At 53.5% G+C, this 55094-nt stretch carries 40 protein-coding genes; 3 read left to right on the top strand and 37 right to left on the bottom strand.

The window, feature by feature from the left end:
- From VE009_RS10985 to VE009_RS10970, 4 genes are all read right to left on the bottom strand, one after another.
- Positions 1-834: extracellular solute-binding protein (locus tag VE009_RS10985; RefSeq protein WP_325007509.1), on the bottom strand; the 834-nt coding region annotated here is incomplete at its 3' end.
- A gap of 29 nt (positions 835-863) precedes the next feature.
- Complete coding sequence (locus VE009_RS10980) at positions 864-2471, bottom strand: response regulator (RefSeq protein WP_325007507.1); 1608 nt, start codon at positions 2469-2471, stop codon at positions 864-866.
- Complete coding sequence (locus tag VE009_RS10975) at positions 2468-4222, bottom strand: sensor histidine kinase (protein ID WP_325007506.1); 1755 nt, start codon at positions 4220-4222, stop codon at positions 2468-2470. Before VE009_RS10975 ends, VE009_RS10980 begins: the two co-directional genes overlap by 4 nt.
- A 290-nt stretch (positions 4223-4512) precedes the next feature.
- A complete protein-coding gene (locus VE009_RS10970; RefSeq protein WP_325007505.1) occupies positions 4513-5232 on the bottom strand; it encodes an AraC family transcriptional regulator in 720 nt (239 codons plus the stop codon).
- Between the two features lie 154 nt (positions 5233-5386).
- On the opposite strand from VE009_RS10970, the gene VE009_RS10965 reads away from it, so the two are divergent.
- Positions 5387-7846 carry a glycoside hydrolase family 3 N-terminal domain-containing protein gene (locus VE009_RS10965; protein WP_325007504.1) on the top strand — a complete coding sequence of 820 codons (2460 nt, stop codon included), beginning with the start codon at positions 5387-5389 and terminating at the stop codon, positions 7844-7846.
- A gap of 61 nt (positions 7847-7907) precedes the next feature.
- Here the strand turns inward: VE009_RS10965 and VE009_RS10960 are convergent, their stop codons facing one another.
- The 7 genes from VE009_RS10960 to VE009_RS10930 all read right to left on the bottom strand — a co-directional run bounded on the left by VE009_RS10960 (position 7908) and on the right by VE009_RS10930 (position 17248).
- A complete protein-coding gene (locus tag VE009_RS10960) occupies positions 7908-9368 on the bottom strand; it encodes a sulfatase (RefSeq protein WP_325007503.1) in 1461 nt (486 codons plus the stop codon).
- The gene (locus VE009_RS10955; RefSeq protein WP_325007501.1) at positions 9365-11200 is read right to left on the bottom strand and encodes a sensor histidine kinase; all 1836 of its coding nucleotides are present in this window, start codon (positions 11198-11200) and stop codon (positions 9365-9367) included. The genes VE009_RS10960 and VE009_RS10955 overlap by 4 nt, the downstream gene beginning before the upstream one ends.
- Before the next feature lie 3 nt (positions 11201-11203).
- Complete coding sequence (locus VE009_RS10950) at positions 11204-12217, bottom strand: helix-turn-helix domain-containing protein (protein ID WP_325007499.1); 1014 nt, start codon at positions 12215-12217, stop codon at positions 11204-11206.
- 61 nt (positions 12218-12278) lie between these two features.
- Positions 12279-13145: a carbohydrate ABC transporter permease gene (locus VE009_RS10945; protein WP_325007497.1), complete on the bottom strand. Its 867-nt coding sequence runs from the start codon at positions 13143-13145 to the stop codon at positions 12279-12281.
- Between the two features lies 1 nt (position 13146).
- Positions 13147-14097: an ABC transporter permease gene (locus tag VE009_RS10940; RefSeq protein WP_325007495.1), complete on the bottom strand. Its 951-nt coding sequence runs from the start codon at positions 14095-14097 to the stop codon at positions 13147-13149.
- An 85-nt stretch (positions 14098-14182) separates the two neighbouring features.
- Positions 14183-15742 carry an extracellular solute-binding protein gene (locus tag VE009_RS10935; protein WP_325007493.1) on the bottom strand — a complete coding sequence of 520 codons (1560 nt, stop codon included), beginning with the start codon at positions 15740-15742 and terminating at the stop codon, positions 14183-14185.
- Between the two features lie 21 nt (positions 15743-15763).
- A complete protein-coding gene (locus tag VE009_RS10930; protein WP_325007491.1) occupies positions 15764-17248 on the bottom strand; it encodes a sulfatase-like hydrolase/transferase in 1485 nt (494 codons plus the stop codon).
- Positions 17249-17408: 160 nt separating this feature from the next.
- Between VE009_RS10930 and VE009_RS10925 the strand changes: the two genes are divergently transcribed.
- Positions 17409-18815, top strand: coding sequence for a sulfatase-like hydrolase/transferase (locus VE009_RS10925; protein ID WP_325007490.1), 1407 nt, complete (start codon positions 17409-17411; stop codon positions 18813-18815).
- A 71-nt stretch (positions 18816-18886) separates the two neighbouring features.
- Here the strand turns inward: VE009_RS10925 and VE009_RS10920 are convergent, their stop codons facing one another.
- From VE009_RS10920 to VE009_RS10795, 26 genes are all read right to left on the bottom strand, one after another.
- Positions 18887-20185: a sulfatase gene (locus VE009_RS10920; RefSeq protein ID WP_325007489.1), complete on the bottom strand. Its 1299-nt coding sequence runs from the start codon at positions 20183-20185 to the stop codon at positions 18887-18889.
- A 37-nt stretch (positions 20186-20222) separates the two neighbouring features.
- A complete protein-coding gene (locus VE009_RS10915; protein WP_325007487.1) occupies positions 20223-21599 on the bottom strand; it encodes a sulfatase in 1377 nt (458 codons plus the stop codon).
- A 35-nt stretch (positions 21600-21634) separates the two neighbouring features.
- The gene (locus VE009_RS10910; RefSeq protein WP_325007485.1) at positions 21635-23125 is read right to left on the bottom strand and encodes a tripartite tricarboxylate transporter permease; all 1491 of its coding nucleotides are present in this window, start codon (positions 23123-23125) and stop codon (positions 21635-21637) included.
- Positions 23126-23138: 13 nt separating this feature from the next.
- A complete protein-coding gene (locus VE009_RS10905) occupies positions 23139-23588 on the bottom strand; it encodes a tripartite tricarboxylate transporter TctB family protein (RefSeq protein ID WP_325007483.1) in 450 nt (149 codons plus the stop codon).
- A gap of 113 nt (positions 23589-23701) precedes the next feature.
- Complete coding sequence (locus VE009_RS10900; RefSeq protein ID WP_325007481.1) at positions 23702-24679, bottom strand: tripartite tricarboxylate transporter substrate binding protein; 978 nt, start codon at positions 24677-24679, stop codon at positions 23702-23704.
- Between the two features lie 89 nt (positions 24680-24768).
- Entirely contained in the window at positions 24769-26304 is a 1536-nt protein-coding gene (locus VE009_RS10895; protein ID WP_325007479.1) for a sulfatase, read from the bottom strand.
- Positions 26301-27272, bottom strand: a complete 972-nt coding sequence (locus VE009_RS10890; protein ID WP_325007477.1) for an aldose 1-epimerase family protein — start codon at positions 27270-27272, stop codon at positions 26301-26303. Before VE009_RS10890 ends, VE009_RS10895 begins: the two co-directional genes overlap by 4 nt.
- Before the next feature lie 65 nt (positions 27273-27337).
- Positions 27338-28579: an ROK family transcriptional regulator gene (locus VE009_RS10885; RefSeq protein ID WP_325007475.1), complete on the bottom strand. Its 1242-nt coding sequence runs from the start codon at positions 28577-28579 to the stop codon at positions 27338-27340.
- 339 nt (positions 28580-28918) lie between these two features.
- Entirely contained in the window at positions 28919-29467 is a 549-nt protein-coding gene (locus VE009_RS10880; protein ID WP_325007473.1) for a D-lyxose/D-mannose family sugar isomerase, read from the bottom strand.
- Positions 29468-29488: 21 nt separating this feature from the next.
- The gene (locus VE009_RS10875) at positions 29489-30565 is read right to left on the bottom strand and encodes a Gfo/Idh/MocA family oxidoreductase (RefSeq protein ID WP_325007471.1); all 1077 of its coding nucleotides are present in this window, start codon (positions 30563-30565) and stop codon (positions 29489-29491) included.
- A 20-nt stretch (positions 30566-30585) separates the two neighbouring features.
- Positions 30586-31737, bottom strand: a complete 1152-nt coding sequence (locus tag VE009_RS10870; protein WP_325007469.1) for a Gfo/Idh/MocA family oxidoreductase — start codon at positions 31735-31737, stop codon at positions 30586-30588.
- Between the two features lie 83 nt (positions 31738-31820).
- Entirely contained in the window at positions 31821-33437 is a 1617-nt protein-coding gene (locus VE009_RS10865; RefSeq protein WP_325007467.1) for an extracellular solute-binding protein, read from the bottom strand.
- 91 nt (positions 33438-33528) lie between these two features.
- The gene (locus VE009_RS10860) at positions 33529-34401 is read right to left on the bottom strand and encodes a carbohydrate ABC transporter permease (RefSeq protein ID WP_325007465.1); all 873 of its coding nucleotides are present in this window, start codon (positions 34399-34401) and stop codon (positions 33529-33531) included.
- 15 nt (positions 34402-34416) lie between these two features.
- On the bottom strand, positions 34417-35307 hold the full coding sequence (locus tag VE009_RS10855) for an ABC transporter permease (RefSeq protein WP_325007514.1): 891 nt from the start codon (positions 35305-35307) through the stop codon (positions 34417-34419).
- A 308-nt stretch (positions 35308-35615) separates the two neighbouring features.
- A complete protein-coding gene (locus VE009_RS10850) occupies positions 35616-37184 on the bottom strand; it encodes an extracellular solute-binding protein (RefSeq protein WP_325007463.1) in 1569 nt (522 codons plus the stop codon).
- 37 nt (positions 37185-37221) lie between these two features.
- A complete protein-coding gene (locus VE009_RS10845; RefSeq protein ID WP_325007461.1) occupies positions 37222-39450 on the bottom strand; it encodes a helix-turn-helix domain-containing protein in 2229 nt (742 codons plus the stop codon).
- Positions 39451-39648: 198 nt separating this feature from the next.
- Positions 39649-41625, bottom strand: a complete 1977-nt coding sequence (locus VE009_RS10840) for a YjhG/YagF family D-xylonate dehydratase (RefSeq protein ID WP_325007459.1) — start codon at positions 41623-41625, stop codon at positions 39649-39651.
- 14 nt (positions 41626-41639) lie between these two features.
- Complete coding sequence (gene gucD / locus VE009_RS10835) at positions 41640-43094, bottom strand: alpha-ketoglutaric semialdehyde dehydrogenase GucD (RefSeq protein WP_325007457.1); 1455 nt, start codon at positions 43092-43094, stop codon at positions 41640-41642.
- A 1-nt stretch (position 43095) separates the two neighbouring features.
- A complete protein-coding gene (locus tag VE009_RS10830) occupies positions 43096-44010 on the bottom strand; it encodes a fumarylacetoacetate hydrolase family protein (protein WP_325007512.1) in 915 nt (304 codons plus the stop codon).
- Positions 44011-44114: 104 nt separating this feature from the next.
- Positions 44115-44882: an IclR family transcriptional regulator gene (locus VE009_RS10825; RefSeq protein ID WP_325007455.1), complete on the bottom strand. Its 768-nt coding sequence runs from the start codon at positions 44880-44882 to the stop codon at positions 44115-44117.
- 133 nt (positions 44883-45015) lie between these two features.
- A complete protein-coding gene (locus tag VE009_RS10820; protein ID WP_325007453.1) occupies positions 45016-46527 on the bottom strand; it encodes a helix-turn-helix domain-containing protein in 1512 nt (503 codons plus the stop codon).
- On the bottom strand, positions 46515-48314 hold the full coding sequence (locus tag VE009_RS10815) for a sensor histidine kinase (protein WP_325007451.1): 1800 nt from the start codon (positions 48312-48314) through the stop codon (positions 46515-46517). The genes VE009_RS10820 and VE009_RS10815 overlap by 13 nt, the downstream gene beginning before the upstream one ends.
- Before the next feature lie 192 nt (positions 48315-48506).
- On the bottom strand, positions 48507-50876 hold the full coding sequence (locus tag VE009_RS10810; RefSeq protein WP_325007449.1) for a glycoside hydrolase family 95 protein: 2370 nt from the start codon (positions 50874-50876) through the stop codon (positions 48507-48509).
- Between the two features lie 73 nt (positions 50877-50949).
- Positions 50950-52524 carry an extracellular solute-binding protein gene (locus VE009_RS10805; RefSeq protein ID WP_325007448.1) on the bottom strand — a complete coding sequence of 525 codons (1575 nt, stop codon included), beginning with the start codon at positions 52522-52524 and terminating at the stop codon, positions 50950-50952.
- 84 nt (positions 52525-52608) lie between these two features.
- Positions 52609-53499, bottom strand: coding sequence for a carbohydrate ABC transporter permease (locus VE009_RS10800; RefSeq protein WP_325007446.1), 891 nt, complete (start codon positions 53497-53499; stop codon positions 52609-52611).
- 16 nt (positions 53500-53515) lie between these two features.
- Positions 53516-54487: an ABC transporter permease gene (locus tag VE009_RS10795; RefSeq protein WP_325007511.1), complete on the bottom strand. Its 972-nt coding sequence runs from the start codon at positions 54485-54487 to the stop codon at positions 53516-53518.
- 227 nt (positions 54488-54714) lie between these two features.
- On the opposite strand from VE009_RS10795, the gene VE009_RS10790 reads away from it, so the two are divergent.
- Positions 54715-55089: a transposase gene (locus VE009_RS10790; protein WP_414694823.1), complete on the top strand. Its 375-nt coding sequence runs from the start codon at positions 54715-54717 to the stop codon at positions 55087-55089.
- Positions 55090-55094 lie beyond the last annotated feature (5 nt).

The raw sequence follows: 55094 nt of genomic DNA, 5'->3' as shown, positions 1-55094 counted from the left end.
CTTATACCACGCGCGAACTTTGTTCAATAAGTCGGCATACTCGGGCCGCTCGTAATGGTTCTCTACCTTCATCCCGTTGTCGAAGCCGGGCAGCACCCCATAGCTGTCTCCGAGACGGTCGAACGTTCTGTAAAACTCCAGGGGAGAAGAGAGACCGGCCGCTAAGGGAACGACTCCTGGTTCATTCTCTTTAATGATTTTGAATACATTGTCCAGATCGTCAATGGTTTTGATGGCAGCGACATCGATGTTGTGCTTTTCCACCAGGTCCTTCCTCATAAACAGCGCCGCCGCTTGGCCGAAATTCCGATTGGTAGGCACGGCATAGATTTTGCCGTTGTATCGGGCACCCTCGACGTACTCTTGCCCGACCTGCTCCACGATGCCTTGCCCGTATTTCTCCAGCAGTTCATCGAGCGGACACAGCTTCCCGGTTGCGGCCGCGCTTTGGTACATTCCGCCCGCTCCCATCGAGAACGCCACGTCCAGCTTCTCGCCGCCGGACATCATGAGATTCATCTGCTGTCCCCAAACGCCGATATTGATCGGGAGCATCGTTACCGTTGCGTTGATTTTCTCTTGCGTCAGCTTGTTCAGTTCATCCTCGACTGCCTCCATATCCGCCGGATTGGTATCGAAAATCGGTACGGCCATCGTTAAGTCGTAAGGTTCTAGACCTGCTAGATTCTCCGCCCCCGTCGTTTGATCTGTATCTTCCGAATTGGATGTAGTCTGACTGTCGCTGGTTTCACCGATGATAACGCATCCGGCAACGAAGCCCGATAACAACGTAATTGCGAGTAACATGCCGGCCATTTTCATATGGCGTACCATCGTCCTGCCCCCTTCGGAAAAAAATGATGTTACCGAAGATCCCCGAATTGATTTCTATACTCCGAAGGCCCTACTCCCGCATACTTTTTAAATATTCTAGTGAAGTGCGGAAAGTTGCCATACCCCACAGAAACCGCCACCGCGCTGACGGGGATATTCGTTTGGGACAGCAGCTCTTTCGCGAGTCGTATGCGTTCCAACAGGATATATTCGGAAATCGAATAGTTCGTTTCCTTCTTAAAAATTCTCGACAAATAATCCGGATTGAGGAAAACTTGTTCCGCAATCAATTCTCGAGACAGATCTTCGTCAATGTTGCTAGCAATATAGTGCTTAACGAATTCAATCACATTACCGGTGTCCTTCGCCGCTTCCGATTGCTTCACAGCCTTATTGAGAGCGTGATGAATCCAGTGCTTCATATCCATTACAGAACGTCCCGCGTATTCCGATAATCGTAAGGACTCGTCATCCCCGAACAAGCGATGCGCTTGGATGCCCTCAGAATTCAGGAAGGAGTACAACGCCTGCATAAAATCCTGATCAAATTGCCGAAGCGTCTTGGCGTCGAGCTCATGGCTCGTTACCAGCTGTTCGAGATATTTCTCGACTTCTCCAATAACATCTTCCTTCTTGCCATTTTTCAATAAGGAAGACCAAACAGTAAGCTCAGGAAGCGCAATCGGCTGCTCCGTCTTTCCCGCTTCGCTGAACGGAAACACCTGGTTTACGCGAGCCACGTTATTTCGGTCTTTCTCTCTGAGGCCCGCCACCATGTCCGCCATGGCAACGGCCGTTACAGGCCTTCCGATATAACAAGACAAATTACAGTAGAAATGCTGACTGCAAAACTCCACATACTTCCGGCCAGCTTCGTACAGTCCCTCAACGCCCCCGTCGTGCTCATAACTGAGCGCAGAGAATACCCCTAGCAGCTTTCCGCGAGTCAGATAGAAGCACATGCCTTTCATGTTGGCGGAAAACAGCACTTCTTCCGCCGTATTTTTTAACGCATATTCCAAAATCCTTTCGTCTCTCCGCTTTAAATCCTTGTTCCATCGTTGCACCGAAATGAGGACAGGGAGAAACAAGTCGTTCTCCGTAATCGGAAGATTTTTCCGCTCGATCTGCTCGTAGATCGCCGACTGGTTGCTCGGGATCGTATGATTGATCAAATCAAGCCAAAACCTCTCGATGATCAAGGAATGGTGGTTCATCCATAATTGATGGGACTGGCTATTCCTTGTATTTTCGCTGTTCTGCTCGATCACGCTTTGCGCTCTTCGAATGGCTTTCGCCAGATCTTCGGCAAGCACGGGCTTTAGCAAATAATCGAGACTACCCAGCTTCAGCGCTTCCTTCGCATACTTAAAGTCGGCATGGCTTGTCAGAAAGATGGTCGCCGTATTCGGGTGATGCTCCCGTACCCACGACAACAGTTCTAGGCCGCTGCCGTTCGGCATTTCAATGTCGCAAAGCAAGATATCGACGGCTTCCAACTCGAAAATCTCTCTCGCTTGTTTATTGTTATAAGCCGTGAACAATCGGGAAATGCAGAGCTCGTCCAAGTCGAGGTCGGCTTTCACGCCTTCAATCGCATGAATTTCATCATCCACCAGCAGTAAATGGTAACTCATAGCGATTCCTCCTCCAATTCCGGATTCGTAGGAAGGATCATTTCCACAACCGCTCCTCCCGTAAGCTTATCATTATAAAATACAATGCTCACGTCATCCTCATATAAAAGGCGCAATCGCCGCTGCACGTTCCAGATCCCGGTCCGTTCCCCGCTTCCGTTCTCCACGCTGTTACCGGCCTGCAACTCCTCAAGCACCGCCTCGTGGAAGCCTTGACCCGTATCCGCGATTCTAATTTTTATGTTCGCCCCTTCCTCCTCGTCTTCGAAACCGACCTTCACATGGATATGAATCGGATGCTCCATAGTAAACCCATGCTTAATCGAATTTTCGACGAACGATTGAATAATTAACGGAGGAACCGGCACGTCCGTTAAATATTCGGGGGCTTCGACGTTCCAGGTGAGCTGTCCGGGAAAACGCAGCGACTGGATATTCAAATAATTCCGAGTATGTTCAATCTCTTCCCTAAGCTTCATGAACGAAGTGTTGCTGCGGAATAAAAATCGGAAATGGCGAATCAACGCCATCGTCATTTGCATAATGAGTTCGAAGTTTCCAACCTTCGCTAAATTGTACACAATGTTAAGGGAGTTGAGAAAGAAATGCGGATTCACCTGCAGTTGGAGCCGTTGCAGCTCTTCCCTTTGCTTATTCAACTGCTCTTCAAACACGTTGACGCGGAGCCGTTCAATCTCGTCCATCATCGAATTGAACGATTCGGCAAGTATCGTAAACTCCTCTGAGGACTTCGTCAGGTCGACCCGTCTGCTCCATTCCCCGCCGCGAACCCTTCGCATGGCGTATACGACCCGACCCAGTGGATTCAAAAACGCCTTTCTCATAAAATAAAACCCTGCAGGAATAACGACTAGCGCACCGATCGTGATAAACCAAATAATACGCTGGAGATACGGAAGATTCGCCAAAATATGCTGGTCCGGAATGAGCGCGAGAAGGTTAACATTCCCTCTGCGGGAAGGCGTTGCGACAATCAAATATTTTTCATCCGCTCCGGACAAATAATATTCATTCCGACCCTCGCGCAGGTCGATGCTCTCTAGCGCTAGAGGGGAATCCATGATAGGTTCACCCTCGTCGCTCGCGAGTATAATCCCGCCACCCTTCCCGATCTCCATCGACCGCAAGGGTCCGATCAACTCATCGGCTCTGACCCATGCGCCCAGGTACGTGTCGCTTGCCGAGACGAGATCGATGAGGTAGTAATGCTCCCCGATTCGATGGTACTGCCATCTCTCCTCCGGGATCACCTTAGGGAACCGCGATTCCCTAATCAAATCAATGACGTAGCGTTGAACATTCTCCCTCTCCTCGAAGGAATACCTTCGCGTATGAAACACGTCGAAATAATCATGCTTCTCCGCATGGTATACAAAAAGCGAGCTTACTGTACTATGCAAAGCAAGATCTTTGGACAGCTTGTTGAATAAATACACTTTGGCCATCTGATAGTCTTCTTCCTTACTCACTTGGTTCAGCGAAACCAAATCATAGCCATTGGCAAGCGTGTTCATGTATGAACTTGCATCGTTCAATCCTGCGTCGATCAAGTTCATATAGAGGCCAAGCGAATTTTGGTAGGAATCCGCCACCTGTTTACGAACGACATGTATGGAATAAAAATTGTTATAGATCAACATTCCAATGAGCGGAAGTGTGATAACAAGAACGATGAATACTAATTTGATTCGCAAGGAAAGCGTTGCCCATTGCCATGCGCGTGCGTTCATCCCTTCAACTCCCGTAACATTTGCTCAGTCCCATCATACACAACTGCGTCGCATATAACCTTACCAAAATACGACACAGCCAGCACAGCTCTTTATCCATTGTACAATCCGCGGCTTTCAATCGCTTGCGGCATGCCGACTACTTATATAGCGCTTACACGACTTTTTAAACGTTTCCTTTCCGATGTGTAAGCGTCAACGCGATAAAAAGCCCGCTGCGAAAAAATGCGCCGTGAGCTTTTATTCAGCATGAACGAAGCGAACGAACCTATTTCCGACGATTCCTTTTTTTACAATTGTTCCATGTACGCATGCGGAGGCTTGGAGTACATCTTCTTAAACACTTTACTGAAATAAGGGTAACTTGAATACCCTAACATCTCGGCGATTTCATTATAACGATACAAATTGCTTTGCATCAGTTCGATGGCCAGCTCCATTTTCGTCCGATGGATATAATCCGTGATCGTCCTGCCTACTTGTTCGCTGAATATTTTGGAGAGGTAACTTCGATTCACCTTGACGGCTCGGGAAACGTCTTTCGGGTAGATCTTACGGAACTTGTTGTTATGAATATATTCGATGGCGATCTTCACAATCGGCGAATACCGTTTGACGGAATATTGGGTGGTCGCTTTCATAAGATTTTCAACAAACCGGAAGTGAAGCCGAATCAATTCTTCCTTGCTGTTGCAGGCTCCAATTTGTAAATAATAATTCTTTTTGTACGTTTCCGCCACGTCTTTGGGCAGTCCATTGAGGATCGACGTGTCAACAATTGTGGGGATGGTCGAAGCGATATACAGCTTTGTTATATTCAAATCTTCCTCTATGAGGATTCCAATATCTTTAATATGTTTGGCCTGAGAAGCGACTTGATGAATCATATTCATGTTGCCTGATAACAGAGCCTCCTTCCAAAGCAGCTTCAGATTCGCGCTTTTTTCCGGAAAATCTGCCTCATACTCGGAGCGAACCGAGAGGCTTTGCAAGACTTGGGCGTCGCTCATTCATTCATTCCCCCGGCGAAAGAAACATGATTACATAGCTTATAGGATAAGTAAACAACATTCGATCCAGAAAAACAACAATAGTATAAGTGTTTTTATTTGGTATTGCTACAATGTCTCATAAGATAGTTTACATTCAAGGAGGGCTCTTACAGTGATTTACAAGGATGCCGGCAAGCCCGTCCAAGAACGAATCGATGACTTGCTGGGACGAATGACGTTGGAAGAGAAAGTTGCCCAGTTAACCTGTTCCATCCTCATGGGCGCAGCGGATAACATGGAAACATTCAAAAAAAACCTGGCGGAGGGCATCGGTACCTTAAGTTATTTAAACAGTTCTTTGACGGGCAATAACGTAAAAGACAGGGCTACCCTCAGAAGATTGCAGCAATTCCTGGTCGAGGAAACGAGATTAGGCATCCCAGCGCTCGTACACAACGAGGGGATTGCCGGCGCTCAAATTCCGGGGGCCACGACGTTCCCTCAATCCATCAATGTTGCGGCGACGTGGGAGCCGGAACTGGCGCAGAAGATGGGTGAAGTCGTTAGAAAACAACTTATGGCTTACGGGATCCGGGCTGTACACTCCCCGCTGGTGGACTTAGCAAGAGATCCGAGATGGGGACGAGTCGGAGAAACGTACGGGGAAGACCCTTATTTAGTCGCTCGTATGGGCGTAGCTTTCACCAAAGGGGTTCAAGGCGATCGCGAAGTGATGGCTGGAGTAAAGCACTTCGTAGGCTACGGGAATGCCGAAGGCGGAAGGAACGGCGGTGAACAGCAAATCGCCGAGAGGAAATTGCTCGACACCTATTGTTTCCCGTTCGAAGCCGTGATTCACGAAGCCGGCGCTATGGCCGTCATGAATAGTTATGGCATCCTGAACGATCAAGCCGTGTCCACGTCCAAATGGTTGCTTACCGATATCCTTAGGGATAAATTAGGCTTTAATGGGCTGGTGGTGGCGGACTATGGCGTCATCAGTCACGCCCATGCGCGGTATCGAGTGGCGAAGGATCCGAAAGAAGCCGCCATTTTAGCTCTTCAAGCAGGCGTGGACGTGGAGCAGCCGAACAATGTTTGCTACAAACATTTGGTCGAGGCGGTTGAACGCGGCGAGCTGGATGAGGCCTATATCGATCGTTCGGTAAGGCGTATTCTGGAGACGAAATTTACGTTAGGCTTATTTGAAAACCCATACGAGATCGGAAATTTCGAAGAAGAAATTATCAACTTGAAAAATGCAGAGCTTTCTAAGGAAATCGCCGAGAAATCCATTGTATTGGTAAAGAATGAAAACCGAATTCTTCCGTTGGACAAACCGTTAAAGATTGCGCTGATCGGGCCCACATCCGATGACAGAACGAATTTCTTCGGAGGGTACTCCTCCGTAGGCACGACGAATACGACCAGCGCCGATTTCGACCGATCGGAAGAAGACAATTTCCTCAAAAACGCTTATGCCGTCATGATCTCAGAATATAAAGACGTGTTGAAACAAAGAGGCATTGTGTTTGATGATCAACCTACTCCGGAACAAAAACAGATGATCATCGAAGGGTTGAAGCGAAGCACGTCCTCTTCGAATAAGGAATACTCGTCTACGGAGGAGTTCGTAGATAAATACTACCCGAGTTGTCATTCCGTGAAGGAAGTATTAGAGGAACATTTCGGGAAGGAAAATATCCTGTACGCCAAGGGCTGCGAAATCAATAAACCGATCGACGGCGGAATCGAAGCGGTTCTACATGCCGTGCGGCAAGCGGATCTCGTGATCGCTGTGTTAGGCGGGAAGGAGAGTATGCGTCATCCGGCGGCGACTGCGGGAGAAAATAAGGATAATCACAACATCGGTCTCGAGAAGCCGCAACTCGAGATGATGGAAGCCGTATTCCAGCTAGGAAAGCCGGTCGTGTCCGTCATTGTAGATGGCAGACCGCTATCGACGCCTCTGGTTAACGAGAAGAGCCAAGCTCTCCTATACGCATGGTTGCCTGCCCAAACGGGCGCTCATGCGATTGCGAACATTCTCACGGGGAAATGCAACCCGAGCGGGAAACTGCCGGTTACCATTGTCAAGGACGAAGGACAAATCCCAATGTATCATAGCCGGTTGCCTTTTTACGTCGATCTGGATACTTGGGCGGAATATATCGACATGGATAAGAATACTCCCCTATACCCGTTCGGACATGGCTTAAGCTACACGCAGTTTAAGTACGACCATTTGAAGCTCGACGATCAGGTTCGATCCGACGGAGCGGTTACCATTTCGTTTACAATCGAAAATGTAGGTTCTTGCCGCGGGGATGAAATCGTCCAAATCTACATTAGAGACAGCGTAAGCAGTGTCGTAAGGCCTGTGAAACAGCTTGCGGGGTTTGCGAGATTGACACTAGAGAAAGGCCAGACGAAACAAGTGACGTGCGAAGTCGACATGCGGCAGCTAGCCTTCCATGATCTGAATATGGAGCAAGTGGTGGAACCTGGGGCCATGGAAGTGTTGATCGGCGCTTCCTCTCAAGATATCCGTTTGCGCGGCTCTTTCGAAATCATCGGGGAACGCCTGGTTGTGGAACGGAAAGCATTCTCATCGAAAATATCCGTCCTTTAAAAAGTTGAAATGAACAAAAGCCGGATTCCACGTGAATCCGGCTTCCTGTCGTTCGCGTATACTACAATCCTAACCGAACGTATTGCTCGGGCGGAGCGTCGTTCTCCTCCATCAATTGCTTGAGAAGCCCGATCATTCGCTGTTCTACAGAAGAATCCTGCAACGGATGCTGCTGAAGCGGATCCGCCTCGACGTCGAACAACAGCGTGCCGAAGTCATGGGATTGATTGTATGAGGTCGCATTGATTTTTAATGTTTGGACGCCTTTCGTAAACGAGAACGGCTGCGCCAAACTTATGTCCTCCAGTTCCGACACGGAAAATCTGCTCCTCATATGCGTCGGCATAAGCGTGTAATTGTAAAGCGGCTTGTTGTCTTTGCTGACCGGCGCGCGCATATACACATACCGCCCGTCCGTGACGTTGACGTGACCTCCGTGGATGCCGAACAAGACAGCCTCGCGCGTCGCCCGATCATTCGCGATCGTTTCCCTCAGATCTATCCCTTGCATATCCGGAGGGACTTCTAGTCCGAAATAGCGAAGGAGCGTTGGAGCCAAATCGATCGTCTGTACGAGACTTTGCCTGCGCTCGTTCCGAATCCCGCTTCGAGGGTCCCAAATGAACAGCGGCATATGCGCGATCTCGTTGTAGAACGGCATAATCGACTTCGCCCACCAATCATGTTCCCCGAGCAAAAAGCCATGGTCCGTATTGACGATCAGCATCGTGTCCTTCCATAGGTCGAGCTCGTCCATGGTGTCAAGCACCTTGCCGAGATAATGATCGCACATGCTAAGCAAGGCCGCATACTCGAACCGCACATGATCGATTTCTTCTTGCGATTCGTTCACCGGACCGTACGGCGGCCAATCGAATGGTTTGCCGTCGTACTTGTGCGGATATAAATCTTTATATCGCTGCGGAGCGAAGAACGGTTCATGCGGATCGAACGTCTCGATCTGAAGAAACCAGGAATCCTCTCGGTGGTTCGTCCGAAGAAATTCGATCCCCTTCTCCATGGTGATCGCTTGAGGGAAATCCCGCTCCTCGCGAATGTATTTCCGGTTGATTTGGTCCTGGCGCACCAGCGGATGCATAAGCTTCATATACTTTACGTTTTCCAGGGATGGTTCCGCCACTTCCGCTTTCCACGGGTCTCCTTCTTGGCCTCGAACCAATTCGAACGAGCTGTATCGCGTATGATACGTTCCTCCGCCGTCCTCCCAATAATGCTGGTGGTCCGTCACGAGATGCGTATATACGCCGTTCTTCCGCAGCAGCTCCGGCATGGAGTCGTCGAAAGGCTCCAACGGCCCCCAGCTTCGATGCAAAAAGTTGTAACGCCCCGTATGGATTTCCCGCCGCGCCGGCATGCAGGGCATGCTGCCGACGTACGCGCGATCGAATATAGCGGTTCGTTCCGCCAACCTTTGGAAATTAGGGGCGTGCACCCAATCGCACCCGTAAGGCGGAAGCATATGTCTATTCAATGTGTCGAACATGAGCATAATGGCTTTCATTCCGCAACTCCCTTTCCGATATAATCCTCAGAATCACTAAGCGGCAAACGAATGGATACCACCGTGCCCCGGTCTTCGAACGATGTGATGCTTAATCCGTAGGGCTCCCCGTATTGCAAGACGATGCGGGCATGGACGTTCGCGATCCCGAGGGATTGCTGCCTGACGTAACCCGAATGCGCATCCTTGGTCAGCGCATCGAGCTCGCGATGAATTTGTTCGAGCCTTGCCTCGGGAATGCCTGGGCCGTTGTCGGCCACTTCGATAATGAGCATCCCGTGTTCATCGTACGCATTCACGATAATGCTGCCCTTGCCGCCCTTCGGCTCGATCCCGTACTTCACCGCATTTTCCACGATCGGTTGAAGCACGAGCTTCGGCAAGCGATAAGGAAGAAATTTATCGTTTACGCTAAATTTGCTCTGGAACGAAGGGAATCGGAGGTGAATCATCGTCAGGTAGTACCCTAAGTGTTTCAGCTCGTCTTCCAGCTTTACGATTCCATGCGTATCTTGAACGGTATACCGGTAAAAATCGGCCAACGCCCGCGACATTTTCACGATGTCCGGCATATCCGCCAAGTACGCCATGCTTTTGATGATGTCCAGCGAATTGTATAGAAAGTGAGGATTGATTTGATTCTGCAGCGCTTTGACCATGGCTTCCTTTTCCTTCAGCTGCAGCGTCACTTCCTTCACCTTCAGCTCGCTGACCGTCTCGAGAAGCTCGTTGACACGGTCGATCATCGCGTTAAAACTTCGATTCAAATATTGAAATTCGTCGTGTCCCGAATGATAGGCTGCGCGTACCTGCAAGTCCCCGCGCTCCACGCTTCTCATGACCTGCCTAAGATGCATGATCGGTTTGACGAAGGCGCCCGACAAGAACGGAACGACCAACAGAATGCACACGGCAATGATGAGAAACGTGAGCAGCATCGCGTTCGGCGTATTTCTGGTTGCCGAAGCCATCTCGTCGAAGGGCACGACCGACACGAAGGTCCAACCGGTCGTCTCCGACGCCGACGATGCGACCAACGTGCGCTTCCCGTTCCAGAATTGAATCGATGCGGCTTCATTGTCGCTCAAATCGAGCGCGCTAAACTCCGTTTCCCCGCGGGGCAGCCCGAGCCAACGGTAGTTCAAGGCATACACGATCGTATCTTGATCGGATACGATGAAGAATTGCCCGGACGGAGCGAGCTTGGCTTTGGAGAATGTGCTTTCGATCTCTTCCGGGAGGAAGTCGATGACCAGCTTTCCTAAGTAGTCAATATTCTCGACACTATAAACCGGAATCTCCAGCGAAAGGACCCGAACATCGCCAGGCACATATTGCACCCGATGCGTAGGGATCACAGCGACTTCCTCCCGGAAGCCGCTGTTGTACCAAGGCTCGTTCCGGACGAGCGTCTCGGACGTCAGCGACAAATTCGACATCGCGAGCGTACGGCCGTCCGGCGTAATCAGGAACATGCCGACGATCTCCGGGAAATTAATCGCGACGTATCGGCGAAGCGCGTTCTCCGCGTCCTTTCTTTCCTCTCCGGAGATGCCGTCCCCCTTCATCCACCGCTGAACGACGTCGGTGGTGACGACGGAGGACGTAGATTTCGACAGTTGGTATAAATAAAATTCAATGTGGTGGTTGAGCCGGAGCGTCGCCTCCTGCGAAATGCGGTAGAAATCGCGTTGCACTCCGTTGCTATAATACGTGTAAGAGATGAAGCCCAAAATGAAAATGGTCAGCAGCCCGAACGATAGGAAGGCGATCGCCAGCTTCGCTCGAATATTCAGCCGGAAATGTAAGCCTCGAAGCCCTCTTCTCTGCATGCCCTACACGCTTAACCCTTTTTTGTAATCGTTCGGGGACGATCCCACATACTGCTTGAAGACGCGGTTGAAATGCGGCAGCGACTGAAATCCGACTTGCTCGGCGACCTCGTACACTTTGAGCTTGTCTTCAACCAATAACCGCTTAGCCTCTTGGATCCGAATCGAATTTACGTATTGTACGAACGATTGCCCGGTGTATTTCTTAAACAAAAGGCTGAACTGCGAGGCGCTGATATGGAACCGCTGGGTCATATCCGACAACGATAAATCTTCGCAGTACCGAGCTTGGATAAATTCGCACGCGTTCCGAATCGTCTGCCGCATCTCGACCTGGTGCAGAGCGTTAAAATACAGCAGCCAGGATTCGGTTAACGTCTGAAAATGCGCCTCGAGCTCCGCCGTCCCGATCCCGGGGAACGGCACCCTAGCAAAGGAAGGGTGCAGCCCTACAATAGAATCCTGAAACTTCGAAGAGAACGATTTGAGAATGACCGTCTTTTCGCTAGTCGTCAGCGTGTCCGCCCGAACAACCGCATCGACGAGTCGTTGCTGCTCCTTAAGAACCGATTGCGGATCCGTCGTCCCTAACTTATCGAAAAACTGCTGAACGCCCAGGAAGAAAGGCCTCTGTCCCTGAAATTGCGGCGTTCTTGTTTTCGCTCTCCGCAGCGCCTGCTCCACTTCTTCCTCGAGAACCGGCTTTAACAAGTAGTCGCTAACTTGGTACTGAAGCGCTTGCTTCGCATACTCGAATTCATTGTATCCGGAAAGAAGGATCGAGACGATCGGAAGCTTTCGGTCATAAATTTCCTTGACCAGCCATAACCCGTCTCGCACCGGCATCATAATATCCGTAATGACGATCATGGGCAGCGCGGTTTCGATGAGCTGGAGCGCCTCATCCCCGTTGCTCGCCTCGCCGATCACTTCGAAGGCGTCCCCCGTCTGCTCGATCATCTTAATGACGGCGCTGCGAATCCAATGCTCGTCTTCCACTACTACGACTTGATACACAGGAACACCACCTACCTTTTGATCCATAATAGCATTGTGTCCTTGTATCTTCCTGCTTCTTTTACCCTTTCACGGAACCCACCAGCATCCCCTTGTCGAAATACTTTTGGAAGAAAGGATACATCACCAGCATCGGTATTGCCGCCAGGACGACGACGGCCATCTTCACAGGCGGTCCAAACTCATACCCCCCGGACGACGATTCCAGCGAGTTGCCGGCCTCGAGGACGATTTGCCTTAAGAATACCTGCAGCGGAATCATCTGCGAATCGCTGATGAACAACACCGCTTGGAAGTAAGAATTCCAGTAAAATGAAGCGTAGAACATGACGAAGGTCGCGATCGACGTCGTCGACAACGGCAGGATGATGCGGAAGAAAAGCATCCACTCCCCGCAGCCATCGATCCGGGCCGCTTCTTCCAGCTCTTTAGGGATGCTCTGGAAGAAACTCCGCATCACGATCAGGAAGAACGATAACACACCGCCGTTCAGGTACAGCGACCAATAGCTGTTCAATAAGCCGAGCTGGCTCGTAAGCAAATACGTCGGAATGATGCCCCCGCTGAAGAGTACCGTAAAGACGACCATAAAATTTAAGACTTTCCGGCCTTTGAGCCATGTGCGCGACAATCCGTAAGCCATCAACGTTGTGAGCGTAATGCTGAATAACGTGCCGACCACCGTAATTTCGATCGCGTTGCCGTACGATGTCACAAAGTTGTGATTGTTGAACAAGTAGCCGTAAGCGTTCAACGTCCAGTCATGTGGGATGAAATAAAACCCGCGGGCCATCATTTCGGCTTTCGTGGAGAAGGAGCTCAGCAGCACGTACAAGACAGGAAGCAGTACGATCGCGATCGCTGCAAACACCGCTGCATATACGATGACGTCGAACACGGTCGGCGGCCTGAAAGCAAACTTCCTCATGTTAGTAAACCCCCTCCTCCCCGAATTTCTTGGCAGCTCGATTCGCAAAAATGACGAGCACGAGTCCGACAACCGCCTTGAACAATCCGACGGCGGTCGTGTAGCTGAACTCTCCTTGGAGCACCCCGTATTCGTATACATAGGTGTCGAACACCTCGGAAATATGGACGTTCAAGGAGTTCCGGAGCAGCAGGATATGCTCGAAGCCCGAATCCAATACATGGCCGAGCCGGAGAATGAAGATGATCAAGATCGTCGTGCGCAGGGCAGGCAAGTTGATATGCCAAATTTGCCGAAGCCGGCTCGCCCCGTCCACTCTCGCGGCTTCATATAATGTCGGGTCGACGGACGCGAGCGCCGCCAGGAAGATGATCGCGCTCCATCCCGCTTCCTTCCACACTACGTGAGACAGATACAATTGATAAAAATATTGCGGATCCGTCATCACGTCGATTCGTTCCAAACCGTTCGTGGCCAGCAGGTTGTTAATGCCGCCATCCTGCGTAGCGAATAGCAGCACGGTAATACTAACGATAACGACCCAGCTTAAAAAGTGCGGAATGTACGTAACCGTCTGCGCCAACTTTTTATACCAACTCGTACGAACTTCATTGAACAACAGCGCCAGCAGAATCGGGATCGGAAAATATAGAAATAAGTTGATTGCGCTGATCACGAGCGTATTGCGCAGAATGATCCAAAATTGCGGATCTTGGAACAAACGCTGAAAGTGTTCCAAGCCGGCCCAAGCGCTTTCGATATAGCCTAGAAACGGATCGTAATTTTGGAAAGCGATCAATAGACCGACCATAGGAATGTATTTAAAAATGATGAACAGTAGGAGACCCGGCAAAATCATGAGATAGATCGGGAGGCCGCGCCTCCATTCTTTCCAAGAGGACGAAGCGCCGACTTTCGGCCGCAAGGCCGTCTTCGGTTGTGCAAGATTCATCGTGATACCTCCTAGGTAAAGAAAGCCCGAATGAACGAAGTGCTTCATTCAGGCTTTCCGAAATTCCCTGAATCGTATTGCATAATTACTTCAGCTTCTTGTATTCGGCATTGATTTCCTCGATGATTTTATCCCCGCCGGAAGCGCGCCATTCGGCGATCGCTTTGTCGATGTCTTCGATCGGCGCCTGACCGGCGATAATCTTGACCATCGTATCCATCCATTTCCGATCGATGTTCGCGCCGACCTTAATCGCCGTCTCCGACACAAGACCGAATCCGTCGTTCTTCACGACATACTTGGCGTTGTTATCGAAATACGTTTTAATCGTCTCGACTTGCTCCGGATTCATCCACTTGTAGATCAAGAACATCGGGTCGAAGCGCTTAAAGAACCAACCGAGCAGAAGGAATTGGCGATCCGTCTTCGAAGCTTCCAATTGCTCGTACTGCGTGTCGGAAATCTTCTTGTAATGTACCCCTTCAATGCCGTGCTTTACGAAGTCGTACCCTTCATCGGAGAGCATGTAATCCATCATCTTCAGGATGCGCTGCTGCTTCTTCGGATCGATTTTCGAATTGATGACGATCTTGTCCGCCGTCGGGATGCTCGGCATGCCCCGCTGCCCGTTCGGTCCGGCTGGCGGCGCGAGCTGCGTCAGCACCGCTTCCGGATGCGTTTTCGTCAGGGTAGGCAGCGTTTCGGTGTACAACTGCTGAGGGTTCACGTTGGCGACGCCGGACTTGCCAGCCTCCAGCTTGTTCAGCGTGTCCCGGGCCTTTAATATCGCGAAGTCCCGGTCCAGAACGCCTTCCGCGTATGCCTTGCGCAGGAAGCCGATGAAGTTCTTCAGCTCTTCGCTCTGCACCTGCATCGGGATCAGTTCGCCGTTGTCATCCGCCTTCCAACCGTTTGCCAGTCCGAATGCGCCATACATATAGTAAGGTACTCCGGCAAACTGGAGCGCGCCCGCCGGGCTGATCTCCAACGAGAACCCGACCGTGTCATGCTGACCGTTGCCGTCTGGATCCTGCGTCGCGAATGCTTTAGCCACTTCGTAGAATTCATCGACCGTCTCCGGCATCTTCAGACCCAGTTTATCCAGCCAGTCTTGTCGAATCGCAAGCGAATCTCTGGCGTCCTGATAGTAGAACGGAATCCCATAGTACTTATCTTTGGGGTTGAAGTGCGCAAGCGACACTTCCGGAATGTGCTTTTGGATGTTCGGATATTGATCGAGCTCCGGCTTCACATCCATGAAGATTCCTTTGCTCTGCCATTTTACGAATTCAGCGTTCGTAATATAGAAGACGTCCGGGAAGTTGTTGGACGCTGCCATCACATTCAGCTTCTCCTGATAATTCGCGAGAGGCACCCACTCGATCTTCAGATCGATATTCAATCTTTTGTTCATTTCTTCTACCATCGGATGATTGGGTTCCCAACCGCCGCCGGCGTAACTGCGGGTCATCAAGTTAATGGTAATCTTTTCGCTCATGTCGTCCGCAGACGCGGGTTGCGTTGCCCCCGTGCCTTCTTGCGGCGTATTCGCGCTTTTTTGAGCCGTTTCGGCTGCGCCGGAGCATCCCGCCATCGTCCCAACCAACAAAGCACTGCATAAAGCAAGCGTCGTCATTTTTTTCATCTGGATCTCCCTCTTTTCGTTTTATTTCCCCCGAGAATCTCTTTTATGGGGCACGACATCGCAGGTTTCCTGATAGAATTGAAGCATTCGCTCCTTTAACGCCTGCGCGACCTCCGCCATTTCGTCATCGTGGATTCGATTTGTCGTCTCATGGGGGTCCTGTTCCAGATCGTACAATTCGTCCGTCTCATATAATCTGCGAACGTATTTGTATCGTTTCGTCCGAACCATCGTCGCCTTCGTATGCTCCGGCCCTTCGCTGCGCTGCATCTCGCCTCGCGGGAAGTACAAGGTAGCCGGATTTTCGTTCGCCGGAGCCGATTCGTTGCAATGGGTTTCGCCATGGAGGCGGCCTCCTTCGCAAAATACCGCATCGCGATGCTCGTCCGTCGCACCTTCGATCAACGGCGCCAGGGAGCGACCGAAGTGGGAATAATCGGCCGTGATTCCGGCGTAATGGTGTACCGTTGCCGGCAAATCCACCAACTCGACGAGCGCTTCGCTGACTCTCGGCTTGACGCCCGCATCGGCAGGCGGTTTCACAACGAAGGGCACACGGGTGAGACAATCCTCGAACGTATTTTGATTTTTCTCGACCAATCCGTAGTCGCCGGTGAAATCGCCATGATCGGAGAAAACGAATATTGCCGTATCGTCGTATATCCCTTTCTCTTTAAGCGCTTCCATAATAAGACCGAATTGATGATCTACGCGCGCGCACATCGCGTAATACGTCGCCCGAAGCTCTGTCCAACGCTCTTCCGACCAGGTCTGCATGTTGTATAACTGACGTAGGCCCGACAAGATGGACGGCTTCTCCCCCGCCAACCTATCAACGGAGATTCGGTCCGGCAATTTCGAGCGATCGATCAGTTCCAGCCAGCGCGACTCGACGGCGTAAGGCGGATGCGGGTACAGCAGCGGCAGGTAGATGCATAGCGGCCGATCCTCGGGCGCGTTCCGGATTAAATCCACGGCGCCCATGACGTTCGCCCAATCGGAGTCGAAGTAATCGAGTTCGCCGCCGGCGTCCAGTTCGCCTACATAGAAGGAATAATAGCGATCATCCCCCGGTTCCCCCCGCCACGTGGACGCGCCCCCTTCGAACGCCCCGCCGAACATCGCCCTCGGTTTCCGCTCAGGTTCGTATTTCACGTCGCAATATGCGTCAAAGCCGCCGTCCGGAGGAACGAGATCGTTCTTGCCCCCCCACCATACATGATAACCTGCATCTTTCAATTGCTTTAACAGAACGGGTTCGTCGGGCCTCATCATATGGTACATCGTTCGATGCCCTCTCACGTGCGGATACCATCCGGACATGAAGGAGCAGCGACTTGGCGTACACACAGGATTCTGACAGAACGCGTTCCGGAACGAGACGGCTTCCGTCTCGACCAACCGATCCAAATTGGGCGTGACGGCGGCTTCGTTCCCCATATGACCAAGAACGTCGCCCCGCCATTGATCGGGATTGAATAATAGAATGTGCGGCCTCTTCTCCAATGTTGGATCCCCCTCTCTGTACATCACTATACTAGGAGGAACCTCATGGCGTCTTTAACGGAATCTCCGATTTCCTTGCATATTCTCCGATCCGACTCCTGACGTCTTCCTTACCTGAGCACCTATAGCGTATTGTCTTAATAAACCCATTGAACAAGGAGTGACTTATCTGACCAAGCCTAATCTATTGCTCATTATGGTCGATCAGTTCCGTTTCGATTGGATAAGCTGCGCAGGGACGAACATGGTGGATACGCCCAACATCGATCGCATTGCGGCTAGAGGCGTTCGATTCGAACGAGCGGTCTGCAACAGCCCCGTATGCGGGCCGAGCCGCAGCTCCTTGGCCGCAGGCGTTTACCCGCACAGGATCGGCAATTTGGAAAACTTCGTGAACTACCCGCTTTCGCAGCCGACCTATTACCAAGCGCTAAGACAAGCAGGGTACCGCGTCGGGATCGTCGGAAAGAGCGACCTCCATAAAGGCGATCATTTCTATGGACTGAACGGAGACCTGCCGCTAATGTACCATCTGGGCTTTACGGACGTCCACGAGACCGAAGGCAAAATGAATGCCGCGTTTCGCCGGAATCGACTCATGCAGCTCGAAATCGATCCGAACGACGACAGTCACATCGCCGGTCCTTATCAGCGCTATTTGCGAGACCGCGGGTTGCTGACGGCATTCGTCGAGGATTACCGCAGGCGGTTCGATAATTGGAAACTCTGGAACGCTTGGCCTTCCCCGCTGCCGGCCGAGCACTTCCACGACAGCTATATCGGCCGCGCTTCGTGCGAATGGCTGGAGCGCATCTCCGACGAATCGCCATGGCATCTCTTCGTCAGCTTCGTCGGTCCGCATGATCCTTGGGACGCGCCCGCAGAATATGTCGAGACCATTGGCGACAGACCGTTCCCGGCTTCCATCGCAGACTCGCTGGAGGATAAGCCGCAATGGATACAGCGCAAGAGCAGTAAACATACGCAAGGCATGAGCGATGAAGACCTATTGAAAGTGAAAAGACATTACGCCGCCGCGATCACGCTAATCGACGATTGGGTCGGAACAATTCTCGATACGTTGGAACGCAGGAAGCTTGCGGACGATACCGTCATTATGTTCTGCGCGGATCATGGAGAGATGATGGGAGACCACGGCTTGTTTCAAAAATCCACGATGTACGAGGGAGCGCTTCGCATTCCGCTGATCATCTCGGATCCGCGCCACCCCGTCGCCGGTACCAGCAACGCCCTTGCGGAACTTGTCGACTTGCACCCGACCCTGCTGGATCTGGCCGGCGCGGAATACGCCCGTGCGGCATTAGACGGGGTCTCCTTAGTTCCTCAGCTGCGGGGTCAGCCCGATGCCCACAAATCTTATCAATTCAGTGAATTGAACAATAGCCGCATGGTTTCCGACGGTCGGTATAAATACATCGAGAACCACAACGATGTCGCCGAATTATACGACCTTCAGGAGGATCCGCAAGAACTCCGCAACCTGGCCCGCGACTTGCCTGAAATTAGGCAACGCCTGCACTCGGCCATGATGCAAATCCGTAAATAACAATAGAGCCACCGCTCTCGGCATTCTCCCCATGCCCGGATTGGTGGCTCAAGATATAGTAAATCTATTTTCTATGCGGGGCCGCCCAATACTTTCCCGCCCTCCGGCAACGGCACGGGACCGCGAAGAATCGGATCGTCGGTCTCTTTCATCCAATGCGCCAAGCGTTCCGCGAGCTCTTCCTTCACCGCTTGATGCTGTGCATCTTCCGCCAAATTGACGCGTTCGACCGGATCCAAATACAAGTCGAACAACATTTCCTTCGGGCGGGTCCGCATCAGCAAGCCGTGTTCGACCACGAACGTTTTCATCGCGCTTTGATCTAGGTTCACGGGAACATACTTTTGATGATCGTCAAAATATTTAATGTATTTATACCGGTCCGTACGGATGCAGCGCATCGGCTCATACCCGGCATGATACGTGACTTCCGCGAAAATTTCATTCCGCACCCGGTCCGTTTCCTTCTTCAACAAAGGAAGCAGCGAACGCCCCTGCAGCCATGCGGGCGGCTCCAATCCCGCCATGTCGCAGATGGTCGGAAACAGATCGATATGGGAAACCAGTGCGTCCACCGCTTCGCCTCGGCGCAGTTGCTCCGGCGTTCGCAGAATCATGGCGACACCGATTCCGGTATCATATAAATTGCATTTCATTTGCGGGAACGGCAACCCGTGGTCCGTTGTAAAAATGACCAGCGTCTCCCGACTCAATCCCGCTTCTTCGATGGCATCGATCACGATGCCCGCGCATTGATCCATAATTTTCGCCGAGGTCATGTACCCGGCCATCACTTCGCGGGTTTGTTGGTTATCATGGAACGGGTGCGGCGGCGTCAAATAATTCGGGTTGAATTCCGAGCTGGCCGCGGGGAAGTTCAAATGCGTGTTAAACATCCCGAAAGAAAGGAAAAACGGCTCGGATGCGCCTTTCCGCTCTTGAATATACGCAGCGGCGGCTTTGGCATTGTTCACGTCGTAAGTGATCGAATCGAATTCGAAATCGGCCATATCCACTTCGGGATTGCCGAGGATTCGCTGATACCCGATCATCTCGATGTCTGGCGCCTCGTGTTGAATGCCCGCCAGAGCCGTTTCGTACCCGCTCCGGTTTAAAAACTGGACGAGATGCTGCTGGTAATCATTCAATTGAAAACCCAGATGCGCGAGCCCCGCCATACCGGAAGAGTGGGGGGCCATGCCCGTCAGGAGTGCCGCTCGACTCGGCGAGCAAGTGGGTCCCATACAGTAAGCATGACGGAAGACGACGCTCCCCTCCGCTAACTTCATTAAGTTCGGCGTCGGCACCGCATGCCCGTAGGGCTGAATATATCGGCCGGTATCATGAGAATGGATATATACGATATTCATTGGTTGTTCCTCTCCTTGGACTCCTGCCTGCTTATTCCTATCCCACATCCGGCAGAGCGAACGTATCCCCTGTCTCGCGGATCCATTCCGCCAGACGTTGTTGCAGCTCCCGCCGCTTCTCTTTGTAGAAAACGTTATGCGCAAGATTTACGAGCTCGTAAGGGTCCTCTTTTAAATGGAACATAAGCCACGGTTGGTTTTCGAGAACGATATATTTCCACCCGTCGCGGGTGACGATGCCTCGGAACGGTCGGTCCACGCCTTCTTCGAGAATAATGCCTTTCAAGTTCGAAGTCGGAATCGGCAAACTGAGGTAGGCGCTGTCGGGAACATCTTGTTGTACGGCAGACTCGTTCAGGATGAAGGCCGAGTAATCGGTGCCGTCCATTCCTTCGGGTTTGCGAATGCCGCATAGCCCCAGCGTCGTCGGAGCGATATCGACATGGTTGATCGGAAAATCCAGTTTTTTGGTCTTGTAGCTTTTCCGCGTCGGTCCCCCGACGATGAACGGAATCCGAATCGACTCTTCCCAAGGCGCTTGCTTGCGGAATTGACCGTGCGAGCCATGCAAATCGCCATGGTCGCTAAAAAACATAATTTGCGTGTTTTGGTCTAACCCCAACTCAAGCAGCGTTTCCCGGATGCGGCCCACGTTCCAGTCGATACGTTCGATCGCTGCATAATAACCGGCCAGTTCTTCCCGAGTGCGATCCGTAACGTTCGGAATGTTCGGTACGTTCGGACGAAGCTGCAATGCGGCGGGGTTGTAATTTTTCATCGTTTCCGCCGGAGCTACGTAAGGGTCGTGGGGAGGCTGCACCGACAACGAAGCGAAGAACGGACGAGCTTCGCCGCCTGCGGCGTAATTCCGCAGCCAGTCGATCAAGATGTCCGTCAGCGCATCCGTCTCGTAACGCGGCAGCCGATAAGAAACGGTCCGGCCATCCTGCTCCCCATGGACCCAGCAATGAAACGGCTGGTTGTTGTTCTCGTACGCCCACCAATCCTCGAAGCCCGCTCTTCTTTCCTTCGGGATGATCCGCTTATCCTTTTTGTTCACTTCCAGCGTTAAATCCAGCTCCGGACGGTCGCCGTCCAAATGCCACTTCCCGATCCAGCACGTTTTATAACCGTGGTCGGCGAAGGCGTGGGCCAGCGTCGGCATTTCCGTGGAGAGCGGGGAGTTGAGTCCAGGCACTGAGGAGCGATGCGGATACCGCCCGGTGAGCATTGCGCCGCGGAAGGGCGTGCACAGCGGCGTACCGGAGACCGCTTGCGTAAATTCAACTCCCTCGACAGCCAATCGATCGAGATTTGGGGTATTCACGTTCGGATCCCCCAAATGGCTCATCGCTTGCGCCCGCATTTGATCGACCAAAATCCAGAGTACATTGGTTTTGTTGGGTTGATTCATTTTCTCTCTTCCCTCGTTACCGACATGTTTTTATATTAGGATTTCTTTAACTTCTTGTCCTTCCGAGCGGCATGGACCGCAAGGAAAATCGAAAGCAACGTCAACAAGATGAACGCCGCACTGATCGGGCGCGTGACGAAAATCGCCAAACTGCCTTCCGAAATGATGAGCGCCCGTCCGAGGTTGGATTCCGCGATCGGCCCCAGAATAATGCCCAGCAGCAGCGGCACGGGCGAAAAACCTAATTTAATCAAGAAATAGGCGAAGATGCCGAAAACGACTGCGATATATACGCTAAAAACCGAAGTGGTTTCCGCGAACGCGCCAGCGGTACACGTTAAAATCAGGAATGGGATCAAGATCGTGACCGGAACGTTGGCGATCTTCGCAAAGAAGTTGATTAACAACCTGCCTTGCAAAAGCATGATGATGTTCACAACGATCAAGCCGACCATGACCGCGTAGATTGTTGTGGCATGCTCGGTGAATAAGCTTGTACCCGGAAGAAGGCCATTGAGCATGAATGCTCCAAGCAGTACGGCCGCGGCCCCGTCGCCAGGAATGCCCAGGGTCAAGAGCGGAATCAGCGTAGCGCCGGTGACGCCGTTATTTCCGGCTTCGGCCGCGGCTACGCCGTCCAGTTCGCCTTTCCCGTAATTTTCGGGGTTTTTCGATTTCCTTTTCGCCATATCGTGACTGATGAACGACGCGATGCCTCCGCCCGTTCCCGGGATAATGCCGATGATCGTGCCTACAATGGAAGAGCGGAAGATCGTCCCCATGCTTCTCGTCAGTTCCGAACCTTTCAGCCCTTCCCCCGTGAACGCCATTTGTTTGCCGGATACCGAATTGTCCTTATCGTTGATCTTGGCCAAAATTTCGGAAAAAGCGAACAGACCGATAAGCGCCGGAACCAACGTAATTCCGCCTGCCAAGTTGATATTGCCGAAGGTGAAACGAAATACGCCGCTGGCCGTGTCCATTCCGATGGTCGAAATAAAAACTCCTAAACAGCCTGCAATCAGGCCTCTAAAAACGTTATCCCCGCTTACGCTCGCGATGATCGATAATCCGAATACCGCCAGCATGAAATATTCGGCCGGGCCGAAGAACATCGTAATTTTCGCCAGCTGCGGCGCGGCAACCAGCAACAACATGGCGCTGATTACCCCGGCGATCACCGAGGCGTAAAGCGCCATCAAGAGAGCTTTCTTCGATTTCCCTTGTTGACTCAACGGGAACCCGTCCAACAGCGTCGCAGCGGACGAAGGGGTGCCTGGCGTATTGATCAGGATGGCTGAGATCGACCCGCCGTACGTCCCGCCGCAATAGATCCCCAATAGCATGAGAATGCCTGCGATCGGATTGACGCCGAAGGTCATCGGTAAGAAAATGACGATCGCCAGCATGACGCCTAAACCCGGAATAGCTCCGAAAATAATGCCAAGAAACACGCCAAGCAGCATGAAAAGTATCGTATCCAACGTAAATAAAGCTCCGGATCCGTTAATTATATTTTCGATCACTGCAGACACCTCCTTACGGCAGCATAATGTTCAGCAAATATTTAAAAATGGCGTATGTGATCAAGATGATCGCCAACGTATAAGCGTAGTAAGTCCACTTTTTTACTTTCATGAGCAACAACACGGCGCCGCATACCGCAATCGAGGAAATCATGAACCCGACAAGCGGCATAATAATCGCGTAAACGACCAACAACACAATGGTTAACCCTACACGCAATTCATCCGAAAGCTGGATCGTAATCGTGTCCTTCTCCGCGCTGCCCCTCTTCGCATTTAACAATCCTTGAACGAATAAGCATGCGCTTAACAGCAGCATGACCCACGTCACCGCCCTCGGAAGAAATTGCGCATTCACCAGCGCATCCGATGTATCTTTGATCTGATAAGGGATGGCGAGCAGGATCGCCGCCGACAAAACGATAAAAAAACCGCCGCCGACGATGTTTTTGTTTATCTTCATAACCGTCCTCCGTTCCGCAAAAATGCAGTCGCAAGCCTCCCGCCTCAAGCAAAGAACGGGGAGCAGTTGGAGCACTGCCTCCCCGCCGCAGACTGTTTTCGGTTGCTTCCCGCTTATTGACCGCTCTTCTCGATCAGCTCGTGAAGCTTCTCCGCCGTTGCTTGCTGTTCCGCGATATATTGCTTAATTTCGTCCGGACCGATCGGCTTAAGATCCAATTTCGTATTGTTCACAACTTCCTTGAACGCTTCCGTCTCGTAAATCTTCGCGATTTGGTCATACATAAATTGAATGTTCGCAGCGTCGGTGCCGGCTTTCATCGCGAAGAAATTCAAGCCCGGGTAGCTGATGTCGTAGCCTGTTTCCTTCAGCGTCGGCACGGTCATTCCTTCGAAGCCCGTGTACGCTGCCGGACCCGCAACGGCGATCGGAACGATGGAGCCTTCTTTGATCAATGTCAATCCTGCGCCCGGCGGCCCGACCGCGACGTCGATGTGGCCCGCGGCCACGTTGTTGATCGCTTCGCCGCCGCCGCCGAACACGACCGCTTCGGCCTTCACGCCTGCCATCGCGAACAATCCGGCTTGAATCAGGTGCAAGTCGGAACCCGGGCCTGCGGAACCGTACTTGATCGTATTGGACTTGCCGTATTCGATCAATTTTTCCACGCTGTCGATTCCCGTTTTCTTCGGATTGGTATAGACAATGAATTCTACATTATCGATGCCGATAACCGGTTCGATGTCCGCAAAAGCATATTGGACATCCTGCACCAACGGAACCGTGACGAAAATACTTCTGCTCGCGAGTAACAATTTGTGCGAATTCGCTTTCTCTTGCATGTACTCGGTCGTGCCTAACGTTCCGCTCGCACCGGGACGATTGAGCACGACGGCAGGGTGATTGAAATATTCCTTGCCCATCTGCGCAACTTGGCGAGTTACGATATCGTTGACGCCCCCCGCGGGATACGGCACCAAGAACGTTAAATCTCCGGACGGATAGCTGCTGCTGCCGTTCGTGGCTTGGCTGCAGCCGACCATGGCTAGCAATGTGACGACGAGTAAGGCTACGATTGCGTTTCTTCTCATGTGTAAACAATCCCCTCGTTAAAATATGGTTGTCTGTTTATCTAACGATCCCCTGTTTATAGCCTTTACAAAGGATCGCGGATAACCTGCTAGCCTTGATCGGTGCCGAGATTGAGCCGGATCTTCTGTTCGCTGGGCGCTCCCAATTCATCCAAGCGCTTACAAATGGATTCTCTGAGTCGTTCGGCGATGTCGGGCTCCCTGTCTATGCAGTTCTGGGTTTGCGCCTGATCGAATCGAATATGATACAACTCATCCATCGGCTCCGGAACGATCGTTTGTTTTTCCTCATTGCTTCGAATCATTCGAGGCGGCGCATGGTTCGGCCTTGCCTGTTCGTACTGGACAGGGAACCTGGACTTGTCCCATACCTTGTACCGGTCTTTACTGTCTTGGATGAAATTGATCTGGCCGAAGCTCCAGTTGTTGTAATGCGAATGCGTATACCAATACAGCGGCGCGTTGGTCGGATTCGGCTTTTTGACGAGCATCCACTCCCCGTCAGTGCAATACACGGGCCCGCCGAACACGCCGAAGATGAGCGACTCCCGATCCCGAATCGCGCAATTCCCCGCACGGGTCGGTTCCCACAGTGGCGTCAGACTTGCCCCGTGCATGGTCTTCGGAGTTTCGATCCCCAGCGCGTCCAAAATCGTCGGGGTCAGGTCCGGCATCTGAACGAGCTCGTTGTACGTCGTATTCGGCCGGATGGCTGGATGTTGGATGAGCAGCGGCACTTGAGCGATGTCTTGATATAGGATGCGTGCGTGCTTGCCCAGCCACTGGTGCTCTCCGAATAAAAATCCATGGTCGCTGGTCACAATTACCATGGTGTTTTCTAACACCCCGAGCTCCTCAAGGCGGCTGTAGAACTTGCCGAACCAATGATCGACGAACGTGACCTCGGCGCAATACAGCGCATGGATATAATCGAGCTCTTCCTTAGTGTACTGGGAGATATCTCCGTATTTCGGCCAAATGACCGCCTCCCCCCGGTAGTCGGGCGCGTACCTTTCGATATAAGCGGGCGGCGGATCGAACGGTTCATGCGGGTCGAAGCAATCGATCATTAAGAAGAAGTCTTCGTGATCTTTGTTGTTTTCGACCCAATCCATGCTTCGCTGGAACACTTTCGCGGCGAAGTAATCCTCTTCCGCCTGGAACGAGGACGTGTTGCGCGCGTACTTCTCCCAGTTGCCGTTCAGCTTATCGGGGGACGCGGGGTACGAAACCTCGGCCGTGCGATCCGTAATCCAATTGTCCATTTCTTGGCCTCGAATCAATTCCATGCCGCTGAAATTCATGTGGTAGTTCCCGGCCCCGTTTTGCCATAAATGATAATGATCCGTCACCAACATGCTGGTTTTACCGGAACGGCTAATCAGCGTTACCAGGTCTTCCTCGTCATACTCTAGAGGGGACCAGCCGCGCCACAGAAAGTTTAACCTGCCTGTCCACAAATCCTGTCGGGCGGGCATACATGGGTAAGACCCTAAATACGCATTTTGGAAAACGGCGCCGTTGCTGCCGAACCGGTCCAAATTCGGCGTATGAATGTTCGAATTCCCGTAGCATCCGACATGATCCCGCCGCAACGTATCGAGCAAAACACAGATGACGTTCATGGAGCCAGCTCATCCCCTTCCTCGAGTTCGATGCTGAATTTCAAACGGTACTCCTTCGTCTCGCCGGGTTCCAAATACGGGAGCGTCCCCAGACGACGATGCGTCTCTCTGCCTTCCGTCGTCGCGTTGCTCGGCTCTATGCCCATCACGTACCGTCCCGATCCCGCATGTTTCCACTGCGTCAAGAACGGAAGCGCCGTTGGGTCGAACTCTAAGCGGACGCTGATACGTTTATTTCTGCCGTTATGCTCGATTAGATTTTCAATGACAACGCTTGCACTGTCCTCCTGCGAATCCGCTAGCTCGTGGAGCATGACCGTCGGCATGAAATCGTTTTGAGGCGGCTCGAAGCGCTCCCAGCCATCCGTCGGCCCATCCCCCGCAATCCATCTCCTCCGAGCGTCGGGAAGCCGAATGTGCGCCGTCTCGCTCAGCAGCGGGTACCCGAAGTTGAAATGATACAAAACCATGTGCTCGACGGGTTGGAACGCTTCGTTCGTTACGCGATCCGTAACCTCGATCTCATTCGAGCCCAATCTGGTGCGAATCGTCCTCTCCAGCTTCACGTTCTCCCCGATTGCCGAGCTCTCGCGCACTTCGCCCTTGAACGAAAGCCAATATTCTTCCCCTTGCCATGAGGCTTCCGTCGCCAGAACATGCGCCGGCGTCGACGAAATCCTGCCATGAAGCCCAAGCGCTTGGCCTTGGTCCACGCTGGGCTTGCCCATGTAGGTCAACCCGCATGTCGCGAACAACCCGCCCTCGAAGCTGCGGTTCCATTCTCTTTCTTCCTTGTCGTAGTAACTTGGCGCTACCGGACCGGTAGGAGACAGCCAGCTAACCGGTACTCCTTGAAACTCGCAGTAACCGATATCGAATGCGCGATCTACGGCAATCTGGAACATCAGCCCGGACCCGTTCCGGACTTGGATGATCTCGTTCCCTTTGCCTTTTCCCTCCGTAATCATCAGTTTCTGAAAGCCTGCGAGTTGGCTTATGGACCCGACTCTTCGCAACAGTTCCGTTTTTTTCATCATCCGTTGGCTCCAATGTTCTCGAACAATTTTTGGATCGGGAATTTTTTGTGGTGCTCTTTAGATAGGAAATGCTGCATGACGACCGCAAAAGCGCTTTTCAAATGAAGGTATTCGTGTTGCCCCGCATATACGATTTTCGTGTTCCTAGCGAACGGAAGCGCCCGGTTTTTGCCGACTTCCTCGATGCGTTCCCGAAACCAATCGCCTACCCGATTGAATTCGCTTTGGATCATGATTGTTTGCGGATTAAAAATGTTCATAATATTAGCGAGTCCGATGCCGAGCCAGTATGCCGTGTAATCGTGTAAAACCTCGCGAACGGTATCGTCGCCGGAACTTGCAAAGCGATCCAAGGCCTCGGATAAGCTTGCGCCAATGTATCGGCTATCCCTATTGGAAAGCTCCGTCAAAAATGCTTTCGTCGACGCTACCGCTTCCCAACAGCCGCGATTCCCGCAACTGCAGATCGGTCCGCCTTGCAATATCGCAGTATGCGCAAAGTTGACGGCCCCGCCCTGATCGCCTCGGAAAATATTGCCGCTTAACACCACCCCGGTACCGATCCCCAATCCGACGGAAACATAAACAAGCGTACCTTCTTGACGATCGTGAAGATTGGAAAGTTCGAATAACGTGTTCGCCCTAGCGTCGTTCTCGATAAACACCGGTACCTGCAGCTCGTCTTCCAAGAAAGCGACTAATGGAACGTCCCGCCAATCCGGAATCGTTGCCGTATAAGACATTAACCCTTGCTCCGCATGTACCGTCCCTTTCAGTACGACCCCGCATGCGAGGATCGGTTGGGAGTTGCCGGCGGCACGGGCCTCGCGAATCATCTCCCTAACGTCGTCGGCAATGTCCGCAAACGTTCGCCGAAAATCCGGATACACTGTGCTGCTTTGCTTCTTGTATGCGACAATGCGCTGGTTAAAATTCATAAGAGAAATTTCATGCCATTCGCTGTTGAAATATATGGAGATAAACAGTCCGGCGTCTTCTCGCAAGCTGAGCATGATCGGACGTTTGCCGCCCGTGTCCTTGGACTCGCCGTGCCCGATTTCTTCCACTAGACCTAATTCCATAAGTTCGACAATAATCGATGAAACGGAAGGTTTACTCAGGCCAAGTTCGGATGAAAGGTCTGCCCGAGATGCAACTCGATTTTGCAGTTGTCTGAGAACGGCCAACCGATTCGTTTCCCGCAGATCATTAGGTTGTACGCCGATTGACTTGTGCATGATCATAACCTCTTCCAACTTATAGTTAGTTAACTTTACTTACTAACTTGTTGATCTGATTTTATTCTCTGTTGTAAACGTTGTCAACTATTTATTTCCTTGTTTCGAAAGAATAGCTCAATAAAAAAATTGTGCTGATCGACCGTTTGTCGATCAGCACAATTGGCCTTCGTCCGCCCTTATGCGGCAAACGTTTCTCCATCGAACCTTACCACTGTCGGCGGACAGAGTGTTCACTTCTGCCAAAAACCGAAAGACGTGCCCGGAAGGTTGTTCAACCTGACCAACCATTCCGGTGCACGTCTTACGGGGGTGATCCATGACGCCTGCGGCGTCCCTTCAGTCTTCCACGACAACCGGCATCCGCTCGATGCGGGGATCGGTGAAGATGTCGTACTCGTCCCGGCTCGTGCTGGAAAACTCCGACACGACCGCGCCGTCCTCCCCGGCTTGAAACCAATGCTTCGTATTGGGCGGGATCGTGTACTGCTCCCCGGGCCGCAGTACAATTTCCCGAAATACCGTATAATACGCTTCGCTGCCAGCCGGCAGCGAGGCGGCGATGGATTGCGTGGGTTCGCCCTCTACGTAAAGGTACACCGTCCCTCGGCGGCAGCGGAACGTCTCCTTCTTGCCCGGATCGTCCCCGACCGGCGGATGCCGATGCTCCGGACATGTCTGGCGCGGGAACAACACGAGCTCTTTCGCGCAGTAACGGTCGTTATTCTCGTACGTAATCAACTGTAGTCCTTCCCGCTCCAGGTCGTCCAGTCCGAACGTCGCCACCTCGATCTGTTCCCGCTCCGCGTCGGTTAAGACGATCCCCGCGCGCTGTAACGCGTCGGCCGTGCGGGCCTGCGCGGCCCTTAATTCGCTTCTCTTGATCATATGCCCTCCCTGAATAGGCGCCTATTCGACCTTGATCGCTTGAGCCTGCGCCTGAATGCATAACTCCGCAGCTTTGAACGCATGCGCCTGAGTCATAGCCTGCTCCGTACCATGAAGGATATCCAAGATGAACAACCCGAAGTATGGATAGCCGACCTGGCCCGAGCAATGAAAATGTTTCTCGCCTTCCGCGTTCACGAGGTACAGATGGTTCCCCGACGGTTCCCGAGCGATATCGATATACTTTCGGATTTCGATATAGCCTTCCGTTCCGAGGATGATCGTTCTGCCGTCCCCCCATGTGCCGAGACCGTCCGGCGTGAGCCAATCGACGCGGAAGTAGAAGGTCGCCCCGTTATCCGCGACGAGCGTAGCGTCCCCGAAATCCTCGAATTTCTGGTAATTCTTAAAATTATAGTTCGCAACCTTGCTGTGCAGCACTTTCGCATCCTTGGCTCCCGCGTAAAACAGAAACTGCTCGATCTGGTGCGAGCCGATGTCGCACAAGATACCGCCGTAATACGCCGGATCGAAAAACCAATCCGGTCGGCTCGGCGCGTTCGCGCGATGCGGCCCCGTCCCGATCACCTGCACGACGCGGCCGATCGCGCCCTCTTCGATCAGTTGACCGGCGAACACGGCGCTTTCCACGTGGAGCCGTTCGCTGTAATAGATCCCCCACTTCAGCCCCGTCTCCTCCGTCTTTCGTCGGGCCGCCTCCAGCTGCTCCTGCGTCGTGAACGCGGGCTTATCCACGAAATAATGTTTGCCGCTGTCCAACGCTCGAAGCCCGAGCGCGCCGCGCTCCGAAGGGATGCAGGCGCCGGCGATCAGCCGAACGGCCGGATCGTTCAGCACCTCTTCCTCGGACGACGCCGCTTTCGCCTGCGGGAAAGCGGTTATGAACCGTTTCACCTTCTCTGGGTCCGGATCGTATACCGCTACGAGCTCTGCCCCCGCCTCGATCAACCCGTTGCACATGCCGTAGATATGGCCGTGATCCAGCCCGATCGCCGCGAACGCGAACTCCCCCGCCTTAACGACGCGGTTCGGCTTCCCCTTCGGCGCGTAATTCATCCCGTCCTGCCGGTTCGTCATGTCGTGCCCCTCCCATCCCATTAAGCGTTGCCGCCGAAAGTAATCGTATTGTCGTTAAAATTGTCCACGCTGGTTTTCTTCTCATAGAAATACGTCGCGTTCTTTAAAATCCCTTCCCTTGTGTAAAAAGGACTCTCCGGCCCGAGCGGCAGCTGCACCGAGCGCCCCGTGCTAGCGGATTGATAAATGGCGGTAATGAGCTCGAGCGTACGCCTCCCTTGAATGCCGTCAACCAATACCGCCCCGTCCCCCTCGATCGCGGTAAGCACATCCAAAATTTGTCCGCGATGCCCCTCGTGCGCCAAATCCTCCTGCTCGTCGTACGCCTGCTGGATTTTCGCCTCCAGCGCCTTGTCCTCCTCCGGAAATCCGTTCGATTTCGAGGTTGACGCGGTCACCTTCCAAGGCGCGGACACGCGGGCTCGCTTCCCTTGGAATATCAACTGCTGCTCCTGCCCGTGATGCACGACGGAGCTCGTAATCTGCGCGAGCGCTCCATTCTCGTAACGAGCGATCGCGATCGAGAGGTCTTCGACTTCGGCGTTATCGTGCGACGTATTGCTCATCACGGCCGTAATCTCCGACGGCATGCCGTTCATCCACTGGAAGATATCGATATGGTGCACCGCATGATTGAGCGTACAGCCGCCGCCTTCTTTCTCCCACGTGCCTCTCCACCACAGATCATAGTAGCAATGGCCGCGCCACCAGTACGAATCGACCTGCGTATGTACGATCGGCCCCATGAGCTTCGTGTCGAGTACGGCTTTCAGCTTCCACATCGGCGTCGTAAAGCGGTTTTGCGCCACGACGGACAGCTTCTTCCCGCTGCGCTCCGCCGCCTCGTTCATCGCGTCGCATTCCTCGAGCGACGAGGCCATCGGCTTCTCGACGATCACGTGCTTGCCCGCGTCGAGGAAGGCGATCGCCGTCTCCGCATGCGTGTAAGGGGGCGTGCACACGGAAACCAAATCGATGTCGTCCCGGCTGAGCAGCTGCTTATAGTCGGCAACGACTTCCGCGTCCAACCGGAATTCCTCTACCTTCTGCTTCGCCTTCTCCGGGTAAATGTCGCAGATCGCCACAATTTTGCAACGCTCCGGAAATTGCAAATACGCCTGAATGTGGGCCGGAGAAATGGCGCCGGCTCCGATGATCGCTACGTTCAACATGATTCTCACACTCCTTGATTCATGGAAAGCAGGCCCCCGGCATGCCTTTCGCCGCAGGGAGCCTACTGCATTCCTAACTGCTTTTATTTCTTATAAAATTCATCGTACGCCTTCATCTTCCCGTCCATGACCGCTTGACCGCCCATTGCCAGAAACTCTTTGACTTGCTCGTCGTACACTTTGTCGAACTGATCCGGCTTCGCGGTAACGATCTTCGCCAACATTTCCTTCTCGAAGTCTTCCAAAATTTTGGCATACTTGATCTCCGCTTCGACTGGAATGTCGACGCGCGGCAGCGTGTAGCCATCGTTCGTCCCCGCCTGAATACTCCCCACGGTGAAGTCTTTGAAGTCCGGATCGAACGCGTTGGCCGCGATGTTCAGATTCGGATCCTCCGTCGAGATGTATTTTCCGTTCAAGATGATGCAGTAGTCGTAGTAGTTGTACAGCAGGTTCTGCGCTTCCGGCGTATCGAGCAGCACCGGCAATCCGTCGTCGCTCATCTCGTAGGAGACGCCTTCTTGCCCGTTCTGCAGCACGAGAATGTTGGCCGGGTCCGCCATCCAATTGAGGTATTTCACGGCCGCGACCGCGTTCTTGCTCGAAGCCGGCACCATCAGGTAGGCGCCGATCGGCTCGTATATCGGCTTCGGATGTTTGCCGTCCGGCGTGGAGAACGGATCGATCGGCTCGAGCACCGCATCCGGATTGTTCGCCTTCAGGTTCGTGTAGTACCCGTTGTATACCGGTTCGTTCGTATTCGGCGTCGCGGCGCCGGCGATCCCGGTCACGACTTGCTGTGCGAACTGCTGGCTGAATTCGTCCGCGATCGCGAAGTCGGGATCGAGCAGTCCTTCGTTGTACATCGTATTCAGCAATCGGTAGCCTTCTTTGCTGCCCGGCTGCAGCCATCTTGGAACCGCATACAGTTCTTTGTCGTCGATTTCGTCCCATTTCCAGAACGAGTTCACGAGCGGCATCGTATGGAATACGTCGATATAGCCGTAAGGAATGACTTTGCCGCCCGTATTGCCGGGATCCTTCTCTTTGAAGGCTCGCATCGCTTCGACGAACTGGTCCGTCGTCTCCGGCAGCGGCAGCCCCAGCTGATCCAGCCAATCCTTGCGAATGAACGTCGTCGTTTGGGATTGGATGACGCGCAGCGCCGGGATAACGTATTGCTTACCCTCGAACACGCCGTACGGAAGGGACGGGCCGAGCACCTTTTTCAAATTCGGACCATGCTCTTCGATGATCGGCCCGAGGTCGGTGAGGCCCCCGCTCTTCACGTAGTTCTGCACAGTCGGCTTGTTGTACGTGAAGACGATATCCGGCGCGGAGCCGGACGCCATCAGCACGTTCAGCTTATCCACTTCCTCCGCGCGCGGCACGGTAACGAATTCGACATCGATGTTGTTCGGATCTCCGAAATTCTCCTGAATATACTTCGTCATGAAATTGTCCGTAATCGGCGGTTCGCCGGCCGGCGTATTGTTCCGGTCGAACAGCTCGACCTTCAGCGTAATGCGCTCCCCGCTCGGCTGCTCGGCGCTCTTCCCGTCCGTCTTCTCCGTCCCGGTTTGCGGTTCGTTGCCGGAGCCGCCCTCGCTCCCGCCGCCGCTGCAAGCCGACAATACCATCATCGTCGCCATAAGCAAGGCGAGCAGGGCCATCATGGATGTGCGAATCGATTGTCGCATTCGTTACTGCCTCCCTTTATTGTTATAAATGTATAGATACCTTCGGCGCGCGCATCGAATACGACCGCCGAAGCGCAGCTACCTCTAGCGGCTACCCCTTCACCGCGCCGACCAGCATGCCGGAAATAAAGTATTTCTGCAGCCAAGGGTACACGAGCAAAATAGGCACGGTGGCGAACATGATGCTTGCGGATTGGATGCCCTGCGGGATCGGCGTCGACGCATTAAAGCCTTCCTGCGCGGTCGCGTCGTTGACTTGGCTGTTAATGACGATCTGGTACAGCTTCAGCTGCAGAGGGTATAGTTCTTTGTCGTTGATGTAAAATAACGCGTCCTGAAACATGTTCCATCGATCCACGGCGGAGTACAGGCCGATCGTCGCTAAAATCGGGAGCTGCAGCGGAAGCACGACGCCGAGCAGGAACCGGAAATGGCCGCAGCCGTCCATCCAAGCCGAATCCTCCAGCTCCGCCGGCACTTGAGAGAACGAGGTTTTCATGATAATTAATAAGAACGCATTGATCATGAGCGGCAGAACGAGCGAGCCCGGGGAGTTCAGCAGCCCAAGCTCCTTCACGAGCAAATAATTCGGGATGATGCCCGGGTTGAAAAACATCGTCACGACGATCAAGCCGAACATGATGTGCTTACCCCGAAAATCTCGACGGCTTAACGCGTACGCGGCCATGATCGTCATGACCAAGGCGACCGCCGTGTACACGACAACGAGGACGACGGTGAAGCCGAGCGAACGCATCATCGTGACGTCGCCGAACACCGCGGAATATGCATTGAAGTTCCAGTCGACGGGCCACAGGAACACCTCTCCAGACATAATCGCTCGGTTGCCGCTGAACGACAGAGCGAAGATGTGAACCATCGGCACGACGCAAAACAACGCGAAGATGCCGATAAGCAGCTTGATGACGACGTCGATCGCCTTCTCGGCCGGATTGCGTATCATTTCGTTTCCCTCCTTCTAGAAAATTCCTTGATTATTTACTTTCCGGGAAATCAGTTCGGCCGTCAGCAGCAGGATCAGGCCCACAACCGACTGGAACAAGCCTACGGCCGTGGCGAGCGCGAATTGCGCCGACTGAATGCCGACCGTATACACGTACGTACTAATAACTTGCGCCACGTCCATGACATAGCCGTTCTGCAGGGCGTAAGGCTGCTCGAAGCTGATGTCCGCCATATGTCCGATTTGAAGGATGAACAGCACGACGATCGTCGGCTTAATTCCTGGCAAAGTAATATGCCACATCTTCCGCAGCCGGCTTGCTCCGTCCACGTCGGCCGCTTCGTACAGCTCCTTATTAATCGCCGTAAGCGCTGCCAAATACAGGATCGTTCCCCAGCCTGCATAATGCCAAACCCCAGCTCCCGTATACGTCAGAATCCATAAGATCTCGTCTTCGAGGAACGGAATCGGCTGGCCGCCCAAGCTCTTAATGAACTCGTTGACGCTGCCCGTGTTCGTGGACAAGAGCCGGATCGCCATCCCGCCGACGATGACCCAGGAAATAAAATGCGGCAAATACAGCAGCGTCTGGCTGACCCGCTTGTACCATTGCACCCGAATTTCGTTCAGCAGAATGGCCAGTATAATAGGAATCGGGAACATGAGAAGCGCAAAGATGTTGAGCATCAGCGTATTGCGAAGCGCTTTGTAAAACTGCGGCATCGCGAAAATCTCGTGAAATACGGCGAAGCCGACCCACTCGCTCGCCCAGACGCCTTTGAAGATGTTGTACTCCTTGAAGGCGACGACGACCCCCATCATAGGAATGTACTTAAAGACGAGGAAGAACGTCATGGGCAAAAACATCAGGAGATACAGCGGCCATTGCCGTCGGAAGGACGCCATCCCGCCGCGGTTTCGTCGGACGGATAACCGTCGATTGACTTGACTCGTATCGATCTGCAAGGTCCTCAATTCCTTTCTTCGACTGTGGCCCTCACTATACAACAAGCAGCTCCGCCGCGAAATTGTCATTAATTTACGGGCTTCGCCTTTTTTCCTTCGGGGGGGATTCACCTTTTTTCAATACTTATCCATTGTTCAAACCCGTGGCGTTAATCTGCCGAAAAGGTTAAATCGAACGTTCGCCGCACGCAAAAAGGCGCCCCGAGGCTGCCGATTCGGCAACCTCCGAGGCGCTGCTGCGACCCTGCCTATTTCTTCTCCCGATATGCCCGAAGCCTCTCCTCCATGACCTGCTGGCCGCCCATCCTCAAATAATCCGCCACTTCTTGGTCGTACACGGCGTCGAAGGACTCCGGCTCCGCCGTAACGACTTTCACGAATATTTCGTCGTTCTTCTCGTTTAACGCCGCCGAATATTTAATCTCCGCCGGAAGCACTCTTACGCTCTGCGGCGTCCCAACCCCGTCCCTCATCCCGAACTCGATGCTTTTCGTCGTAAATTGCTCGTACCGCGAATCGGTAATATTCGCTTTCAAGTTTAATTCGTCGTCCGCCGCGCTCACGAATTTGCCGTTCAGGATAATGCAATAATCGAAATAGTTGTATAACGTCCGATCTGCTTCCTCGTTCTGAAGCACGACCGGGATGCCGCCCTTCATCTCGTAGGTGACGCCTTCGATGCCGTTCTGCAGCGCGATATAATGTTCCGGCTGCGCCATCCAGTTCAAATACTGGATCGCCGCTTCCGCGTTCGGGCTTGCCTTCGGCACCATGATCAGCATCCCGGTCTTCTCGAGAATCGGCTTCGGCCGTTTGCCGCTCGCAGTCGTGAACGGATCGATCGGCGTTAGAACGGCGTTCGGCTCATTCTTTTGTAACTCCCTGAGGTACCCCATATACACCGGCTCGTTGACGTTCGGCGTGCCCGCCCCGACGCGTCCGTTGACCAGGTCCTTCTGGAACTGCCGCGAAAATCGGTCCAAGTGAAAATTCGGATCGATTAAGCCCTCATGGTACAACTTATTTAGGAATCGATAGGCCTCTTTGTTTCCCGGCATGGCCCATCGCGGCTTGGCGTAGATGTCCTCTTCCGTGATGCGCTCCCAATCCCAGAACGAGTATTGGAGTCCCGCCGTATGGTAATAATCGACGTGCCCGAACGGGATAACGTCCTCTCCCGACTTCCCCGGCTTCTTCTCCTTAAACGCTTTGAGCGCTTCGTAAAACTGCTCCGTCGTCTCCGGCAAGGGCAATCCTACTTCCTTAAGCCAATCCTCCCGAATCAAGGTTGCGCTCTGCGCCGTCAGCACGCGTTTAGCCGGAATCGCGTATTGCTTCCCGTCGAAGCGGCCGACCTCCAGAATGTCCTCCCCCAACACCTGTTTCAAATCTTGTCCGTGCCGCTCGAGCAGATCGGTCAGATCCGTTAATTTCCCTTGCATCGCGAAGTTGTATACCGTGGGCAGATCGTACGTAAAGACGAGATCCGGCGCTTGGTTGGCGGCCATCAGCACATGCAGCCGGTCCAGCTCCTCCGCCCTCGGCACCGTAACGAACTCCACCTTCACCCGGTTCGGATCGCCGAAATGCTTCTGAATGTATTGCGTCATAAAATTATCCGTAAGCGGGGGCGCACCGGCCGGCGTATTGTCGCGGTCGAACAATTCAATGCGCAGCGTCTTCCAATCGTCGGGACCCGCGGCATCGCGAGGCTGGCCGGGGTCCCCCCGATCTCGCTCCGACATCCCGCTGCAGCCGGCGAACATCGAAAAGATGAGCGTACCCGCGACTACGGTTAGCAGTACCCTTTTTATCACCAACAACCATCCTCCTCGCCTCTCCTGCACCCAGTTCTTATGAATTCGTGCGGTACATATTTCTGTATTCGCCTGGAGGAATGTCCTGGATTTTCTTGAACGCCCGATAAAACGAAATCACATTCTGATAACCGATCTGCTCAGCGATGGATTGGATCGAATCCTCCGTCTCCACCAACAGCTTTCGGGCATGCTGCAGGCGAACCTTCAGCACGTAATCGATGAACTTCTCGCCCAATTCTTCCTTAAACAACTGGCTCAACGCGCTGGGCTGAAGGTTTAGGTACTCGCTCACGCGGGATAAGGACAAGTCTGGATCTGCGAAATGCGCGTCGATGTAGTTTTTCGCCTGCAACGCGAGGCTGTGATGTCTTCGCGCCTTGCGGTCCTCGTCTACCGCCGCCTCGAACGCCGTCATCGCGCTCATGAGCCGCTCCTCCAGCTCGTCCAACGTTTCCGCCTTCTCGGTAAGCTCCGCGAAGCGCTGCTGGTAGTCGTTCCGCCAAATCTCCTGAATGTTGGGCGATAGAGCGGTTATCGCCTTATCCATCTGTAACACGAAGCTGTTCGTAAATCCGATCATGTCTTGCTTTGCGAAACGCATCCTCTTTAACTCCCCGAAGATGCGCGTCAACTTCTCCCGCCAATCGCTCTCGTTCATGCGGAACGACTGAGCCGCATTGTCGATCGCTTGCAGGTAAGCGTAATTGTCGAGGCTCAGCTTGGCGGCGCTTCGACGATTGTCGATGATTGTGTTCGTTCCGAACACGGTTTTGAGCGCAAGGTTATCCTGCGCCGTGCGATACGACTCTGCGATCGACTCGATCGATTGGGAATCTGACCCGACGCCAACCGTGACCGTGAGCTCCAGGTTCTGGTCGATCCACCGGTGAAATTCTTCCGCGAAATCCTGGATCGGCTTTTCACTGCGCGGACGACTCCTCGTATGATGCGTCACGAACGCAATGCGATGCGGCTCGATCCAGGCATGCCAGACGAACGTATCGTTCGTTTGGCCCAATTCTCGGAAGGCGCTTTCGATCACGAACTTGATGAGATGCTGGTCCCGAAGTTTATATTTCTCGGTGAAGGCCGCGTAATAATCGATTTCAACGGCGATCACCCCCAACCGATCATACGCGGTCGGCAAACTCAGCTCGGCCAGCCGCCGCCGAAATTGTTCGTCGGACAACCGTCGATGCCCCATCAGCAGCTCGTGGAACAGCAATTGCTGCCTCAGCAGGCTGTCCTCCTTATGCAAGCTTTCGTAATCCATCGACCGCTTCAGCAACTGATCCAGCGCCGTCTCGATGAACGCGAACTCGTTATTGGCCCCCTTCATGCCGAGCGCTTCGCTCTTCCGATTCGAATATTGTCCGACCTTCTCCATAATCGACTGGATCGGCCGGTAATGTATATGGGTCACGACCGTAAATCCGATCAGCGCCAACACGATCACGACGATCAACAGGATCATCCAGGCGCTCGAGAAGAGCGACAACGTCGCATACCCCCGATCGTACACCCCCTCCGACACAAATCTCCAGCCCGTATACTCGGATTGCACCGTAATCGTGTCCGACTTCGTTTCGCTGCTCGCAACGGATAAGGCGGCGTCTGCGTCCCCTCCAACGAGGCGAATCGAAGTGGAATCGCTTCCATTAAAGCTGTTAAGATAGTCCAATAACGACTGCTGAAACACGTTAACGACGATCGCGCCCAACGTCTCATCGCCGTTCCGGTACAGCTTCACGAGCGATATGACCTGCTGCTTCTGCGGATCGGAGGAAGCGTATGCGAACTCTCGCGGATCATGCCAGCTCCCCGTTTCTTCCCTCGAATAATTCCTCATTAGGAAGGCGTAATCGCCGAAGCCGTCCGGTTTATACGAACCTACATCGGAAATAATAAGCTGCTCCGCCTCATGATACACGTAAATCGTATTCGCGAACGGCAGCGTTGAATTCAGCTCGATCAGCTTTTTCTGCAGCACGAATTCTTCGAAGGCCCCCTTCGGGCGATCGGAAAAATAGTCTTGAATCACGGTGTCCATTAATAGCTTGCTGACCACGTTCCGTTCGATGAGCATCAGATTCGCGTCAGCGTGAAACACCATGCGGTCCAGAATCGCTTGGTTCGTCTCGATGTACTTTTTCTCGGACGCATGATTGAGCACCAGAAAGAAGCTGAAAATCATTGAGGATATAATTACGAAGAGAATCGGCGCGTAGGATAAGATCATGCGGTAATACCAGTTCATCTTCATCGGTCAGCGCTCCTCGTCCCATTTCCATATCGGATCCGATATCCATCGTGGACAGTGCCTTCATTCATCATAATGAAACCTGCGCCTTCTGTTAATTTACATTTTTCCGGCGGTTAACATTTTTTCAATTGCGTGTCCTCCTCAGGCTACCATGATTAAAAAGCTATGATGCGGCTTCCGCCGTACCATAGCTTCGTGTTATTGCCAGCCCAATGCTTTCTTTCCGGCTTCGATCGCCTCGACGATCCGGTCGACGTCGTAAACGCTGCCTTTCCAGGTTCCGCCGCTGACGGATTGCAGCGCCGCCCAAAGCCGCGTATCGTCCGGCAGCTGCGGGTCCGGCGCGAGCCCCGGATGAGGAGCGCGCAGAGCCAACCGGCGCTCTCCTTCCTCCGGACTGAATTTCTCCTCTCCTTCGCCGACGAAATGGATACTCCCTTCCAGCCGGTTACGGTCGATCACAATTTCGATCCAATCCCCGTCTCTAAGCTTGCCGATCGGTCCACCGGCCAACGCCTCGGGACCGACGTGTCCGATGCAGGCGCCGGTCGAAACGCCGGAAAATCTCGCGTCGGTGATCAGCGATACGTACTTGCCGAACGGGAGATGCTTCAGTGCGGACGTTAATTGGTACGTCTCTTCCATGCCCGTCCCGCTCGGTCCGCGGCCGATCAATACCATCACGTCCCCCGCCTGGATGCCCCCGGTTTTGATCGCGCGAATCGCATCCTTCTCCGCGGTGAACACCTTGGCTCTGCCGGTATGACGGTACACGTTATCGGGACCGATGACCGTCGAATCGATGGACGTCGATTTAATCACCGCTCCTTCCGGCGCAATGTTTCCGATCGGGAACGTTACCGTAGAGGTAAGACCCTCGCGCTTGGCCCTCTCCGGAGGCATGATCACCGTGTCCGGATCGATCCCGTCCATTTCGATTAACCGCTTCCGAAGGACCGCCCTGCGCTCCGAATGCTCCCACCAGTCCAGAACGGCGGACAAGCGTTCGCCGGTTACCGTAAGCACCGAGTCGTCCAACACGCCCAGCTTTCGCAGATGCAGCATGACCTCCGGCACTCCTCCCGCCATAAAGACGCGGACGGTTGGATGATGGATGGGACCATTCGGAAGGGCGCTTACGATTCTTGGAACATCCCGATTCGTCCGAATCCAGTCTTCGACGGTAGGGACGGTTCGCCCTGCCGCATGAGCGATGGCGGGAATATGAAGCAGCAAGTTCGTGGATCCTCCGAAAGCGGCATGCACCGCCATCGCATTGCGAATCGCCGCATCGGTGACAATGTCGCGCGTGCGAATGCCTTCCGCGTCCATGCTCATGACCGCCAGCGCCGATTGCTTGGCGATTTCCTCCCAGATCGGTTGTCCGGACGGCGCCAGGGCGGAATGAGGTACGCTGAGGCCCAAAGCCTCCGCTACCACCTGCGCCGTCGCGGCCGTTCCGAGAAATTGGCATCCGCCGCCGGGCGTTGCGCACGCGCGGCACCCGAGATCGGCCGCATCTTCCAACGTCATTTCCCCGTTGGAGTACCGAGCGCCGATCGTTTGTATTTTCCCGGCGTCCTCCCCTTGCGTCGGGGGGAGCGTTACTCCGCCCGGCACAATGACGCAAGGGAGGTCATGCATAGACGCTAAGGCGATCGTCATTGCCGGCAATCCCTTATCGCAAGTGGCGACGCCGATGACGCCCTGCCTTGTCGGTAAAGAACGGATCAATCGGCGGAAGACCATGGCCGCGTCGTTGCGGTACGGCAGCGAATCGAACATGCCGCTCGTTCCTTGGGAACGTCCGTCGCACGGATCGCTGACGTAACCCGCGAAAGGAATTCCTCCGTTCTCGCTAATCGCCCGGGCGGCCGCTTGGGCGAGCAGCCCGACCTCCCAGTGCCCCGTGTGATAACCGAGAGCGATCGGCGTACCGTCTTCGGCGCGAATGCCCCCTTGCGTGCTGAGTATCAAATATTGCCTGCCGTTCATGCGGGACGGATTCCAACCCATCCCTGCGTTCTGGCTCATACCGAACAAGTCGCCGCTCGGAGCGTTACGCAACAATTCATCGGTTAGCGGCAAAGACCCCTGAGGGCCGGGGGCGTGCGTCCGGATGTCGTACAGATCTTTCCGCTCGTCCCCGAACAGCCGACTTAATTTATCGCTCATCGCGGTCCTCCCGCTTAGGATTTAATAAAGACGGTTTTCACTGCAGTGTAAAATTCGATTGCCGCCTGCCCTTGCTCGCGGGAATGGGAGCTGGACTGCTTCATTCCTCCGAACGGTGCCTGAAGTTCTACGCCCGCGGTTTCCGCGTTGATCCGCACCAACCCGGCGTCCACGTCGCGGATGAACGTCAGGATGTTGCCGACATCGCGAGTATAAATCGATGCGCTAAGCCCGTATTCGGTATCGTTCGCCAGTCGAATCGCTTCCTTCATGCTCTCCGCAGGAATAAGGGCCAATACGGGACCGAAGATTTCTTCCCGGGCGATTTTCATAGCCGGTGTCACGTTTTCGAAAACAGTCGGTTCAACGAAAAATCCTTCGGCAAGCTTGGGGTCTTGCAGTCTGTTGCCGCCATATGCCAAAGTAGCGCCTTCTTGTTGACCGATTCGAATGTATTCAAGCACGGTTTCCAATTGTTGTTCGTTGGCGCAAGGCCCCATCCACGTATCGCTCTCCATGCCGTCGCCGACGCGAATCGCTGCAATTTTCTCCAACAATTTCGTTTTGAAAGCTGCGTAGACGTCTTTATGAACAATAACTCTGCTTGTAGCTGTACACTTCTGGCCGGTGGAACGCAGTCCGCCGCTGATCGTAGCGTCCACCGCCAAATCGAGATCTGCGTCGGCGGCGATAATAATCGGATTTTTCCCGCCCATTTCCAGCTGGTATTTCGCTCCGCGTTTGAAAGCTGCCAAACCGACCTGCTTCCCTACCGCGTCGGAGCCCGTGAATGAGATTCCGTTGACGCCGTTATGCTCTGCCAAGCCTTGGCCGATGACCGAGCCTTTGCCGGTAATCAAATTCACGACGCCCGCTGGAAAACCTGCCTCCGCAAAGCATTCGATGACTTTCGCCGCAGTTACGGCTGTGTCTTGTGCAGGCTTCAACACAACGGTATTGCCGTAAATTAACGCCGGGGCCATCTTCCAGACCGGTATGGCTACCGGAAAGTTCCACGGGGAAATGATCCCTACGACGCCGAGCGGAACGCGAGTCGTGAACATGAGCGCCTCGCTGTCCGTGGAAGGAATGATATCGCCGGTTTTGCGCATGCCCTCGCCCGCATAATAGCGAAGGATCGCTACGCCTCTGGCCGTTTCCCCCTTCGCTTCGGGGAGCGTCTTGCCCATTTCGCGGGTCATCGTCTCCGCGATCTCGCTCAGCCGACTTTCCATTATGTTAGCCGCCTTAAACAGCAGCTCGCCGCGGGCCGCCCCCGAAAGCTGACGCCAAGCCGTACGCGCAGCTTGCGCCGCGTTCACTGCATTGTCCAAATCCGCGAGCTCCGAAACTTGCACATAGCCGACAACCTCTTTCCGGTTCGCCGGATTGCGGCTTGCCTCCGTTTTCCCGGAAACGGAAGGCACCCAGCTTCCGTTAATGTAATTCAAATATGTTTGTTCCAGCACCTCAGATTGCCTCCTTATGAATTGAATTGTCGGGGTAAGCGTTTGCAGAGCGAACCGTATTGCTCAGCCGCCCGATCCCGGTAATATCGATTTCCACGCGGTCGCCGTCTTCAAGCGTAAACTCGTTAGGCGGGACGATGCAGGTACCGGTTAAGAGCACCGTTCCGTCAAAAATATCGTTGTCCCGGCACAAGTAGGAAACTAATTCATCAAATGTTCTTTTTAATTGTTTTGTCGAAGCCGTGCCTTCCGTGACAACCTGACCGTTGCGGATGATCCGGCTTGTAATCTGAAATCCGTAAGGGTCGCTTACCGTCTCGGCCAGACGGACCGCCGGTCCGATCGAGCAGGAGCGCCTCCAAATTTTCGCTTGCGGCAAATACAGCGGATTCTCCCCTTCAATGTCGCGGCAGCTCATGTCATTGCCGATCGTATACCCCCAGACATTGCCGTCCCGTCCAATGACGAGGCCGAGTTCCGGCTCCGGCACTTGCCAGCGAGAATCGCTGCGGATGCAAACATCCTCATTCGGACCGACCAACCGGTTGCCGGTCGATTTAAAGAAAATTTCCGGCCGGTCGGCGTTGTATACTTTGTCGTAAAACGTCGTTGCATCCAGCTTGCCTGCGGTCGCTTCGTAGTTGCGGGCTTCCCGGCTGCGTTCGTAGGTAACGCCTGCGGCCCATACCTCCGGAGTGTCCACCGGAACTAGAAGCTCCAGCTCTTCGAGCGCCTTCCCCAGCACATTCCCTTCGGCAACGAACTGGTTTGCGTAAGCAAGCGGCGACGTTCCTTCCTGCCGAGCCTGAGCCATAAATTCGCATAATCCGGTGTGCCCTGTCGGGTAAATGTGTTCATCATCCGTCAGTACGGCCAATCGGGCAGCTTGCTGATCTCGAAACCTAATGATTCTCACCATCGAAACCGCTCCTTTTTCATCCATTTGTTTTATATTATAAAACTGCGTTCGCAAAAATGAGTGCAATGATGTCTCAACGAACGCAGAAAATAAAAAACTGATTACAAGGTTGCAGCGCGATACCCCAATTGCCTGGAGATGATGGAACACTGTTCCTTCATGAAATCGACGAATCCCAGAAACTCCTCGTCTCCAACGGCGGACACCATCGTTGATATACTCATAGCGGCGACAGCGCGTCCGGCATGGTCAAAGATCGGCACAGCGGCGCAACGGACGCCCGGTTCGTTCTCCTCGTTGTCTACGGCATAGCCTTGTCGGCGCACTCCGGCCAGTTCTTCCATGAACGTTTCTTGGTCTTGGATCGTTTTCGACGTTTGGGGGAAAAATTCGTAACCTGCCATCAATCGCTTCAGATCCTCCGGGTTGCAATAGGCAGCCAAGACTTTGCCTACCGCGCTGCTGTGTAACGGTACCCTGCGTCCTACACGTGAATAGCGAATGGCGGCCTTTTCCCCTTCGACCTTATCGATATATACTCCCTCGCGGCCATCCAAGATGACAAGATGGGTCGTCTGTCCGGTTCGTTTGGAAAGATCCAGCAATGTTTTTCGAGCTACCGTGCGAATATCAAGACTTTGCAGCAGCAGCTGCCCTCGCTCCAGCAACTTCAAACCCAGTCTGTATTTCCCCGAATCGGAATCTTGATCGATGTATCCATGTTTTTGAAGCGTTTTCAACAGCGAGTGAAGAGTGCTCTTATGCAAATTCAGCCTTACGCTGATCTCGGTAATTTTTAATTCGGGAGTGTTCTCATCGAACAAATCCAATATTTGCAAGGCTCGTTCCAGCGATTGAATAATCGGCATACATATCTCCTATGCTGTTTTGTTTTATATTATAAAACTCGATTTTATAATATATGCCATTTTTATCAGTTTACTTTGTAATGCATTTGGAATCAAGATGTTTTAACGATGCAGACGGGCTCCGTCTTGAATTTCACGCTTGCTCCCGGTATTGTCCGGGCGTGCAGCCCGCGTACTTCTTAAACACCCGGAAGAAATAACCGATATGTTGATATCCGACGCGGACGGCGATTTTCTCTAAGGAGAGCGCGGGATACGCATGGATCAGCTCCTTCGCCCGATCCACGCGATATGATTGTAAATATTGGATGAACGTAGACCCTGTCTCCTTCTTAAACAGCGCGCTGACGTAATTCGGATGCAATCCCGTGACTTCCGCGATTTGATCCAACGATACATCCTCGTGGTAATGATCATGAATATATTGCAGGAGCTTCTGCATCGAATGCTTCGTCGAATGGGTCTCGGGCGCAGATGCAACGAGGCTCTCCGTCTCGAGGATGTCATTGACGATCCCCTCTAGCTTCCCTTCCAAAGCGTCCGCATTCGAAACATCGAATTTCTCCTCCGCGAACAAGACCCCTGCGAACTGCTTCCAATGCTGCTGCCCTTGGATTTCCAAAAACGACTGCAAATAAAACAAGGTTTGAACATAGATGGGAAACAGCTCGCGAGCGTTGTCGGACCCCCCCGCGAATTCGGCGACATAGCGCTTGATTCGTAACCTCCGCTCCTCCGCTGGCTGCGTATGAAGCAGATTTTCGACCGCCTCCATCGCCGCAAACTGTTTGCGGTAATCGATAGGTCTCATCGCCTGGGCCTTCTCCGGAAAGTGCTTCGACGCGAACATACCGAATTGGGCTTGCAAATATTGTCCATGGAGATGCTCCCAACCCGCCGCGGTTTCGCTGATGCCCACCCGGCAGACGGACGCCGGCAGCGCCTCGCGAACGCGGCTCCAATCCGCGACGCTTTCCGCAGGACCGTACGCTAAGAGAATGATCTCATTCCCGTGATGGCTGCGGAAGACGTATCGCAGCGGCAATACCGCAGTTAGCTTGGGATCTCGCTCTACGAGGTCGGCGTCGCCGTTCCATGCCGACAGCGATCGCGTACGAAGCGCGATAACGGTATAATGGCTCTGGTCGGCGCAGCCGAATAGCGCGTCCGCTTCTTCCTTTTCCATCAGCGCTTCATCGGGGGACGTCCCATTGACCATCATCTCGCGAATTTTCAAGTACCCGGTCTTGAGGCGCGCTTCCGTTTCCTTCAATTTCTCCTCCTGCACCTTCTTGACGAGCCCAATCAGCTCCTGCTTATTCACCGGTTTAAGCAAATAATCGACAGCGTTATACCGCAGCGCCTTCCGAGCGTATTCGAAATCGTCGTATCCGGTGAGAATCGCGAACCGCTTGCATAGCGCCTTGGCTTGGAGCTGCTCCACCATCTCGAACCCGTCCATCTCCGGCATATGAAGATCCGTGATGACCAAGTCCGGGAGAAAACGTTCCGCGAGTTCGACCCCCTCGATGCCGTCGCCCGCCTTCTCGATGACGAGAGGCAGTTCAGGCGCTTGCTGTTTTAAAATGCTAACGATCCCGCCTAAAATCATCGGTTCGTCGTCGACGACCATTACGCGGAGCATATGGATGCATCCCCCTTCGCAAGCTTCAATAAGCATGTCGTGCCGCCGCCGGTTTCGTTGTAAATCTGCAATTCGGAGTCGCCCCCATAGTACGTCTTAATTCTTTGATTAATATTGTAAAGGCCGTGACCGCCGCTCTCCGACTGGAAATCGCGAATGTCGGTCTTGTTCTGAAGCATCGCATGAATCGTCGCGAGCCGCGCCTCGGGAACGCCGCGTCCGTTATCGGACACCGCGACCTCCACCGCTTCGCCTCGGTCGCGAATCCGAATCGTCAGCAGTCCTTGTCCCCGAATTTTCGAAATCCCGTGCACGACGGCGTTTTCCACGATCGGCTGCAGGATAAACCTTGGGCACCTGAACGACTCGATGCCCGGATCCGTTTCGACGTCTACCGCGAACCTATCCCCCAGCCGCAATTTGTGTATTTTTATGAAGTGCTCGATATTTTCCAGTTCCTCGCCCAACGAAGTCTCCATGTTGTGGGAGGACAGGCTGTACCTCATGAATTTGCCGAACGCGTAGCAAATCTCGGAGATATCCGTATCCCCTTTGATCTCGGCCATCATTCGAATGGATTCCAACGTGTTGTATAGGAAATGGGGTTTAATCTGCGCCTGCAGAACCAAGTAGGCCGCCTCCTTGCGGTGAAGCTCGGCCCGATGTACGTTATTGACCAATTCGTTGATCCTCTCCAGCAACGCATTGAACGACCCCGCCAGCATCCCGATCTCGTCCCGATCCTGCCTGCCGGTGTACAGCGTTAAATTGTCGCTGTCCACCTTCCGCATATGTCTTGCGAGGTGGAGGACGCGTTTCGTTAGCGACGAGGCTACCATGTAATAAATCCAAGAAAGAATAACTAGGAGTACGACGATGAGCGCGATTAACGTATATTGTTTCTGGGAGAGGCCGCTGAAAAACTTCGGATCCTTCGCCAGCCAATACAATTGAACGCCTAACCCCTCGATCCGGATCGAATTGACGATAACGTTCGGCTGCGCGAGATTGAAATATCGACTGTTTCCGGATGCCGCCCGCTCCATGACGTCAGCTAGTTCGTCATCCGTCAGACCGGTCAAACTCGTATGGTAGATCATCTCGGATCGGTTTCCGGTTAGTACAAACTCGGCGCCTTCGTTTACTCCGAGCGCATCGAAGAACTGCTGCAAGGTGTCCTTTTTTAACGAAACTTCCAGGATGCCCAGCCGCTTCGAATACCCTTTGTTATAGATCGCTTGATAATAAATCATGTTCGGCATGGAGCCGGCGGGATCTTTCTCCAACTTCCATACCCCTTTGCCCGCCGATAGCAGCGCTTCGACAGATCTGTCGGGCAGCGCCTCGATCCGAAGGATGTTATGGGTGGCCATGACCCCCGATTGTAAGATATATAGGTTAATGTGCTCGATGTACGGGTTTCCGAGCTTCATATAAGCCAGCAGGGGATTGATATATTTCAAGTAAGCGTACACTTGCTCCGATTCCGTTCGGTAAATGCCGCTCAAATATTCCACGATGTTGGTGTTGAACTGAACGAGCTCGTACGTGGATTCGGCTTGAGCCAGGTTCACCTGGAAATTCGTGTGCGCCTGCTCAAGCAGCTGCTGCCGGCTTTCTACGTAATCGTCCGTAACGCTCTGGTAGAATTGACTATATAAAATCCATCCGAATATCAAAATCGGCATAACGATCACAAAAAGATAGCCGATAATCATTTTCTTCGCGATGCCGATGCTTTTCGCCTTCTCGATCATGGTCTCGATAAGCCCAATGCGCCCTTCCAAGGTCCATCACTTCTTTACGGTTGATAAGAAAAACTTCTCTCGAAGTACATGCAAGGATGAGCGACCGCGGTGAAGCGGAAGTTTTTATAAATTCTATATCGATAAAGAAAGTTTAAGCGTTTACAAGCGTTGGTACAACCGGGAATTGATGCATAAGCCGCGGGAAGGGGTGCCGAAGCACCCCTTCTTGGATTATTCCATTGCCGTAATGACATAGGTTTTGGAAGCGTCGACGTGGAATTCGAGAACGGAATCTCCGACCAGCTTAGTCTCGATGTCCTGTCCTTCGCAGAACACCTTGACCGGGGACGGCGCCTTAAGCCGGCACACCCCCGTACGTGTCGGAACGACGACCGCTTGCGTGAGCCGGCCCCGTTTCCACTCGAGCTGTACCTCGTAGCCGCCCCGCGCCCTGAACCCTTTGACCGTTCCTTCGTCCCAGGCCTTCGGCAGCGCGGGAAGGAAATGCAGGAAGCCGTCGTGGCTCTGCAGCAGCATCTCCGCGATGCCGGCGGCGCCCCCGAAATTGCCGTCGATTTGGAACGGCGGATGGGCGTCGAATAAGTTCGGAAACGTCGACTTCTCGAGCAAGGTGCGCACGTAGGCATGAGCCTGTTCCCCGTCTTGCAGCCGCGCCCACAAATTGATGACCCACGCGCAGCTCCACCCCGTATGGCCGCTGCCGTGCGCAAGACGCCGCTCCAGCGATGCCCGGGCAGCTTCCAGGAGCTCCCGGTTGCGGTTTTGCGTGATTAGGTTTCCGGGGTATACGCCGTACAAGTGAGAGAGATGGCGATGCCCCGGCTCCACCTCGTCGAAATCTTCATTCCATTCCTGAAGCTGTCCGTATCGGCCGACCCGGTACGGATACAGCTTCTTGAGGGCCGCCGCCCACGCCTCCGACAGGTCGCCGTCCACGCCCAGCAGCGACGCCGCTTCGATGCAGCGCTCGAACAGCTCCCGAATGATCGTCATATCCATCGTCGAAGCTTTAGTGACGCTGCTTTTGCTGCCATCCGGCGCGATGAAGCGGTTTTCCGGAGATGTCGACGGATTCGTCACCAGATACCCGTCGCCGTCCTCCACCAGCCAATCGAGGCAAAACAACGCGGCTTCTTTCATCGCCGGATACGCTCTTCGCGCAAGGAACGCCTCATCCTTCGCGAACTCGTATCGCTCCCAGAGGTGGCTGACCAGCCATGCCCCGCCCATCGGCCAGAACGCCCACAGGGCGTCCCCGTTCACGGGCGTAGGGGACCGCCACAAGTCCACGTTATGGTGCGCCGTCCACCCGCGGCAGTTATAGTGGATCATCGCCGTCCTTCGGCCGGTCGTCCGGAGATCGTCGATCATATCGAACAACGGCTCATGACAATCGCTCAAGTTTCCCGTCTCCGCAAGCCAATAATTCATCTCCGCGTTAATATTCGTCGTGTAATTGCTGCTCCACGGCGGGCGAACGTCCTCGTTCCAAATCCCTTGCAGGTTCGCCGGCTGCGTCCCCGGACGAGAGCAGGCGATGAGCAAATATCGGCCGAATTGGTAAAACAACGCAGCGAGCTGCGGGTCCTCCGCGCCGCCGCGGAGGCGTTCCAGCCTTCGGTCGGTCGGAAGGTCGATCGTCTCCGCTTCGGCCAGACCTAGACGGAGATCCACGCGGCGGAACAATTGCCGATGCTCCTGCACATGCCTCGACCGCAGCGCTTCATAAGACAGAGAAGCGGCGGCATCCAAACGGATTCTGTTTTCCTCCGTCAGATTTTTATTCGTTCGCGCAGGGTCCTTGTCGTAGCCGTCGAAGCTGGTCGCTGCAGCAAGCAGCAGCGTCACCGCATTCGCTCCGGTAATGACGAGCTCCCCGGCGTCCGTAACCTTAATCGTTCCCCCGTCGCTCACCGCGCGGAGCCGAGCCTCGAACCGGATGCCGCGGTCCTCTTCGTACAAAATCGGATTCGGATGATTCACGTAATTCGGCTCCACATGGCTCGGGCATTGCCCCGACAACGCCAACTCGGCGCCGGTCCCCGTGACATTGCACCTCAGCGGGCTGCCAAGCGACGCGGAGATCGATACCCAGTCCGGCTGATCGGATGCGATCCGGATCGCCATCACCTGCTCCGGCGCGCTTACGAACACCTCTCTGGTGTAGCGGGTCCCGCCATCCGCGAAAGAGGTGGTCGCGATCGCCGTATCTAGGTTGAGGTCGCGAACGTACCGTTCGGGCGTCCCGGTTAGGCCGAGCTGCTTAATATGCAAATCGCCCATCGGCAAATACGACTCATTCCACGGACCGAGCAGCGTCGCATTGACCATGTTCTCGGCTTCCGCATATCGGCCTTGTTCGACGAGCGCTCGGACGCGGTCCAGATGCCGATATGCATCGTATTGATTCGTGTCCCGCGGGAAGCCGGACCAGAGCGTCTCCTCGTTCAGTTGAATCCGCTCGAGCTCCGTGCCGCCGAACACCATGCCGCCGAGCCTTCCGTTGCCGACCGGCAGCGCCTCCAGCCACTCCCCCGCCGGACGTTCATACCAGAGCGTTAGGTCGTTGCTTGTTTTCATAGATACCTCCAATATTCGAAGGGGTAAAGCTAAAGAACCGCTCTACCCCTATCGGAATGTGACTGATTCAGGCTTACTTGAAGTAGTCCTTCACCGTGGCATACTTCTCGTTCGCCCAGCCTTCCAGCTTGCTCATGCCGATCCGCTCCGCCAATTCCAACATGCTGTTATACGCTTGAACGGCCTCTTCTTCAGACTGCGCCAAGTACACTTTCACGCGCTCGTTCGTAATCATGTCTTCCAGCTTCGTCTCGATCGCCTTCTCCTCCGAATCCGGCTCCGTCACCAGAAGCCCGAGCTCCGGCTTATATTCGGTATGTTTCTTCAGGAATGCGGCTGCCGTTGTCAACTGCTTTCCGGGAATGTAATTTCCGAGACCTTCCGTCACCGCGCTGGCGGAGAGCAAGCCCCACCAGTTGTGGCCTTCTTGGTTCATCAGATCGGCGTTGCTTCGATCGTATTGGAATTCGGGGTACCCTTCCGCGTGAAGCGTCCAATCCTTCCCTTCGACGCCCCACATGCCGAGACGCTGACCTTCGTCGGAGAACATGAATTCCATAAATTTGATCGACGCTTCCGGATCTTTGTTCTTCTTCGTAATAAATACGCCGGACCAGCCAATCCCAGTGTTATAAATACGCGGGTTGTCGCCTTCCGGCGTGATCATCTGGAATGAGTAGTCCGCGCCTTGGCTTTCGAGCGCCGCGTTCAGCTCGTCGGCGACTCGCACGACATGCTCGATCGCGAACGCTTTCCCGCTTAACGCGAATTCGTCGTCGACCTTGTCGTCCTTGAACGTCCAGTTGTCCGCGATCATATACCCTTCTCGGTACATGCGGTTCATAAATTTGTAGAACTCAAGTGTTTCCGGCTGCCGCAAATAGTGGATGATGTTGCCGTCGTCCTCGTACCACTTGCCGACGACGCCGAATTGGGGAGCGAAATAGCCTCCGATCCAGTTTTTATCCGATACCAACGGAACGAGATCCGGGTATTTCTGCTTCACCTGCGCGAATACGCTTTCAAGATCTTGAAGCGTATTCAGCGGGGGATTGCCCAATGCCTCCAGAATGTCTTTCCGAACCGCGATTCCTCCCCCGTTCGGCAGCGCGGCCTGATTGGCCTCCCATTCCTGTTGCGTAGAGAAGTTATTGCGAAGCGTGTAAAATTTGCCGTCCGGCGCCGTGTTGACGCCGACCAAATTTTGCGGCGGCTGGAAGCCGGGCGCGTACTGCTCGATCAATTCATCCCATGCATACGTAAGTTTCGGATTCGACAGTCGCTCGATGTCGCTTGCCGTGAAGATCAGGTCCGGCAAGTCGCCGGAAGCGATCATGAGCGGAAGCTGCTGTTCGTCCGCCGCCACCGTAATGTTGAGCTTCACGCCGGTGCGCTTCGTAATTTCCTCCGGCACGGAACCGGACCAATCCTTCAACGGCCACCACGGATGGTTGACGAACATGTCGAGCTCCACGACTTCGGCGGTTTCGCCTTCGGATGCCTTAGGAGCTTCCTGCGCCTCCGTCTCGTTCGCAGGTGCGGCTTCGCCGCCTTGCGATCCGCCGGCGCCGCCGCTGCAAGCCGCAAGCAGCGACATAACCAATGCCGCTATTACCAACAGGCTGACTTTCCTCTTTACCGCTGTCATGAAGACAACCTCCCCTAATCTATGAACTCCATTTTATATCAAGGCGAAGCCTTAATATATTTCCAATTTTTCCGACCGGGTGCGTTATCCCTTCACGGAACCGAGCATAATGCCCTTCACGAAATATTTCTGCAGGAACGGGTACACGCACATGACCGGCACCGTGGCGACGACCATTGCGGTTACTTGCAGAGAGAAACTGGTGACGTCGGACGCCTGACCCGAGTACAGCGCGCCTTGCTGCTCCGTCGGAGCCGTGCTCTGATTAATAATTTCGATCATCCGGTAGGTTAGCGTCCGCAAGCGATCATCTTGCACGAAATAGGCGGAGTCCAACCAAGAATTCCATTGGCCGACGCCGAGGAACAGCGCCATCGTCGCGACCAGCGGCATCGAAATCGGAATGATAATTTTCAGGAAAATCGTCAGCTCGTTCGCTCCGTCCACCTTCGCCGACTCCTCCAGCTCGCTCGGGATGTCCCGAAAGAACGAAATGGCGATGAGCAGGAAAAACGTGTTCAGCATCGATGGAATGACATAGACGGCGAACGAATTCAACAATCCCAGCGATTTCAGGACGACATAGTACGGAATCAATCCGCCGGAGAAATACATCGCGAAGATGACCATCGGGAAATAAAATCTCTTGAACATCAAATCCTTGTAGGCTAGACCGTAGGCCGTCATACACGTAAACAAGACGCCGAGGAGCGTTCCGACAATGGTTCGCAAGGCGGATACGCCGAACGAAGTCACCCATTTAGGATCCGAAAAGAAGGTCGTGTAATTGACGATGGTAAATTCTCTCGGCCAGACATATACTCCGCCCATCATCGTATCTACGCCGTTATTGAACGAAATGACGAGCACGTAATAGAAAGGGTAGAGCGTAATCAACATAATGAAGAACAGCAACACGTAATTGACGCTATCGACGACGTGGTCTTCTAGACTTCTACGCTTTAGAGTCAGCACACGCTCGCCTCCTTTCCTAAAACAGACTCGTCTTCGCGACTCGCTTCGCGATGTAGTTGCTTCCGAAGATCAGCATCACCGAGATGACCGCTTGAATCAGGTCCACGGCGGCCGCGTAGGCGACACGCCCTTCGGCGAGACCGACCTTGAACGCGTACGTCTGAATAATTTCCGACTTGTCGCTGTTGATCGGATTTCCGAGCAGGAAGGACTGTTCGAAATTCGAGCCGACCAAGCCGCCGCCCAGCAAGCTCCCGATCGACAGAATCAAGACGGTCACGATGGCGCTCTTCATCCCGGGCAGCGTAATGTTCCAGATGCGCGACAATCGCCCGGCGCCGTCGATCTGCGCCGCTTCATACAACGAGGGATCGATCCCGGCGATCGCGGCAAGGAAGATGATCGTCCACCACCCCGCCTCCTTCCACACCGCCGTACCGACCGCAAGTCCCCAGAAATGGTCCGCCGACGTGAGGAACGGGATCGGCTTAGTAATGAACCCCAGCTGCATCAGAAAGTGATTGGCGATGCCCTCTTCGTTGGACAGAAACACAAAGACGAGACCGGACACCACGACCCACGAGATGAAATGCGGAAAATAGCTGACCGTCTGTACGAAACGTTTGAAGAACGCGTGCCGGACCTCATTTAGCATGATCGCGAACAAAATCGGAATCGGGAACGCGAACAAGATTTTTAGAAAGCTAATTGCCAATGTGTTTTCGACCAGCTGCGCAAATTTGTAGTCGTTGAAGAACTCATTGAAATGTTGAAAACCTACCCAGGGTGTCGTGAAAATGCCTGAAATCCCGTCGACGATGCTGTATCTTTTGAAGGCCATTATAATTCCGAACATCGGCGTGTACGCGAAGATCAGCAGAAACAGCATGCCTAAGATGACGAAGAGCTGGTAATACTTTTGATTCTTAAGGCGCTTCCAAAACAATGAGGAACGAGACGCACTCAACGTCCCTTCGGCGGAATTTATCGTCGCCAACGCTCTTTTTTGCGGTTTCACATGGGGTCCCTCCTTTGCGTTGCTTGTAATGAAATTGTAAACGCTTTAATCCGGTTTCGATATTGCTCATTCCTAAGAAAGCGGTTGCACATTCTTAAGGTGCCGCATGACCAGGCGTAAGAAAAAAGCACCAACCATAAGCATATGGTTGGTATTATCCCCTCATGGTAGACAGTGAAAAAAGAGTCCATGGTATCATGGATGAAACACTGTTGACCGGAGGGGATTTTTCTATGCCGCCAAAGAAAGGGCAAAAGTTCACCCAGTATTCTGAAGAGACCAAGGCTGAAGCAGTTCGTCTTCGTGTTGAGGAGAATTGGCCATACTCTAAGATCATGGAGAAACTGGGGATTATGAGTGAAAGCCAGATCTTGAACTGGGTGCGTAAAACACAAAGTGGGGAAAGCTTCGAGGACTACCGTGGACGTTGGACAAGGAAGCACTTCAGCAGTGTAGAGGAAGAAAATGCACACTTGAAAGCGCAGGTTGAGTACCTAAAAAAGCTCAATCCAAATCTACATGGGGAGGGAAGTTGGATAAGCAAGCCAGGTTCGAGTCCATTCGAGAAGTGAGTAAA

This window comes from Paenibacillus sp., assembly GCF_035645195.1.
In the GTDB taxonomy this organism is placed as follows: domain Bacteria; phylum Bacillota; class Bacilli; order Paenibacillales; family YIM-B00363; genus Paenibacillus_AE.
Note: the sequence above shows the minus strand (reverse complement) of the source record. Positions and strands in the feature narration are given on the sequence as shown.

Excerpts from the sequence above, each read along its gene's own strand:
- VE009_RS10880 (WP_325007473.1), bottom strand. The coding sequence starts at position 29,467 with ATGATCAAGAGAAGCGAATTAAGGGCCGCGCAGGCCCGCACGGCCGAC.
- VE009_RS10980 (WP_325007507.1), bottom strand. The coding sequence starts at position 2,471 with ATGAGTTACCATTTACTGCTGGTGGATGATGAAATTCATGCGATTGAA.
- VE009_RS10845 (WP_325007461.1), bottom strand. The coding sequence starts at position 39,450 with ATGAAGATGAACTGGTATTACCGCATGATCTTATCCTACGCGCCGATT.
- VE009_RS10915 (WP_325007487.1), bottom strand. The coding sequence starts at position 21,599 with ATGAATCAACCCAACAAAACCAATGTACTCTGGATTTTGGTCGATCAA.
- VE009_RS10905 (WP_325007483.1), bottom strand. The coding sequence starts at position 23,588 with ATGAAGATAAACAAAAACATCGTCGGCGGCGGTTTTTTTATCGTTTTG.
- VE009_RS10895 (WP_325007479.1), bottom strand. The coding sequence starts at position 26,304 with ATGAACGTCATCTGTGTTTTGCTCGATACGTTGCGGCGGGATCATGTC.
- VE009_RS10955 (WP_325007501.1), bottom strand. The coding sequence starts at position 11,200 with ATGCAGAGAAGAGGGCTTCGAGGCTTACATTTCCGGCTGAATATTCGA.
- VE009_RS10975 (WP_325007506.1), bottom strand. The coding sequence starts at position 4,222 with ATGAACGCACGCGCATGGCAATGGGCAACGCTTTCCTTGCGAATCAAA.
- VE009_RS10970 (WP_325007505.1), bottom strand. The coding sequence starts at position 5,232 with ATGAGCGACGCCCAAGTCTTGCAAAGCCTCTCGGTTCGCTCCGAGTAT.
- VE009_RS10920 (WP_325007489.1), bottom strand. The coding sequence starts at position 20,185 with ATGAATATCGTATATATCCATTCTCATGATACCGGCCGATATATTCAG.
- VE009_RS10855 (WP_325007514.1), bottom strand. The coding sequence starts at position 35,307 with ATGGCGTCCTTCCGACGGCAATGGCCGCTGTATCTCCTGATGTTTTTG.
- VE009_RS10810 (WP_325007449.1), bottom strand. The coding sequence starts at position 50,876 with ATGAAAACAAGCAACGACCTAACGCTCTGGTATGAACGTCCGGCGGGG.
- VE009_RS10875 (WP_325007471.1), bottom strand. The coding sequence starts at position 30,565 with ATGACGAACCGGCAGGACGGGATGAATTACGCGCCGAAGGGGAAGCCG.
- VE009_RS10860 (WP_325007465.1), bottom strand. The coding sequence starts at position 34,401 with ATGATACGCAATCCGGCCGAGAAGGCGATCGACGTCGTCATCAAGCTG.
- VE009_RS10805 (WP_325007448.1), bottom strand. The coding sequence starts at position 52,524 with ATGACAGCGGTAAAGAGGAAAGTCAGCCTGTTGGTAATAGCGGCATTG.
- VE009_RS10945 (WP_325007497.1), bottom strand. The coding sequence starts at position 13,145 with ATGAGGAAGTTTGCTTTCAGGCCGCCGACCGTGTTCGACGTCATCGTA.
- VE009_RS10935 (WP_325007493.1), bottom strand. The coding sequence starts at position 15,742 with ATGAAAAAAATGACGACGCTTGCTTTATGCAGTGCTTTGTTGGTTGGG.
- VE009_RS10790 (WP_414694823.1), top strand. The coding sequence starts at position 54,715 with ATGGATGAAACACTGTTGACCGGAGGGGATTTTTCTATGCCGCCAAAG.
- VE009_RS10865 (WP_325007467.1), bottom strand. The coding sequence starts at position 33,437 with ATGCGACAATCGATTCGCACATCCATGATGGCCCTGCTCGCCTTGCTT.
- VE009_RS10825 (WP_325007455.1), bottom strand. The coding sequence starts at position 44,882 with ATGCCGATTATTCAATCGCTGGAACGAGCCTTGCAAATATTGGATTTG.
- VE009_RS10820 (WP_325007453.1), bottom strand. The coding sequence starts at position 46,527 with ATGCTCCGCGTAATGGTCGTCGACGACGAACCGATGATTTTAGGCGGG.
- VE009_RS10890 (WP_325007477.1), bottom strand. The coding sequence starts at position 27,272 with ATGATTACGGAGGGAAAAGGCAAAGGGAACGAGATCATCCAAGTCCGG.
- VE009_RS10900 (WP_325007481.1), bottom strand. The coding sequence starts at position 24,679 with ATGAGAAGAAACGCAATCGTAGCCTTACTCGTCGTCACATTGCTAGCC.
- VE009_RS10870 (WP_325007469.1), bottom strand. The coding sequence starts at position 31,737 with ATGTTGAACGTAGCGATCATCGGAGCCGGCGCCATTTCTCCGGCCCAC.
- VE009_RS10960 (WP_325007503.1), bottom strand. The coding sequence starts at position 9,368 with ATGAAAGCCATTATGCTCATGTTCGACACATTGAATAGACATATGCTT.
- VE009_RS10840 (WP_325007459.1), bottom strand. The coding sequence starts at position 41,625 with ATGAGCGATAAATTAAGTCGGCTGTTCGGGGACGAGCGGAAAGATCTG.
- VE009_RS10885 (WP_325007475.1), bottom strand. The coding sequence starts at position 28,579 with ATGCACAAGTCAATCGGCGTACAACCTAATGATCTGCGGGAAACGAAT.
- VE009_RS10940 (WP_325007495.1), bottom strand. The coding sequence starts at position 14,097 with ATGAATCTTGCACAACCGAAGACGGCCTTGCGGCCGAAAGTCGGCGCT.